This is a genomic window from Streptomyces sp. NPDC058231 (assembly GCF_042882275.1).
Lineage (GTDB): Bacteria > Actinomycetota > Actinomycetes > Streptomycetales > Streptomycetaceae > Streptomyces.
The window spans coordinates 1-47,593 of the sequence record NZ_JBHVWN010000057.1 but is presented as its reverse complement, the minus strand read 5'-3'; the positions used below and the strand labels follow the sequence as shown (position 1 = coordinate 47,593).

The following is a 47,593-nucleotide window of genomic DNA, read 5'->3' as shown; positions in this document are numbered from 1 at the left end:
ACCCCCACTTCCGCCGCCAGCTTATGTTTTTAATATCCCCCCGGCCCGCGGCCCCTACCACTGGGGCGGGGGCGGGGCTCCGCCCCCCCCCCGGCCGAAGTGCTACGCGGACCTACGCGTCGAGCCCGATGGCGAAGGCCGCCTCCAGGTCGTGCTGCGAGTACGTACGGAACGCCACGTGGGTGTCGGTTCCCTCGACGCCGGGGATCTTGCTGATCCGGCCGGGGATGACGTCGGCGAGATCGTCGTGCCTGGCCACCCGGACCATGGCGATCAGGTCGTAGGTGCCGGTGACCGAGAAGACCTCGCTGACACTGTCCAGTGCGGCGATGGCCTCGGCGATCTCCGGAATCCGGTCCACGCTGGTCTTGATGAGCACGATCGCGGTGATCACGGCTGGCTTTCTCCCTCGGTCGCCGTGGCTGGAGTCCTCACTCTAGCCCCACGGCCGTAGCGCCCCCAGGCATAGAGGAAGCCGGTGGCGAAGCCGACCACGTGGGCGAGGTACGCCACCCCGGGACCGCTGCCCGCGCCCTGGGCGGCCAGCCACTGCAGGACGAACCAGAAGATCAGCACGATCCAGGCGGGGAAGCGCAGCGGCAGGAAGAACAGGAACGGGAAGAGGCTGGTCACCCGGGCTCTGGGGAACAGGTAGAGGAACGCCCCGAGCACCGCGGAGATCGCGCCCGAGGCGCCGACGAGGGTCTGGTCGGAGTCGGCGTGCGCCATCGCGTAGGCCATCAGTGCGAGGTAGCCGCAGACGACGTAGAAGAGCGCGAACTCCACATGGCCCATCCGCTCCTCGGCCATCGCCCCGAAGACGTACAGGAAGAGCATGTTGCCCAGCAGGTGCAGCCAGCTGCCGTGCACGAAGAGCGCGGTCAGCGGGGTGAGCAGGGCATGCGCGGAGCCGTTCCACAGCTCGCTCGGGATCACCCCCCAGCGCTCGAAGTACCCGGCCTGGGCCGCGAGCAGGGCGTCGGCCGTGCCGTACGTGGGGTTGAACCCGGAGAGCGGGCTGATCAGGAAGACCGCGCAGCACAGGGCGATCAGGCCGTGCGTCACCTGGGCACCGTCCATGGTGGCGGCGCGCAGGAACCTGCCGGCCGCTCTGCCCGTCGCGGGCCGCCGCTCGATCATGAACAGAGCATGACGCAAGGTGATGGAACGGGACAGACCGCCTCGCCGTGTCTATGGGTATGCACAAGGCCGTAGGGTTGCAGCAGGACATCCGCAGTTCGACGGCGCACCGCGAGATCCTGTACCGGCAGCAGCACGACGCTCGACGAAAGAGGCCGCAACGATGACGACGGTTCCCCAGCCGACCGACGGGACCCGCTGGCGCTGCACGCTCTGCGGGAATCTCACTCGCTTCGACGTGACCCGTTCCTCCAAGGTCGTCGAGTACGTCCATCTCGACCTGGCCGGGGAGGCGAGCGTCGAGGAACGCGAGGTGGTCAGTGAGACCATCGAGTCGGTCCGCTGCCGCTGGTGCAACGCGGTGGACCAGATCGAACTAGTCGACAGGCCGGGTGCCGACTCCTGACGGGGCCGTGCGGACAGACATTTTGGGGTGACGGATCGTGGAGCAGCCCGATAGCGGCGCCGAGCCGGCCGATGGAGCCGGCGACGCCGTCGAGGCGCTCGACCGCCCGCTGCCCGAAGGCGTACGGCGGCGGGTCGTCGCGCTGGTCTCGGACGCGTTCGGTGGCCTGACGGTCACTGAACTCCCGGCCCAGCTGAGGCAGTATGCCCGTTTCACCCCGTCCCGGCGCGCCAAGTTCGCCGGAAACGCGATGGCGGCCGCCCTGGAGAGCGACGCGCTGTTCCGTCAGCGGATCGGTGAACGCCTGCGGGAGTCCCAGTCGGAGCTGGCCGGCGCCGTGGAGGCCGGGGCGCCTCCGGCCGCGGCCGATCCCGTCGACGTGGCGGCGGCCGCCTACGTGCTGCGCCCGGCCGGCTGGGTCAAGCTGGTCGCCGCCGCGGGCGAGGAGGTCCAGCGGGCCGACGCCGAGCGGGCCGACGAGGAGAGCCGCCGCGAACTGGACCGGCTGCGCGAGGAGCTCGCCCAGGCCCGGACCCAGACGAAGAGCGAGACCGAGCGTCTGCGCGGCGAACTGGACGCGGCCCGCAAGGAGGCCGAGTCCCTGCAGCGCAAACTGCGCTCCGCGCTGAGCGAGGTCAAGCGCGGCGAGGCCGCGGTGCGCCGCGGCAAGGCCGAGACCGACACGGTACGGACCGAGGCGGCGGCCCGGATCTCCGCGGCCGAGAGCGAGACCAGGCGGCTGCGGGCCAGGCTCGGCGAGGCCGAGGCGGCCGTCGAGGCGAGCCGCAGGGCCGCCAGGGAGGGGCGTTCGGCCGAGGACATGCGGCTGCGACTGCTGCTCGACACGGTGCTCGACGCGGCCAGGGGGCTGCGCCGCGAACTCGCCCTGCCGCCCTCGTCGATCCGCCCGGCGGACGGTGTCGACGCGATCGAACCCGGTGCGATGTCGCCCAAGGACATTGCCACCAGGGCGCTTTCGGAGACCGACCCGGCCCTGCTCGACCAGCTGCTGGCGCTGCCGCAGGCACATCTGATCGTGGACGGTTACAACGTCACCAAGACCGGGTATCCGCAACTGCCGCTGGAGAAGCAGCGGCTGCGGCTGCTGGGCGGCCTCGCGGTGCTCGCGGCGCAGTCCGGGGCCGAGATGACCTGTGTCTTCGACGGGGCCGAGCTGGCCGCTCCGGTGCTGCTCGCCCCGCCGCGCGGGGTGCGGGTGCTGTTCAGCAAGCCGGGCGTGACCGCGGACGAGGTCATCCGTCAACTCGCCCGCGCGGAACCGCCGGGCAGGCCCGTCGTCGTGGTCTCCACCGACCGCGAAGTGGCGGACGGAGTGGCGAAGGCGGGGGCGAGGCCCGTTGCGTCCGTCTTGCTCCTGAAGCGCCTTTCGCGCGTCTAGTGAGCCTTGTGGTGACTTGCCGGAAATCACGGAACGTACCGTCAAGTCGCCACTACACCCTGTGTGATGAGAGTAAAGAAGTAGCTACTGTGGCGAGATTTTCCTTGTGAGGATTTGAACTGATCACAAGATGGTCACTAGGGTCGGCCTTCGAACCTTCGCGCGGTTGATCACCCATCCGGGGTGGCGGCGAAGGAACCGCCGAGTCCGTGACGTGCACGGAGCCGGGGATCTCGTCCCCCACAGCCCGGTAGGCGGCTCGAGGAAGAAGGAGCTCGCCTTCGTGGCGTCCCACCGTCGTCCCAAGCAGCCGAGCCGCACCCGTGTGACCGTGCTCACCGCGACCGCCGCCGCGGCCGTCGCCCTCACCTCCCAGGCCGCTCACGCCGACCCCAAGCCGACCAAGAGCGAGGTCAAGGCGAAGGTCGACAAGCTCTACCACGAGGCGGAGCAGGCCACCGAGAAGTACGACGGGGCCAAGGAGCAGCAGGAGAAGCTCGAGAAGCAGGTGAGCGCGCTGCAGGACAAGGTGGCCCGCGGCCAGGAGGAGCTCAACACGCTCCGTGGTGGCCTCGGTTCGCTCGCGTCGGCGCAGTACCGCTCCGGTGGCATCGACCCGTCCGTGCAGCTCTTCCTCTCCTCGGACCCGGACAGCTTCCTCGACCAGGCCTCGGCCCTGGACCAGCTGACGGCGAAGCAGACCGAGGCGCTGGAGAAGATCCAGGAGAAGCAGCGGTCCCTCGCGCAGCAGCGCAAGGAGGCCCAGGAGAAGCTGGGCGACCTCGCCGACGTCCGCAAGGCGCTCGGTGCGAACAAGAAGAAGTACCAGGGCAAGCTCGCCGAGGCGCAGCGCGTGCTCAACACCCTGACCGCCGCCGAGCGCGAGAAGATGCGCCAGGACGACCTGCGCGCCAGCCGCGCCGCCGGCTCCCGGGTCGACCTGGGCAACGAGGTCCCCGCCTCCGCACGCGGCGCCGCCGCCCTGCAGGCCGCCGCCACCCAGCTCGGCAAGCCGTACGTCTCCGGCGGCACCGGACCCAACTCCTTCGACTGCTCGGGCCTCACCCAGTGGTCCTACGCCCAGGCCGGCGTCTCCATCACCCGCACCACGTACACCCAGATCAACGACGGCACCCAGATAGGCCGCAGCGCCCTCAAGCCGGGCGACCTGGTCTTCTTCAACAACACGGCGCACGTGGGTCTGTACGCGGGCAACAACACCGTGCTGCATGCCCCGAAGCCGGGCGCGGTGGTCCGCTACGAGTCGATGGACACCATCGGCAGTTTCCAGGTCGGCGTGCGCATCTGACGACGCCCGAACGGGCGAATTCATCCGCCCCGTACCGACACCCCGCCCCGCCGGAGACCACAGGTCACTGGCGGGGCGTCGCCGTTCCTGCCCCGTTCCTGCCCGGCGCGGCCGTTGGTTCGCTCCGTAGTCGCCCGACTACTGTCTGTCTGCTGTGCGGCTCCTGTCCGTCGGTCCGCCCGCCCCGGGCGGCAGGGGGCCGCGCGTCTGCGCACAGCGGAAGGGAGTACGGCGCCTGTGGTGTCCCATCGCCGTTCCACACAGCCCGGTGTCAGCCGGAGCGTCCGGGTCACAGTCATGTCGGCGGCGACCGCGGCCGCCGCGCTCGGGGCGGCCACCGCGAACGCGGACCCGCAGGACGCCCCACGGAGCGCCGGCGCCGAACTCGACCGGTTGTACGGCGAGGCCGAGCACGCCACCGAGCAGTACAACGAGGCGGGGGAGAACGCCGACCGGCTGCGCGGCGAGATGCGCCGGGCCCAGGAGCGGGCGGCCCGCGGCCAGGAACGGATCAACCGGCTGCGCATGGCCGTCGGTTCGGCCGCCGGAGCGCAGTACCGGTCGGGCGGCATCGACCCCGCGCTCGCCCTGCTGCTCTCCGCCGACCCGGACACCTACCTCGACCGGGCGGCCACCCTGGACCAGGTGAACGCCCGTCAGACCAGCGTGCTGCGGGAACTGCGGCACGCCCAGCGGCGGCTCGCGCAGATCCGTGCGGAGGCGGCCCGTTCGCTCGCCGGTCTGGAGCGCAACCGGGCCGCCGCCGCCCGTCACAAGCGGACCGTGGAGCACAAGCTCCGGCAGGCCAGGCAGCTGTTGCACACGCTGTCCGCCGCGGACCTGGCGGCTTTCGACCGTGCCTCGCGCTCCGGGGATGACGACCCGTTCCTTGAGCTGGGCGATCTGCCGGCGGGCTCGTCCCGCGCGGCAGCCGCTGTCCAGGCGGCCCGGCAGGCGCTCGGACGCCCGTACGTCTGGGGCGCCAACGGGCCCGCCGGATTCGACTGTTCCGGGCTGATGCAGTGGGCGTACGCCCAGGCCGGTGTGAGCCTGCCGCGCACCTCGCAGGCCCAGCGGTACGCGGGCCGCATGGTGCCGCTCTCGCAGGCCCGCCCCGGTGATCTGGTCGCCTACCGGTCGGACGCGAGCCACATCGGGATGTACGTGGGCAACGGCCAGGTGATCCACGCCCCGTACCCGGGCGCCCCGGTCCGCTACGACCCGGTCGGCATGATGCCCGTCTCATCGGTCACCCGCATCTGACCCGTACCCTCGACGGTGTGGCTGGTCAGGGGCGCACCGCGGGGCGGGGACATCACCGACGGCGGCGCGCGGCGGGCGCGGCGCTCGCCGGGCTGCTGCTCGCGTCCGGCTGCACGGCACCCGCCCCCGCGGACCACGCCGTGCCCGGTGCCACCGTCCGCGCCCTCCGCGCCGTCCTGGACCGCAGGGCCGCCGCCGTTCTGGACCACGACCCGGACGGCTACCTGGCCGCGGTCTCCCCCCGGGCCACCGGGCTGCGGGCGTCCCAGCGCCGCGAACTGGCCCGGCTCGCGGACGTGCCGCTGAGCTCATGGGCGTACCGCGTGACAGACATCCGCGGGCACGGCGCCGACAGGGCCACCGCCGACGTCGAGCTGCGCTACCGGATCACGGGATACGACAGCGCTCCCGTCTCCACGGACCGGGTGCTCGAACTGGAACGGGCCGGCGGCCGCTGGTACATCGCCGCGGACCGGGCCGGCAAGGGCGCCGGCCGGCAGCTCTGGCAGCAGGGCGACGTCCAGGTCGTACGCGGCAGGCACAGCCTCGTGCTCGGTGTCGGCCGCACCGGGCCGGAGCTGCGCCGGATCGCGGCCGCCGAGGACCGTGCGGTGCCCGAGGTCTCCGCGGCCTGGCCGGAGCGCTGGGCCGCCCGTGTGGTGGTGCTGGTGCCGGCGACGGTCGAGGACATGGCGTCGCTGCTGGGGTCACCGGGGGCGGACTACCGGGGCATGGCGGCCGTCACCACGGCCGAGACCGGTGGCCGCGGGCGGGCCCCGGCGGACCGGGTGATCATCAATGCACAGGCGTACGCGACGCTCAGCCCGCTCGGGCAGCGTGTCGTGCTCACCCACGAGACCACCCACGTCGCCACCCGCTCCCGCACCTCGGCAGCCACCCCGACCTGGCTCTCCGAGGGGTTCGCCGACTGGGCGGCCTACCGCGCCGAGCACCGGACCGCCGGGCAGGCGGCGCCCGAACTGGCCGACGCGGTCCGGCGGGGCGAACTGCCCGCCGCGCTCCCCGCGGACGAGGAGTTCGGATTCGCGGGCGACCAGGGGCGCCTGGCGAGGGCGTACGAGGGCGGCTGGCTGGCCTGCGCGCTCATCGCCGACCACTGGGGCGAGGAGAAGCTGTTCGCCTTCTACCGGGCCGTCGGAGGGCACTCGGGGCGGGACGGAGCGGTGGAGCAGGCCCTGGGTGAGGTGCTCGGCACGACGCCGCAGGAATTCACGGCGCGCTGGCGGGCGTATCTGCGGTCCCGTCTCGGCTGACCTTCCCGGCCGGTGCGGCCGGCTGCCCCGTCAGCCGGAGCCGCCCGCCGCGGCGGGCCGGCACCGTGCCCGTCCACAGCCGCCGGGCCGCGACCAGGGCCGCCGCGACCAGCAGCCCGTTGCGCACGAACATCAGCGTCACGCCCTGCGCGTCGCTGGACACCACGTGGCCGAACCCGAGCGGGAACTCCAGCTGGGTGACGCCGGTCGCGACCAGCACCAGCCCGGCCGGCAGCCCCATCCGGCTGGACCGGAAGACCAGGCAGACCGCCGCGAGACCGACCAGCCACAGCATGTACTGGGGGCTGATCACCCGGCTCGTGGTCGTGAACAGCAGTACGGCCGTGAACGCCGCGTCGGCGGTGGTGGTCACCCCGGAGCCGCGGGCCAGCAGCCGCCACACCACCAGCCAGCCGAAGGCGACGGCGCTCAGGCCCAGCGCCAGCGTGCTCACCAGCGGCACATGCGGACCGAGGAACTCCAGCGACCCGTAGTTCAGCTCCACCCGGCCCTGCCAGCCGAACTGCCGCGCCACATGGAAGACCAGCGCGCCCAGCGACTCGACCTCGGTGCCGCGGTCGCGCTGGAACCCGAGGAAGGCCAGCGCGCCCGGCATCGCGGCCGCGCACACCGCCAGCAGGCCCGCCGCCGTCACCGCGGCCGCCGTCCACGAGCGGCGGGTCGGCTCCCCGCGCACGGTGCCGGCCAGCAGCAGCACCGGCCACACCTTCAGCAGCGCACCGAGGGCGGCCAGCGCCCCCAGCACACGCGGATGCCGCACCCCGGCCAGCAGCGCCGCCACCGCGACCGCCGTCACCATCACGTCGTACCGGGCGTACGCGGTCGTGCCGAGCAGGGGCACCCCCGCCACCCACACCCAGCCGCCCGCCGTCCGTCCGCCGGCCCGCCGGCCCGCGTACAGCAGCAGGCCCAGCACCAGCGCGTCGCACAGGCAGGCGAGGACGAAGAAGGCCGGGGCGTAGTCGAGGAACGGGAGCAGGGCGGGGGAGAGGATCGCGAGCGCCGCGACCGGCGGGTACTGCCAGGTGACGTCGCCCAGCGGGTACGTACCGGTCTTCAGCACCTCGGACCAGCCGTGGTAGATCACCGAGACGTCGCTCGTCACGTCCGGGCCCGGCAGGACGATCACCTTGAGGACGCAGAGCATCAGCACGGCCCTGGTGAGGGTCCACACCGCTACCGGCGCGAGAAATCTGCCGGAGCCACCCGCTGATGTCATGCTCGCGCCCCCTCCCCTTCACCTTCGCCGTCGGTCCGATGAGCCATGATGCACGGAGTGCCTGTGCGCGAGCCATCGGCCCGGGCCGTTCGGTACTGTCGGCGGCGATGGACAAGACCTTGATCGTGACCAACGACTTCCCGCCCCGCCCCGGCGGCATCCAGTCGTTCCTGCACAACATGGCGCTGCGCCTGGACCCCGACCGGGTCGTCGTCTACGCCTCGACCTGGAAGCGTGGCCCGGAGGGCGTCGCGGCCACCGCCGCGTTCGACGCCGAGCAGCCGTTCACCGTCGTCCGCGACCGTACGACGATGCTGCTGCCGACCCCGCGGGTGACCCGGCGCGCGGTCCGGCTGCTGCGTGAACACGACTGCACGTCCGTCTGGTTCGGGGCCGCCGCCCCGCTCGGACTGATGGCACCCGCACTGCGGAGGGCGGGTGCCGGGAGACTGGTCGCCACCACGCACGGCCACGAAGCGGGATGGGCCCAACTGCCTGCGGCCCGGCAGTTGTTGCGCCGGATCGGCGAGGGCACGGACACCATCACGTACCTGGGCGAATACACCAGGTCCCGGATCGCCGCCGCGCTCACCCCCGATGCCGCGGGCCGGATGGTCCAGCTGCCGCCCGGGGTCGACGAGAAGACCTTCCGTCCGGACTCCGGCGGGGACCGGATCCGGGCCCGGCTCGGGCTCACGGACCGGCCCGTCGTCGTCTGTGTGTCGCGGCTGGTGCCCCGCAAGGGCCAGGACACCCTGATCCTCGCGATGCCCGCGATCCTGGCGCGGGAGCCGGACGCGGTGCTGCTGATCGTCGGCGGCGGGCCCTATGCCGAGGAGCTGAAGAAGCTGGCCGCGGAGACCGGGGTCACCGACTCGGTGCGGTTCACCGGACCGGTGCCGTGGGAGGAGCTGCCCGCGCACTTCGGTGCGGGCGACGTCTTCGCGATGCCGTGCCGGACCCGGCGCGGCGGTCTCGACGTGGAGGGCCTCGGCATCGTCTACCTGGAGGCGTCCGCGACCGGCCTGCCGGTGGTGGCGGGTGACTCGGGCGGCGCCCCCGACGCCGTGCTCGACGGCGAGACCGGCTGGGTGGTGCGGGGCGGCTCGGTGGAGGAGTCCGCCGACCGGATCGCCACCCTGCTCGGCGATCCGGAGCTGCGGCAGCGGATGGGGGAGCGGGGCCGGGCCTGGGTCGAGGAGAAGTGGCGCTGGGACCTGCTCGCGGATCAGCTCAGGACGCTGCTCTGAGACGCCCGGAGGGGCCCGCACGACGATGCGTGCGGGCCCCTCCTCGTTCGCTGCGACCGGGTCGGCTCAGCCCCGGTAGATCGACTCCACCTCGTCCGCGAAGTCCTTCGCCACGACGTTCCGCTTCAGCTTCAGCGACGGCGTGATGTGGCCCGCCTCCTCGGTGAACTGCGCGGCCAGGATGCGGAACTTGCGGACGGACTCCGCCTTGGACACCGCCGCGTTGCCGTCGTCCACCGCCCGCTGCACCTCGGCCAGCAGCTCCGGGTCCTCGCGCAGCGACGCCGGGGTCGAGCCGGCCGGTTTGCCGTGCTCCTCGGCCCAGTGGCCCAGGAACTCCTCGTCCAGGGTGATCAGCGCACCCACGAACGGCCGGCCGTCGCCGACCACCATGCACTCGGCGACCAGCGCGTGCCCGCGGATCCGGTCCTCGATCACCGCAGGAGCGACGTTCTTGCCGCCCGCGGTGACGATGATCTCCTTCTTGCGGCCGGTGATCGCGAGATAGCCGTCCTCGTCGAGGGTGCCGATGTCGCCCGTGTGGAACCAGCCGTCGGCCAGTGCCTCGGCGGTCGCCGCGTCGTTCTTCCAGTAGCCCGCGAACAGGTGCTCGCCGTGCAGCAGCACCTCGCCGTCGTCGGCGATCCGGACGACCGAGCCCGGCAGCGGCTGGCCGACCGTACCGATCTTCTGCCGGTCCCACGGGTTGAACGCGGTGGCCGCACACGTCTCGGTGAGGCCGTAGCCCTCCAGGACGGTGAAGCCGATGCCGCGGTAGAAGTGCCCGAGCCGCTCGCCCAGCGGGGCGCCGCCGGAGATCGCGTACTCGCCGCGGCCGCCGAGCACGGCGCGCAGCTTGCTGTAGACCAGCCGGTCGAAGACCTTGTGCTTGAACTTCAGGCCCACCGACGGACCCTGCGGGGTGCCGAGCGCACGGCTGTAGGCGATCGCGGTGCTCGCGGCCTTGTCGAAGATCTTGCCCTTGCCGTCGGCCTGGGCCTTGGCGCGCGCCGAGTTGTAGACCTTCTCGAAGACCCGCGGTACACCGAGGATCAGCGTCGGCCGGAACCCGGCCAGCTCGTCGGTGAGGTTCTTGATGTCCGGCACGCAGCCGAGCTTGATCGGGGCCATCACCGCGGCCACCTCGACCAGCCGTCCGAAGACATGGGCCGCCGGCAGGAAGAGCAGTACGGAGCACTCGCCGGTACGGAAGAGCGGCCTCAGCCGCTCCACCACGTTGCCGCACTCGGCGAAGAAACTGCGGTGGGTGAGCACACAGCCCTTGGGGCGGCCGGTGGTTCCCGAGGTGTAGACGATGGTGGCCGGGTCGTCGGCCTTCGCGACGGCGCTGCGCAGGTCGACGGTCTCGTCCGAGACGTCCGCGCCGGAGGTGGTCAGCAGGTCCACCGCGCCCTTGTCGATCTGCCACACGTCGCGCAGCTCGGGCAGCCGGTCGCGCATCGAGGCGACGGACTCGGCGTGGGCGTCGTTCTCCACGATCACCGCGACCGCGCCGGAGTCACCGAGGATCCACTGGACCTGCTCGGCGGAACTGGTCTCGTAGACCGGGACGGTGACCGCGCCCGCGCTCCAGATGGCGAAGTCCAGCTGCACCCACTCGTAGCGGGTACGGGACATCAGGCCGACCCGGTCGCCGGGCTGCACGCCTGCGGCGATCAGCCCCTTGGCGGCGGCTCTGACCTCGGCCAGGAAGCGGGTGGCGGTGACATCGGTCCATACGCCTGCCACTTTGCGGCTCATCACCGCTACATCGGGGTGCTGAGTGGCATTGCGGCGGATGAGATCTGTCAGATTGCCGTCCGAGGGGACCTCGTACAGGGCCGGAAGGCTGAACTCGCGCAAGACTGCTGCTCCTCATCGGGCTCCGGTGCCACGGCTCTGTGTGACGCACCGGTGCGGTCCAAGACTGGCGGGTGCTCAGTGGGGTGAGCACGGCTGGACTGCCCGGACGTTACCCACCAGTACTCGGTTCCGGATAGGGGGGTCCGCCCAGATGTTTTATGCGTCACACATATCGGTGGTCCTTGCGCGCACAGTAGTGCACCCAGGTGACGGCCAGGAAGTAACCGCAGGTCCGGCAGGCTCTACCCAGGCCGCCGGACGCGTTCTAGGGTGATCGTCATGCCAGTTGGAGCGAAGGGTCCGGGCGGTGCCGCCGCACGCCGCACGCGGATTCACGTGGTCAGTGACGTGCACGGCAACACCGACGCGCTGGCCCGCGCCGGGGACGGTGCCGACGCCCTCGTCTGCCTGGGTGACCTGGTCCTCTTCCTCGACTACGCCGACCACTCGCGCGGCATCTTCCCCGATCTCTTCGGAGTGGAGAACGCCGACCGGATCGTCGCGCTGCGCACCGCCCGCCGGTTCGAGGAGGCCCGCGATTTCGGCCGGGAGCTCTGGGCCGGCCTGGACCGCAACGCCGCCATCGTCGGCGCGGTACGCAAGCAGTACGCCGAGATGTTCGCGGCTCTCCCCACTCCGACGTACGCCACCTACGGCAATGTCGACATCCCCGACCTCTGGCCCGAGTACGCCCGCCCCGGCACCACCGTCCTGGACGGCGAACGCGTCGAGATCGGCGGCCGCGTCTTCGGCTTCGTCGGCGGCGGACTGCGGACCCCGATGCGCACCCCGTACGAGATCAGCGACGAGGAGTACGCGGCGAAGGTCGAGGCGGTCGGCGAGGTCGACGTCCTGTGCACGCACATTCCGCCCGACGTGCCGGAGCTGACGTACGACACCGTGGCCCGCCGTTTCGAACGCGGCAGCGGCGCCCTCCTCGACGCGATCCGCCGGACCCGGCCCCGGTACGCCGTTTTCGGCCATGTCCACCAGCCGCTGGTCCGCCGGATGCGGATCGGGGCCACCGAATGCGTGAACGTCGGGCACTTCGCCTCGACCGGCCGGCCGTGGGCCCTGGAGTGGTGACCGCACCGCCCCGGGCCCTGGAACGACGCGCCCCGCGCACGCGATAGCCTTCTGGCGGCAGACCGCTGCCGACCGACCGGTACACCGCACTGGAGGAGCCACAGCGATGGCTGAACACACCAGCTCGACCATCACGATCGAGGCGGCACCGGCCGACGTCATGGGCGTGATCGCCGACTTCGACCGCTACCCGGAGTGGACCGGCGAGGTCAAGGAGGCCGAGGTCCTCGCCAAGGACGACCGGGGGCGCGCCGAGAAGGTCCGGCTGGTCCTCGACGCGGGCGCGATCAAGGACGACCACACCCTCGCGTACACCTGGATCGGCGACTACGAGGTCAGCTGGACCCTGGTCAAGTCCCAGATGCTGCGCGCCATCGACGGCTCCTACGCGCTGGCCCCGCTCGGCGACGGCGACCGTACCGAGGTCACCTACCGGCTGACCGTCGACGTCAAGATCCCGATGCTCGGCATGATCAAGCGCAAGGCCGAGAAAGTCATCATCGACCGCGCGCTGGCCGGTCTGAAGAAGCGCGTCGAGTCCGTCCCGCGGGGCTGATCCGGTGCGTACGGTCCTCGTCACCGGCCCCGGCGGCGCCGGCCGTACCACCGTCGCCGCGGCCACCGCGCTGGCCGCGGCCCGCGGCGGTCACCGCACCCTGCTGCTCTCCGCGGACGCCGTAACGGGCTTCCCCGGCGCGACGGAGCCCACCGAGGTCACCGAGGGACTCCGGTTCGCCCGCATCGACTCCGGCGAGCACTTCCGTACCGAACTCCTCGCCCTCCAGGACCAGGCGTCCGCTGTGCTGGACCTGCTCGGCGGGAACCGGCTCGACGGCGAGGAGCTGACCGAACTCCCCGGCAGCTCCCAGCTCGCCCTGCTGCACACCCTGCGTCGCGCCGCCGCGGGCGACTGGGCGCAGGGCGGCTGCGACGTCCTCGTCGTCGACCTGCCCCCGCTGCGCGAAGCCCTCGCCGTACTCGCCCTGCCCGAACAGCTGCGCCGCTACCTGCGGCGTCTGCTGCCCCCGGAACGGCAGGCCGCCCGCGCCCTGCGCCCGATGCTCGCCCAGCTCGCCGGCGTCCCGATGCCCGCCCAGTGGCTGTACGAGACGGCCGCCCGCCGGGACGCCGAGCTGGCCTCCGTCCAGGCGCTCATCGAGCACCGGGGCACCACCGTCCGGCTGGTCGCCGAACCCGGGCCCGCCGCCGAGGACACCCTGCGCACCGCCCGCACCGGACTCGCGCTGCACGGACTGCGGGTCGACACGCTGATCGCCAACCGGCTGCTGCCCAGGCACTCCGGCGACCCCTGGTTCGCGGATCTCGCCGCGCAGCAGGAGAAGTCCCTCGACCACTGGTACGAGGAGTGGACACCGGCCGCGTCCCTGTGCGAGGTCCCCCACCTCGGCCGCGATCCGCGGGGGCTCGACGACCTCGCCCTCCTCGGTGCCACGTCGGGCCGCACCGTGTCCGGGGCCGCGGGCGCCGGAGCCGGCCTCTTCGCGGACGACCGGCCCGCCGTCGGACCGGATGCCCGGCCGGAGGGCCGCGCCGGGGATCCCTGGTGGATCGAGGATCTCGACGCCCCGGGCGGGCGGGACGGGGTCCTGGTCTGGTGCCTGCCGCTGCCCGGCGCCGTCAAGGAGGAACTCCAACTCGTCCGGCGCGGTGACGAACTGCTGCTGACCGTCGGCCCGTTCCACCGGATCGTGCCGCTGCCTTCCGGGCTGCGCCGCTGCACCGTCTCCGGAGCCGCACTGGCCGACGGTGTGCTGCGGGTCCGGTTCGCCCCGGACCCGGGCCTCTGGCCGCGGACCTCCTGAACGCCGTACCACCGTTCGGGTAACGTCGGTGGTAAGCGTCCCGTATGCGGTAGTACCCGCTCCGTCTGCGTGACGTCCGCAACCACGCCGCAGGAGACCGCCATGAGCGAAGCCACCGATCGCCCCGTCGACGAGGACGCGTGGGCGAAGGCCTGCGCCGAGGATCTCGATGCCGAGAAGGCCCGCCGCCGTGCCCGGTACGGCCCGCCGGCCGGCTCCGCGGCCGAGGAGCTGCGGAAACTGGTCGACGCCGTGGCCGACAAGGTCGCCTCCCTGCAGTCGCCGCTGTTCGGCGGGGCCGCCCAGGGCGCCGTGCAGCAGGTGATCAAGCAGGCGAAGGCCGCTGTCGAGCCGGTCATCGAACGCAATCCGGACGTCTTCGACCACATCGCCGCGGCCGGCAGCGAACTCCTCGCCGCCTACCGATCCGCCGTCGAGGGCCAGGAGCGCCGCTGGACCCAGGGCGCCGGGGACCCCGCCGGCGCCACGGAGAAGGCCGGCGACCCCGACGACCCCCGGGACGGGGGCACCGGACCGGGCGAACACATCGACCTGGACTGACCGGCACCGATAGGGCGGGGAGCGGCGCTCGGGTACGGTTGGCCATAGCGGGGCTCGACCGAAACTGAGGGATTCATGGGACTCACCATCGGCGTCGATATCGGCGGCACGAAGATCGCGGCTGGAGTGGTCGACGAAGAGGGCCGGATCCTCTCGATGTTCAAGGTGCCGACCCCGCCGACGGCTGAAGGCATCGTGGACGCGATCGCGGCGGCAGTGTCCGGCGCCAGCGAGGGCCACGAGGTCGAAGCGGTCGGCATCGGCGCTGCAGGATATGTCGACGACAAGCGGGCCACGGTGCTTTTCGCGCCGAACATCAACTGGCGGCACGAGCCGCTGAAGGACAAGGTCGAACAGCGCGTCGGCCTTCCGGTCGTCGTCGAGAACGACGCCAACGCGGCGGCCTGGGGCGAGTACCGCTTCGGCGCCGGCCAGGGCCACGACGACGTCATCTGCATCACGCTCGGCACCGGTCTGGGCGGCGGCATCATCATCGGCAACAAACTGCGCCGCGGGCGCTTCGGTGTGGCCGCCGAATTCGGCCACATCCGGGTCGTCCCGGACGGTCTGCTCTGCGGCTGCGGCAGCCAGGGCTGCTGGGAGCAGTACGCATCCGGCCGGGCGCTCGTCCGGTACGCGAAGCAGCGCGCCAACGCCACACCGGAGAACGCCACGATCCTGCTGGCGCTCGGCGACGGCACGGTCGACGGCATCGAGGGCAAGCACATCAGCCAGGCCGCCCGCCAGGGCTGCCCGGTGGCCGTCGACTCGTTCCGCGAGCTGGCCCGCTGGGCCGGCGCCGGACTCGCCGACCTCGCCTCGCTCTTCGACCCGTCCGCTTTCATCGTCGGCGGCGGCGTCTCGGACGAGGGCGAGCTCGTCCTCGACCCGATCCGCAAGTCGTTCCGGCGCTGGCTGATCGGCGGCGAATGGCGCCCGCACGCCCAGGTGCTCGCGGCCCAACTGGGCGGCAAGGCCGGGCTGGTGGGTGCGGCGGACCTGGCCCGCCAGGGCTGAGCCACTCGGTCACGGACATCACCGGACGCCCGTCGCGCCCTCTCGGGGAGCGGCGGGCGTCCGTCGTATCGTGGGCCGTATGGTCATGACGGAACTGCCCGACTCCCGTACCGAGCCGGACGGTTCGGCGGTCATCAGAGTGCTCAGCTACAACATCCGGTCGATGCGTGACGACCGCGAGGCACTCACCCGCGTCATCCGCGCCTGCGCACCCGATCTGGTCTTCGTCCAGGAGGCCCCGCGCTTCTTCCGCTGGCGCAAGCGTGCCGCCTGGCTCGCCGCCCACACCGACCTGGTGGTCCTCTCCGGCGGCGCCACCGCGGCCGGACCGCTGCTGCTCTGCTCGCTGCGCGCCGCCGTGGAGCACACGGAGGACCTGCTGCTGCCGCGCACCCCGGGGCTGCACCGCAGAGGCTTCGCCACCGCGGTGGTACGGATCGCGGGCACCCGGATCGCCCTGCTGAGCTGCCACCTGAGCCTGCGGCACGACGAACGCCTGGCCCAGGCCGACGCGCTGCTCGACCGGCTGGACGCCATGGGGGCCGAGCACGCCATCGCGGCCGGCGACCTCAACGACGCACCGGAGGGGAAGGCCTTCCGGCTGCTGGCCGGGCGGCTCCAGGACTGCTGGGCGGCCCGGCCCCGGGGCGGCGAAGCCACCTTCCCGGCCCACGATCCGAGCCTGCGTATCGACGCGGTCTTCGCGACCGGGGGCATCGAAGTCCTCGGCTGCGGGGTCCCGGCCGGACTGCCGGGCATCACCGAGTCCGACCTGCGCGCGGCCACCGACCACCTGCCGGTGCTGGCCGCGCTCCGGGTGCCCGCCACGGCGCCTCGCGCCGAACGGGACTGATCCCGGGAGCCCGGTCAGACGACCGCGCCGCGCCCGGGATCGTCATCGTCCTCGTCGTCGTGCTGCATCCGTGCCACCAGGGTGGCGAAACCGCCCAGGAAGCCGCCGATGCAGACCGTCGTCAGCCACCACGTCATCTCCCACCCGAGCACCACGGCGATCAGCAGCAGCACCGGTCCGCCGACCACCGCGAGCCAGGCGAACTTCGCCGTGACATCGGCCTCCGGCAGCGGCGGTGGCTCCGGCGGGACGAAGTGTCCCTCGTCGCCGTCGTCCGTGTCGTCGTCCGCCGGCTCGTAGTCGCGTGGACCGCCGACGCCGGGGGCGAAGACGACCGAGCTGCCGAGCGGCTTCTCCGGCGGCTTCGGAGGACCCTGTTCACCGGCGCCCTTCTCCGGCTCCAGGACATTGCGCTGGCTGTCGTCCAGAAGTGCGAGGTCGTCCACCGACTTGAACGGCTTGGCGCCCGGCGGGTCCGGCGGCTCCTCGCCGTACCCGGCGACGATCGCCTCCCAGGCGGCCTCCTCGTCGAGAGCCCCGCCCTCGCCGGGGCCCGCGGCGGCGCTCTGCGCACCGGCGCCCTCGTCGGGCACGGCCGTTCCCTCGGTGGGGCGCGGTTCGCGCTCCTCCTCGCTGCCCGCGCGCTCCGCGTCGTGCTCAGCCACCTGACGTGCTCCCCTTCTTCCCGACGCTCGGAGCGAGGCGGCCGATGAACGAATAACTCTCGTCGAAGATCCGCTCCGCATCGTGGTCCAACGTCGCGACGTGGTAGCTCTGTTCCAGCAGGATCTCCTCGACGTCCGTGGACGACACCCGGCTGAGGATCCGCGCCGAGTCGGCGGGCGGCACCACATGGTCCTGCGGGCTGTGCAGCAGCAGGAGCGGCTGGGTGACCTGCGGCAGCTCGGCGTCGACCAGCCGGAAGAAGTTCCGCAGCGAGTGCGCCGCGTGCAGCGGCACGCGGTCGTAGCCGATCTCGACGGAACCCTCCCGCGCGATGTCGTTCGCCACGCCCTTCGTGGACGGCAGCAGGTGGCGGACGACCGGCAGCGCGTGCGCCGCGAGCCCGTGGACCTTGTTGCCCGGGTTGACGAGCACCAGGCCGCTGATCGCGTTCCCGTGCTTCGCCGCCAGCCGCAGCGCCAGCGCGCCGCCCATGGACAGCCCGAAGACGAAGACCTGGCTGCACCGCTGCGACAGGGCCCGCAGCTCCCGGTCCACCTCCGCGTACCAGTCCTGCCAGCCCGTGACCTGCATGTCCTCCCAGCGGGTGCCGTGCCCGGGCAGCAGCGGCAGCGAGACCGTCAGTCCGCGCGCGGCCAGATGCTCGGCCCAGGGGCGCAGCGACTGAGGGGAACCGGTGAATCCGTGACAGAGGAGGACGCCGACCTCTCCGCCCTCGTGGCGGAACGGCTCGGCTCCAGGAAGGACCGGCACCGGGGTCTCCTGTTCGTGAGGCTCGAAGGGGAGCGAAAGGGGGAGTGCAAGAGGATTACTTCACCGTACGCGACCGGGCCGACACCGACCAGGGCCGTCACAGGTCGCAGCGGCGCTTCCGGCCCGCGCCGGGCAGGAGCAGCCGCAGTCGTACGGGTTATGGTCAGTCGACAGCACACAGGAGGGACCCGAGTTGATCTACGGCGCAATGAAGTTCTCCATCGGCGGGTCCTTGAAGCTCGCCTTCAGGCCGTGGGTGGAGGGCCTGGAGAACATCCCCGCACAGGGGCCTGCGATCCTCGCGAGCAACCATCTGTCGTTCTCCGACTCGTTCTTCCTGCCTGCTGTCCTGGACCGCAAGGTCACCTTCATCGCGAAGTCGGAGTACTTCACCGCGCCCGGCGTGAAGGGCAAACTCACCGCGGCCTTCTTCAAGGGCGTCGGCCAGGTCCCGGTGGACCGCTCCGGGGCCCGCGGCGCCGGGGAGGCGGCCATCAAGGCCGGTATCGAAGTCATCGAGAGCGGCGGACTCTTCGGCATCTACCCGGAGGGCACCCGTTCCCCGGACGGCCGGCTCTACCGCGGCAAGCCCGGCGGCCTGGCCCGGGTGGCGCTGGCGACCGGGGCGCCGGTCATCCCCGTGGCCATGATCGACACGGAGAAGATCCAGCCGCCGGGCCAGGTGATGCCCAAGCTCATGCGCCCGGGGATCAGGATCGGCACACCGCTGGACTTCAGCCGGTACCACGGCATGGAGGGCGACCGGTTCATCCTCCGCTCGGTCACCGACGAGGTGATGTACGAGATCATGAAGCTCTCCGGGCAGGAGTACGTCGACATCTACGCGACCGCGGCCAAGCGCCGGATCGCGGACGAGGCGAAGCACCGCGCGGAGGAAGCGAAGCACACGGGCACGGAGCCCGGTACGCACGGGTGACGGAACGGTCCGGCGCGCAGACACCGCGCCGGCGTCCGTCCGGGGGGTGGGGGACATGGCCAGGCGTGAGCGGGTCGTACGGATGTCGGTCGAGCAGCCGCTGTGGCGTGCGCTGACGGCGTACCGGATCCTGACGATGGTCTACGCGACCCTGCTGGCCGTCTTCGGCCGGCACGACTTCGAGCGGCCCTCGGTGGCCTTCGCCTTCCTGGCCTTCCTGGCCGCCTGGACGCTCGTCACACTCCCGAAGGTCGCGGGCGCCGTGAGCTGCACCAAGCGCTTCCTCGGCGCCGATCTCGTCGTCGCCCTGACCGGCATCCTGCTCACCCCGCTCGCCGACCTCGACGCCCAGCACATCGACGGCCCCACCCTCCCGTCCATCTGGACCGCGGGCTCCGTCCTGGCGTTCGCGATCAAGGGCGGCTGGCGCTGGGCGGCGTTCGCCTCGACCTTCGTCGCCGTCGCCAACATCATGGAGCGCGGCCAGCCCAACCGGGACACCTTCCACAACGTCCTGCTGGTCTGGGTCGCCTCCATCGCCATCGGGTACGTCGTCGAGGTCGCCCGCGCCAGCGAACGCACCCTGGCCCGCGCCCTGGAGATCGAGGCGGCGACCCGGGAGCGGGAGCGGCTGGCCCGCGGCATCCACGACAGCGTGCTCCAGGTCCTTGCGATGGTGCAGCGCCGCGGCACGGCGCTCGGCGGTGAGGCCGCCGAACTGGGCCGCATGGCCGGGGAGCAGGAGGTCGCCCTGCGCACTCTCGTCTCCAGCGGCCTGGTGCCCACCACCCGGGTCTCCGAGGACGCCTCCGAAGGCGCGGTGGTCCGTACGGTCGAGGTCGACGACGAGGAGGGGGAAGGGCCGGGCTCCTCCGACTGCGATCTGCGCGCCCTGCTGGCCCCGCACGCCTGCTCCCGGATCAGCTTCGCGGAGCCCGGCGCTCCGGTGCTGCTCGATCCGACGGCCGCGCGGGAGCTCGCCGCCGCCGTCGGCGCCGCCCTGGACAATGTCCGGGTGCACGCCGGTCAGGAGGCCCAGGCATGGATACTCGTCGAGGACTGGCCGGACGAAGTGATCGTCACGGTCCGGGACGACGGCCCCGGTATCCCGGCGGGGAGGCTGGCCCAGGCGGAGGGGGAGGGACGGATGGGCGTCGCCCTGTCGATCCGCGGCCGGCTGCGCGACCTGGGCGGTACGGCGGAGTTGATCTCGGTGCCGGGCCAGGGCACCGAGGTCGAGTTGAAGGTTCCGAAGGTTTCACGGGGGAAGGCAGGATCCGGCCGATGAGTACGGAGAACACCGGCAGTACCGCGCGGGGTGCCGAGGAGCGGGCCATCAGGGTCATGGTCGTCGACGACCACCCGATGTGGCGCGACGCCGTCGCCCGCGACCTCGCCGAGTCCGGCTTCGACGTGGTGGCGACGGCGGGTGACGGCCCGCAGGCCGTGCGCCGGGCGAAGGCCGCCACCCCCGACGTCCTGGTGCTCGACCTCAACCTGCCGGGGATGCCCGGTGTCCAGGTCTGCAAGGAACTCGTCGGGTCCCACCCGGGCCTGCGGGTGCTGGTGCTGTCCGCGAGCGGCGAACACGCCGACGTGCTGGAGGCCGTGAAGTCCGGCGCCACCGGCTATCTGCTCAAGTCGGCCAGCACCCAGGAGCTGACCGAGGCCGTGCGGAGCACCGCCACCGGCGACCCGGTCTTCACCCCGGGCCTCGCCGGACTGGTGCTGGGGGAGTACCGCAGGCTGGCCTCCGAGCCGGCACCGGCGGCGTCCGACGAGCCGAAGGCACCGCAGCTGACGGAGCGGGAGACCGAGGTGCTGCGGCTGGTCGCCAAGGGACTCTCGTACAAGCAGATCGCCGAGCGGCTGGTCATCTCGCACCGCACCGTCCAGAACCACGTCCAGAACACCCTGGGAAAGCTGCAGCTGCACAACAGGGTGGAGCTGGTGCGGTACGCGATCGAGCGCGGCCTCGACGACGTCTGAGCCCGGCGGGGCCGCGGCACGGTCCGCGGGGCAGCCGGGGGAACAGCCCCGACGGCTGCCCGGTTCTGGATCAACCAGGCTTTATTGCAAGTGAATTGACCATCCGACCCATCCCGAAGTGACCTGGATCACCATTAGCGTGGTCGACAGAGAGCTCACTTCGGCGAAGGGATGCTTCCATGCGGGTCGGAGTACTGACCGGGGGCGGCGACTGCCCCGGGCTCAACGCGGTCATCCGCGCCATCGTCCGCAAGGGCGTGCAGGAGTACGGCTACGACTTCATCGGCTTCCGGGACGGCTGGCGCGGCCCGCTGGAGGGGGAGACCGTCCCGCTCTCCATTCCGGCGGTGCGCGGCATCCTGCCGCGGGGCGGCACCATCCTCGGCTCCTCGCGCACCAATCCCCTCAACGCGACGGACGGCGTCCGCCGGATCAGGGACAACCTCGCCAAATGCGAGGTCGACGCGCTCGTCACCGTCGGTGGCGAGGACACCCTCGGGGTGGCGGCGGTCCTGTCCGACGAGTACGGCATCCCGTGCGTCGGCGTCCCCAAGACCATCGACAACGATCTCTCCGCCACCGACTACACCTTCGGCTTCGACACGGCGGTCGGCATCGCCACCGAGGCCATCGACCGCCTGCACACGACCGCCGAGTCCCATATGCGGGTCCTCGTCGTCGAGGTGATGGGCCGCCACGCCGGCTGGATCGCCCTCCACTCCGGGCTGGCGGGCGGCGCGAACGTCATCCTCATTCCGGAGCAGCGCTTCGACATCGACCAGGTCTGCGCCTGGGTCACCTCCCGTTTCGGTGCCAGCTACGCCCCGATCGTGGTGGCCGCCGAAGGCGCCATGCCCGCGCACGGGGAGATGATCCTCAAGGACGGGTCGCACGACTCCTTCGGGCACGTCCGGCTCTCCGGCGTCGGTGAATGGCTGGCCAAGGAGATCGAGCAGCGCACGGGGAAGGAAGCCAGGACCACCGTTCTCGGCCATGTCCAGCGCGGCGGCACCCCCAGCGCCTTCGACCGCTGGCTGGCCACCCGCTTCGGGCTGCACGCCATCGAGGCGGTCCGGGACGGCGACTTCGGCGTGATGGTCGCCCTGCGCGGCACGGACATCGTGAGGGTGCCGATCGCCGAGGCGACCGCCCGGCTCAAGACGGTCGACCCGGCGCTCTACGCGGAGGCCGGGGTCTTCTTCGGCTGAACGGCGGGGCAGGGGTGCGGGCCGTATATTCGCGACTGTCCGCCCCGTACCCCTGCTTATCGGGAGGAATCGTGGAAATCCTGGCATTCGGTGTGCAGTCCGACGAGAAGCCACTGCTGGAGAAGGCCTTCGCCGGACAGCACGAGGTCCGTTGCCTCGACGTCTTCCTCGACCGGGACACCGCGCCCATCGCGACCGGGTACGAGATCATCACCACCAGCGTCAACGCCGATCTGAGCGGCAGCGTCCTGCAGACCCTCGCGACGGGCGGCACGCAGATGATCGCCCAGCGCTCCACCGGCTTCAACAACATCGATCTCGAAGTCGCCGAACGCCTCGCCCTGCGGGTCGCCCGCGTCTCGTACTACTCGCCGTACTCGGTCGCCGAGTTCGCCTGGACGCTCGCCATGGCGGTCAACCGGCGCGTCATCCGCGCCGCCGGCCGCACCCGTGACTTCGACTTCCGCCTCGACGGCCTGCTCGGCCGGGACATGCACGGCCGCACGGCCGGGGTGATCGGAACAGGAAAGATCGGCGAGGCCTTCACCCGTATCGCCCACGGCTTCGGGATGAAGCTGCTCGGCTGGGACGTGACCGAGAACCCCGCCTGTGCGGAGCTCGGCATGACCTATGTCGAGAAGGAACAGCTCCTCGCCGAGTCCGACCTGATCAGCCTTCACGTCCCGCTGCTGCCCGAGACCAGCCGCATCATCGGCAAGGACGCCCTGGCCGCGATGAAGGACGACGTGATCCTGATCAACTCCAGCCGCGGCGGACTGATCGACACCGCGGCCCTGGTCGCCGAATTGCGGGCGGGCCGCTTCACCGGCGTCGGACTCGACGTGTACGAGGAGGAGGCCGGGCTCTTCTTCCTCGACAAGTCCCTGGAGGTCGTCGACGACGACACCCTGGCCAGGCTCGTCACCTTCCCGAACGTCATCGTCACCTCGCACCAGGCGTACTACACCGAGGACGCCGTGGGGCAGATCATCGACGCCACCGTGCAGAACGTCGCCGACTACCTGGCCCGCCGCCGCAGCGACAACGTGCTCGTCCCCACGCTCCCCGGCGGCTGAGGTCCCGGAACCGCCCCGGCGGTTCCGGGACCCCGCCGGGGCCCCCGGTCAGCCGCGCACGGGCAGCCCCGCCAGCAGTTCGGCGACGATCGGCGCGCCGCGCAGCGTCAGCACCGACTCGGGGTGGAACTGCACCGAGGCGAAACCCTCCCCGCGCAGCGCGTGCAGCTCCCCGGTCGCCTCGTCCCGGCTCGCCTCGATGGAGTGCGCGGCCAGCTCGGCGACCGTGTCGTCGTCGCAGCGAGCGGTGAAACTGTTGTAGAACCCGACCGTCTCCGGGCGCCCGAACAGCTCGATCCGGGTCTGCGCGCCCTGGTGCGGCACGGTCTTGCGGACGATTTCCAGCCCCAGCTCCGCCGCGATCAGCTCGTGGCCGAGGCAGACCCCCAGCAGCCCGTGCCGGTGCTCCCGGAGCAGCTCCGCGGCGAACCCGCGCAGCAGCCGCATCTTCGGATCGGCGGTGTCGGCCGGATTCCCGGGACCGGGGCCGAGCACGACCGGGCCCGCATGCGCCCGCACGGTCCCGCGCAGCCCCGGCTCGTCGTAGCGGTGCACCGACACGTCGAGCCCCGAGGTGCGCAGCAGGTGCGCCAGCATGGCGGTGAAGGTGTCCTCGCCGTCGATCACCAGCGCGTGGCCGGAGAGCTCCCGGGTGCGCTCCTGCATCCGCAGCCAGAACGGCGCGAGCCCGTCCCGCCGGGCGTCCAGCGCCGCCCGCACCCGCGGTTCGCCGGCCAGCCGCGGGCGTGTCGCCTCGCCGCGCGGGCGCCCGGGCCGCACGCCCAGCGCCGCCAGTACCCCGGCCGCCTTCGCATGGGTCTCGGCGACCTCGCCCGCCGGATCGGAGTGGCGCACCAGCGTCGCCCCGACGGGCACCCGCAGCCGTCCGCCGGCCGAGATGTCGGCGGTACGGATCAGGATCGGCGAGTCCAGCGTCTGCGCGCCGCCCGGCTCCTCCCGCAGCAGGGCCAGCGCGCCCGCGTAGTAGCCGCGGCCACCGGACTCGTACCGTCCGATGACCCGGCAGGCGTTCTGCACCGGCGAGCCGGTCACGGTCGCCGCGAACATGGTCTCCCGCAGCACCTCCCGCACATCCAGTGAGGAGCGCCCGCGCAGCTCGTACTCCGTGTGCGCGAGGTGCGCCATCTCCTTGAGCCGCGGCCCGACCACCACGCCGCCCATGTCGCCGACGGTGCACATCATCTTCAGTTCCTCGTCGACCACCATGGAGAGCTCCTCGGTCTCCTTGCGGTCGCCGAGGAAGGCCAGCAGGCTCTCGGCGGTCGGCCCCTCGGCGGGGTAGCGGTACGTACCGCTGATCGGGTTCATCACGACCGTCCCGCCGGACATCCGCACATGCACCTCCGGGCTGGCGCCGACGAGCGTCCGCCCTCCCGTGGCGGATCCCGCGGACCCGCTGTCCCCCGTGTGCACGACGAACGTCCAGTACGCCCCCCGCTCCCCGGCCAGCAGCCGGCGGAACAGCGCCAGCGCATCGGAGCGCCCGAACCCCGGGATCTCGCCCTCGAAGGTCCGCCGGATGACGAAGTTCGCCCCCTCGCCCTGCCCGATCTCGTCCTCGACGACCCGCCGCACGATCTCCGCGTACTTCTCGTCGGGGACGTCGAAGGCGCCGGCATCGACCCGTACGTCATGGGAGGGGAGCGCGGCGAGCACCTCGTCCAGCGGCAGCTCGTGCACCTCGTCCGCGACCAGCACGGACAGCGGCGTCCCGTCGTCGCGGACCTCGAAACCGCGCTCGGCGATCTGCCGGAACGGCACCAGGGCGAGCGAGGGCAGCGGGCCGACCGGGAGGGCGGCGAGCCGGTCCGCCTCCCGGACCCGGCCGATCAGCACCTCGACGGTGTCGTGGTCGAGGCCTGGGGTCCGCCTGCGCAGCAGGGCGAACGGCGGGCAGTCGTCCCGGACCAGTCTGGACAGGACGGATTCGGTGCGAGGGAGCATGGGTGTGGTTCCTTCCGGATGGAGGAACGGCTCCCGACACGCAGAGAAGGCCGCCCCTCGGGCGGCCTTCGCGTGGTCTGTCGCGCGATCAATCAGTGGGCCGCCGGATGAGCGGTCCACCACCAGTTCTGGTGCGTCTGCGCGAACATGATCCGTACCCTAGCGGACCTCAGGGTCATCCGAGCGCGCGTCTCAACTGTTGAGCGCGCGGATGGACGCCCCCGAGGACCCCGTAATGTTGTGGATGTGACCGTGAACGCCAATACCTCCGTCGCCGGTGGCAACACCTGGCGAGACCTTCCCGCGGCGCAGCAGCCCGAGTACCCCGATGCCGAGGCTCTGCGCGATGTACTCGCGGACCTCGCGTCGTATCCGCCGCTCGTCTTCGCGGGCGAGTGCGACCAGCTGCGCGCCCGCATGGGAGCCGTCGCCAAGGGCGAGGCGTTCCTGCTGCAGGGCGGCGACTGTGCCGAGGCCTTCGACGCCGTTTCGGCCGACCACATCCGTGCCAAGCTGAAGACGCTGCTCCAGATGAGCGCCGTCCTGACCTACGCGGCCTCCGTGCCCGTCGTCAAGGTCGGCCGGATCGCCGGCCAGTACTCCAAGCCGCGCTCCAAGTCGACGGAGACGCGCGACGGCGTGACCCTGCCGACCTACCGCGGCGACTCCGTCAACGGGTTCGCCTTCACCGAGGAAGCCCGCATCCCGGACCCGGACCGGCTGAAGCAGATGTACCACGCATCCGCTTCCACGCTGAACCTGGTCCGCGCCTTCACCACCGGCGGCTACGCCGACCTGCGCCAGGTGCACGCCTGGAACCAGGACTTCGTGAAGTCGTCCCCGTCCGGTCAGCGCTACGAGGCGCTGGCCCGCGAGATCGACAACGCGCTGAACTTCATGAAGGCGTGCGGCACCGACCCGGCCGAGTTCAAGGCGGTCGAGTTCTACTCCTCGCACGAGGGACTGCTGCTGGACTACGAGTCGGCGCTGACCCGCACCGACTCGCGCACCGGCCAGCTGTACGACACCTCCGGCCACATGGTCTGGATCGGTGAGCGCACCCGCCAGATGGACGGCGCGCACATCGAGTTCGCCTCGAAGATCCGTAACCCCATCGGCATCAAGCTCGGCCCGACGACCACCGTCGAGGAGGCGCTCGGCTACATCGACCGCCTGGACCCGGAGCGCGAGCCCGGCCGGCTGACCTTCATCGTCCGGATGGGCGCCGACAAGGTCCGCGACAAGCTCCCCGCGCTGGTCGAGAAGGTCACCGCCTCCGGTGCGGTCGTCGCCTGGGTCACCGACCCGATGCACGGCAACACCTTCGAGGCCGCCTCCGGGCACAAGACCCGCCGCTTCGACGACGTCCTGGACGAGGTCAAGGGCTTCTTCGAGGTGCACAAGGGCCTCGGGACGCACCCCGGCGGCATCCACGTCGAGCTGACCGGCGACGACGTGACCGAGTGCGTCGGCGGCGGCCACGAGATCCTCGTGGACGACCTGCACCAGCGTTACGAGACGGCCTGCGACCCGCGCCTCAACCGCAGCCAGTCGCTCGACCTGGCGTTCCTGGTCGCCGAGATGTACCGCGACCAGTAGCCGCACCGCCACCGTGGGTGGCGCGCGCACGACTGCGGGGCACGGATCGATGTGATCCGTGCCCCACAGTCCGTTCCGGGGCTTTACGGGGCGCGGGCGCCGGGTAAGGTTAGGTTAGCCTCACCAACGGGGCCGCATACCCGATCCGTCGCGCCGGGAGGTGAACCGCATGTACGTCTGCTCGTGTTTCGGCATCACGGAACAGCAGGTGAAGGACCATGCGGACGCCGGGGCGTGCACCCCCCGCCAGATCGCCAACGCCTGCAAGGCGGGGACCGACTGCGGCGGCTGCGTCCGCAGGATCCAGGCGATGCTCGGCCGCGGCGCGTGCGCGAGGCGTGAGCTGCTCGATCAGCAGCAGGACCTCGATGCCGGCATCGACCGGGCCTCCGGGCCCGGCGTCGAACCGGGCATCGCGCCCGGCAGACTCCCGGCCATGGCCTCCGGTCCGGCCCCGGCCGTCCGGCTCCCTGACGCGGCCTGAGTCAGGCGCTTCCGGACCGGGTCCTCCCGGACTCAGCTCTCCGGCTGCTCGATCAGCTGCGCGATGTAGAGCGGCTCGCCGAGCTTCTCGATCAGTTCCAGCTGGGTGTCGAGGTAGTCGATGTGGTGCTCCTCGTCCTCCAGGATCGACTCGAAGATGTTCGCGGACGTGATGTCGCCCTTCGCGCGCATGAGGTCGATACCGCGCTTGAGTCGGTCGATCGCCTCCACCTCGACCTGGCGGTCGGCCTGGAACATCTCGGTGACGGTCTGCCCTACGCGTACATGGAAGAGCCGCTGGTAGTTGGGGAGTCCGTCGAGAAAGAGAATTCGGTCCGTCAGGATCTCGGCATGCTTCATCTCGTCGAACGACTCGGCGCGGGTGTACTTCGCGAGCTTCGTCCAGCCGAAGTTCTCCTGCATCTTCGCGTGCAGGAAGTACTGATTGATGGCAGTCAATTCGGCGGTCAGCTGTTCGTTCAGGAACTCAATGACCTCGGGGTCGCCCTGCATCGCAGAGGCTCCTTCCACCGGTGAACTGGGCAAGTTGGCCGCATCCTCGCACCGCACCATCCGGCCGTCCAGTAAGTACAGGCTTAGTGCGAGTTGCCCGAATAGGCACCTGCCCTGGTCATGACCACCCCTGCCTGTCTGTCACCATGGAGGCATGGGTCAGCCGGAAAGCCGGGAATACCGCGAATCAGAGCAGTCCGAGCTTCCGCCGGGACAGCGACTGCAGCGTGGCTGGCCGGTCACCCATTACGGGCCCGTCCCCAAGTTCAGGCCCGAACGCTGGGAGTTCCGTGTCTTCGGGGCCACGGCGGACGGTGAGAAGCACTGCTGGAACCATCAGGAATTCTCCGCCCTGCCGTTCTCCTCGGTCGTGGCCGACCTTCACTGCGTCACGAAATTCAGCATGCTCGGCGCCGAGTGGGGCGGGGTGCTCGCCCGTGAGATCGTGGCGCTCGCACCCCCCGCGCCCCAGGTCACGCACGTGATGGTCTGGGCCGAGTACGGCTTCAGCTCGAACCTGAGGCTCGCCGACTTCACCTCGGACCGCACGCTCTTCGCCACCCACAAGGGCGGTGAGCTGCTCACCGCCGAGCACGGATTCCCGCTCCGTCTGGTCGTACCGCATCTGTACGCCTGGAAGGGGCCCAAGTGGGTCCGGGGTATCGAGTACATGACGGCCGATCGCCGGGGCTTCTGGGAGGAGCGCGGCTACCACAACGTCGGTGACCCGTGGCGCGAGCAGCGCTACTCCTACCAGGAGGAGCCCGGGGACGGCCCCGAACTCTGACCTGCGGCTCCGGCGCGGCACCACCCCGGTGCCGCTCTCGGTGCGTCGCCCCGGTGCCCCCTGCCGCGGCCGATCGGCAGCGGTGTACCCCTCAGGGGTGTCGCGTCCCCAAGCTGTTCAGGCCCGGTCGCGCAGCGCCTTCAGCCGCGCCACGTCCGCGGCGTGGCCCTCCTTGCCGCCCGGCGTCTCGATGACCAGCGGCACCCCCGCCGTCGCCGGGTGCGAGAACAGCACCTGGAAGGGCTCCTCGCCGATGTGCCCGGCGCCGATGTTCTCGTGCCGGTCCTTGTGCGCGCCCACCACGTCCTTGGAGTCATTGGCGTGGATCAGCTTCAGCCGCCCCTCGCCGACCGTGTCCACCAGCAGGTCCAGGGTCTGCTGCATGCCGGCCGGCCCGGCCAGATCGTGGCCGGCCGCGTAGATGTGGCAGGTGTCGAGGCAGATGCCGAGCTTGGGATGGGCGTCCAGCGCCTCGAAGTACGGACCGAAGTCCCAGGTGCGCGAGCAGAGCGAGAACCCCTGCCCGGCGGTCGACTCCAGCAGCAGATACGGGTCGTCCTCGTGCGTCAGCTCGTCCAGGAGCGGCCGCATGTGTGTGCGGACCTGCGCCAGGGCCTCCGAGCGGGGCCGGCCGCCGGTCGCCGAGCCGGTGTGCACCACGACGCCCAGGGCACCGATCTCCCGGGCGCGGCGCAGGGAGTGGCGCAACGAGTCCACGGACCTCTCGACGGTGGCCTCGGTGTGCGAGCCGAAGTTGATCAGGTACGGGGCGTGGACGTACGCCGGTATCGACCGGGCGGCGCACTCGGCGCGGAACTGTTCGTCCTGCGCCGGGTTCCCCTTCGGGGTCGCCCAGCCGCGCGGGTTGGTGACGAACACCTGGACGGTCTCCGCCCCCATTTCGCGGGCGTAGGACAGGCCGGCCCTGGCAAGGCCGCCGGCCACGGGGACATGGCCACCGACCGGATTACGCATGTGAATCTAGAGTCCCTTGGTCTTGATGGTGATGGTGCTGCCCTCGGGGGCCCGGTCGCCGCCGTCGACGGACTGGTCGGCGATCTCGTCGCTGAAGGAGAGGAACGGGCGGTCGACCTTGACCTCGAAGCCGGCGGCCTTCAGCAGGCGTGTCGCCTCGTCGACGTCCTTGCCGGTGACATCCGGCACATCGATCATCCGCGGGCCCTTGGAGACCGTGAGTGTGACGGTGTCGCCCTCGGCGACCTGCGCACCCTGGCCCGGGGACTGCCGGGCGATGTCGCCCTCGGCCTCCGGGGAGCTGACCCGGCCGGGCAGCACCTCGACCTTCAGCCCCTCCCCGTCCAGTGCGTCGGTGGCGTCCTGGACCGACAGCCCGGTGACGTCGGGGACATCGACCGGACTGCCCTTGCTGACGACCAGGGCGACGGCGGAGTCCGGGTGGCGCCCGGTGCCCGCTTCGGGGTCCGTCCTGATCACGTCGCCCCGCGCGAACTCCTCGCTGAACTCCCTGGTGACCATGCCGGCCACCAGACCCCGCTCCTTGAGCGTCTGCCTGGCCGCGGCGAGCGCGACGCCCCGGAGGTCGGGCACCTTCACGATCTCCGGGCCGCGCGAGACGGTGATCGTCACCGAGCCGTTGCCCCGGATCCGGGCGCCGGACTTCGGATCGCTGCCGACGACCTTGCCGCGCTCGACCTCGTCGCTGTAGGCGTGCTTGACCCGCTTGAGTTCGAGCCCCGCGTCCGAGAGCCGCTGCCTGGCCGTCCGCTCCGTCTGGCCGAGCAGCGAGGGGACCCGGGTGAACTGTCCCGAGTTGATGTACCAGACACCGGCGCCGACCCCCAGGACCAGGAGCACGGCGACGACCGCGGCGAGCATGCCGCGCCCCGGACCCCTGCGCAGCGGTCCGCGCCGCTCCTGCCGGGGCGGCTCCGGCGGGGGCATCTCCAGCCGGCTGGTGTGGTGGGCGGTGCCCTGGCCGGGCGGAAGCACCCGGGGGATCACGCTCGTGCGGTCCTCGCCGCCGGTGCGGTCCCCGGCGCCCGCCCCGGGGAGCGCCTGCGGGGGCACGGCGTCCAGCTGGGCGTCGGTGAGACCGGCGTGCGCGGCGCGGGTATCGGCGAGCAGCGCCACCGCGTCGAACGGCCGGAGCTCGGGGTTGCGGGCGGTGGCGCTCGCGACCAGTGCGTCCAGCCCGGCCGCGAGCCCGGGAACGGTGGCCGAGGGGGGCGGTACGTCCTCGTTGAGGTGCTGGTAGATGACCTGCGCGGGCGAGTCACCGGTGTGCGGCTTGGTGCCCGTCAGCATCTCGTACAGGACGACACCGCAGGCGTACACATCGACGCGGGTGTCCGCCGTGCCGTGCTCGATCTGCTCGGGGGCGAGATAGGAGACGGTGCCCAGGACGGTTCCGGTGGTGTTCGTCACCGCGCCGACCGCACGTACGAGACCGAAGTCCGCGACCTTCACCCGGCCGTCGTCCCCTATCAGGACGTTCTCCGGCTTCATGTCGCGGTGGACGAAGCCCGCCAGGTGCGCGGCGCCGAGCGCGGCCAGGACCGGCTCCAGGATGTCCAGCGCGGCCCGCGGCTGCAGGGCGCCGCGCTCACGCAGGACGTCGCGCAGCGTGCAGCCCGCGACGTACTCCATCGCCAGGTAGACGTACGCCCCCTGGGCGCCCTGGTCGAACACCGCGACCACATTGGGGTGCGCGAGCCGTGCCACGGACTTGGCCTCGCGGATGAAGCGCTCGACGAACGAGGCGTCGGTCGCGAGCGCCGGGTGCATCACCTTGAGGGCGAGCACCCGGTCGAGCCGGGTGTCCATGGCCCGGTAGACGGTGGCCATCCCGCCCACGGCGATGCGGGCATCGACGCGGTAACGGCCGTCGAGCAGCTGACCGACGATGGGGTCTCCCCGGCCGAAGGCCGGGGAAGGGTCCTGGAGGGTCGTATCCACGCAAGCGAGTCTACGAGCCGCCGATGACATGCCCGACTGGCCGGGGCGATCCCGGGGCCGTACTGCAGCCGAGCCGTGACAGGGACATGAGCTCCGGGGGGCGTACGCGGGCTCAGAACGCCGGCCGCTCCGGATCCAGCACCGCCCGCCCCGCCACCGGGGACGAGGCCTCCGCGAAGTGGCGCCGCGGGATCCGGCCCGCACGGTACGCGAGCCGCCCGCCCTCCACCGCGTGCCGCATCGCCGCCGCCATCAGCTCGGGCTCCTGCGCCCTGGTCACCGCCGACGCCAGCATCACCGCCGCGCACCCCAGCTCCATCGCGAGGGCGGCGTCCGAGGCGGTTCCGGCGCCCGCGTCGAGAATGACCGGCACCTGGGCCTGCTCGACGATCAGCTGGAAGTTGTGCGGGTTGCGGATGCCGAGCCCGGAGCCGATGGGGGAGCCGAGCGGCATGATCGCAGCGCACCCCACGTCCTGCAGCTTCCGGGCGAGCACCGGGTCGTCATTGGTGTAGGGCAGCACCGTGAAACCGTCGTCCACCAGGGCCTCCGCGGCGTCCAGCAGCTCGATCGGGTCGGGCAGCAGGGTCCGCTCGTCGGCCACGACCTCCAGCTTGATCCAGTCGGTGCCCAGTGCCTCGCGGGCCAGCCGAGCGGTGAGGACGGCCTCGCCCGCGGTGAAGCAGCCCGCCGTGTTCGGCAGGACGCGGATGGAAAGACGTTCGAGGACGGAGAGGACCGACCCCTGCACGGTCGGGTCGAGGCGGCGCATCGCGACGGTCGTCAGCTCGGTGCCGGACGCCGTCAGGGAGCGTTCGAGCACCTCGAGGCTGGGTGCCCCGCCCGTGCCCATGATCAGCCGGGAGCCGAAGACGGTGTCACCGAGGGCGAAGAGATCGTCTGACATGGTCAGCCCCCCTGGACGGCGGTGAGGACTTCGATCCGGTCGCCGTCGGCGAGCGCGGCGGCCGACCACCGGCTGCGCGGGACGACGGTCTCGTTGACGGCGGCGGCGACGCCGGAGGACGCCGCCGTCAGGGTCGCGATCAGGGTCTCCAGAGTGGTGCCCGCGGCGATCGCACGGGGGTCACCGTTCACCGAGACGGTGAGCGAGGGGGCGTCGGTCATGCGGGCTGCTCCTGACATACGGGGGCGGCGGGCGGGACGGGGGCGAACCGTCCCGGGGCGAAGGGGCGGGCCACGGCGGGCAGCTCCCCGGTGGTCAGCAGCTCCGCCATGACGTCACCGGTGACGGGGGTGAGCAGCACGCCGTTGCGGTGGTGGCCGGTGGCGAGATGCAGGCCGGGCAGGGCGGTCGGACCGAGCAGCGGGGCGTTGTCGGGAGAGGCGGGGCGCAGTCCGGCCCGGGTCTCGGTGAGCGGCAGTTCGGTGATCCCGGGCACCAGCTCGTGGGCGTCGCGCAGCAGCTCGTACACCCCGCCTGCGGTGACGGTGGTGTCCCAGCCCATCTCCTCACTGGTCGCGCCGACGACGAGCTCGCCGTTCTCGCGGGGTACGAGATAGACATGGCTGCCCCGGACCACGGCCCGCACGGTGCGGGTGAGGAAGGGCGCGTACGGGGCGGGCACGGTCAGCCGCAGCACCTGCCCCTTCACCGGCCGGACCGGCGGTACGACCTCGTCCGGCAGCCCGGCGAGCTGTCCGCTGAGGCTCCCCGCGGCGAGGACGACCTGGTCGGCGGCGAGCTCCGTACCCGCCGCGAGTACGGCTCCGGCGGCCCGGTCCCGCAGCACCGTCAGGCGCCGGACCCAGTCGCGGTGGAAGGCGACCCCGGCCCGCTCGCACGCGGTCAGCAGTGCGGCGGCCAGCCGACGGGGATCGACCTGGTGGTCGCCGTCGACCCGCAGCCCGCCGCGCACCCCGGGCGCCAGCATCGGCTCCAGGCGGCGGCACTCGCGGCCGGTGAGCCACTCCGACTCCAGCCCGGAGCGCTGCTGCAGTGCGTGCAGCTCCCGCAGATGGGCGCGGTCGTCGGCGTCGAGTGCGACCGCCAGGGTGCCGCAGGCCCGGAAGCCGATGTCCTGGCCGGCGGCCGCCTCCAGCTCGGCCGTGAAGTCCGGATAGCGCGCTGCGGAGGCCACATTGAGACCGAGCAGCATCTGTTCGCCGTAGTGGAGTTCGGTGACGGCGGCCAGCATCCCGGCCGCGACCCGAGCGGCCCCGCCGCCCGGATCGGGGTCGGCGACCGCGGTGCGCAGACCACGCTGCGCCGCCCGCCAGGCGGTCACCAGGCCGATGATCCCGCCCCCGACGACGAGGACGTCGGATCCGTGTACGGAGGTGTTCCCCGAGGAACGCATGGGCGTCCAGCCCCTCCCTTCGCCGGCATGACCCGGATCAGGTTCGTACGGTCGGAGGCCGCCCAGCCTCCCTCTCAGCCCGGTGCGTCCGGGCTCCCGCGAGTGTCTTCCGGTGGCCACCCTAAACCTCGCCCCTCCGGCCCGGTAAGGGAGCGGCCGCGGTGGTCCGTCCGCTCGGCGGCCCCGTTCCTCCCGCCGGTCGCCCGCCCGGCTCCGGGCCGGGTCGGGGAGGCGGCGGTGCGCGCGTGGCGGAGCAACCGCGCATCTGACCGAAAGCCAGGTGCTTAAGGTGGACCGGTGAGCGAGCAGCAGACAGAGCGGCCGGAGCCGCGGACCGGGCACCGCGTCGTCGTCGTGGGCGCGGGCATGGCCGGCGTGCAGACCGCGGTGGCCCTGCGGGAACAGGGTTTCACCGGTCCGGTCACCCTGATCGGCGCCGAACCGCACCAGCCCTACGACCGGCCCCCACTGTCCAAGGCGGTGCTGCTCGGCAAGGCCGAGGACTCCGCCTTCGACATCGACTTCGAGGCGCTCGGCATCGAGCTGCAACTGGGCCGGGACGTGACCGGAGTACGGGCCGGCGCGCACGAACTGGACACCCTCGCGGGACCGGTCCCGTACGACGCCCTGGTCATCGCCACCGGCGCGGAACCGGTGGTGCTGCCCGGCTCCGAGGGGGTGCCCGGCGTCCATCTGCTGCGCACCCTCGACGACGCCGCACGGCTGCGGCCGGTCCTCGGCGAGCAGCACACCGTGGTGGTGGTCGGCGCCGGCTGGATCGGGGCCGAATTCGCCACCGCGGCCCGCACCGCGGGCTGCGAGGTGACCGTCGTCGAGGCCGCCGACCGGCCGCTCGCAGGCGTTCTGCCCGCCGAGGTCGCCGCCCCTATGACCCGCTGGTACGCCGAGGGCGGGGTCGAACTCCTCACCGGAACCCGGGTGGAGCGCGTCGAGCCCGGCCGGGTGATCCTCGCCGACGGCCGTACGCTCGCGGCCGGAGCGGTGGTCGTCGGAATCGGCGCCCGGCCCGCCACCGGCTGGCTGGCCGGCTCCGGCATCGCGCTCGGGCCGGACGGATCGGTGACCGCGGACGACGCGCTGCGCACCTCGCTGCCGGATGTGTACGCCGTGGGGGACTGCGCCTCCTTCCCGTCCGCCCGGTACGGCAGCCGGCTCCTCGTCCACCACTGGGACAACGCCCTCCAGGGCCCGCGGACGGCCGCGGCCAACATCATCGCCGCCGGGGCGGCCGGGACACCGCCGCCGCCGGCGTACGACCCCGTGCCGTACTTCTGGTCCGAGCAGTTCGGCCGGTTCGTGCAGTACGCGGGCCATCATGCGGACGCCGACACCCGGCTGTGGCGTGGTGACCCGGGCGATCCCGACTGGTCGGTGCTGTGGCTGCGCGACGGCGCGCCGGTCGCCGTGCTCGCCGTCGGACGGCCGCGCGACCTCGCCCAGGGCCGCAGGCTCATCGAGTCGGGGGCGCGGATCGATCCGGTACGGGCCGCCGATCCCGCCGTACCGCTGAAGTCCACGACCCGTCAGTAGCCCTTCGCCCGGGGCGCGGTGGGGGTCCGGCATGCGGACCCGCCCTTGGGCGACGGGCCATGCTGGTGCACTGTGCATCTTTTGGATCGTTGTTCTCCCGAAGGGATGCACATGTTCCGGCACCGATGGGTCCGCGCGCTGCGCGGCATCGCCGTGGCCTCGGCCTCGATCGCCCTCGTCGGCGGCGCACTCGCCGCCCCGGCGTACGCGGGCACCGCCCCGATCCCCGGCTCCAATCCCGCCGTCGACTACCAGGACCCGGTCGACGCGCTGCCGCCGGTCTCCCGTCCGGACACCCGGCACTGCGCGGTGACGGCCGTCGAGCACGACTTCGGCAACACCCTCGGCGGGCCGCCGTACACCACCACGCTCACCCCGCCCGCCCGCTGCGAGGGCCCCTGGAACAAGGTCGTCCTCGACTGGTCGGCCGACGTGAAGGGCCGTCAGTACGACCGGCTCGCCGCGGTGTTCGTCGGCGGCGCGGAGGTCTTCCGCACCAGCACGGCCGAGCCGGACGACGACGGCGTCAGCTGGCACGTCGCCAAGGACATCACCGAATTCGCGCCGCTCCTCAAGGACCCGCAGAAGCTGCAGCTGGAGCTCGGCAACGTTGTCAACGACACCTACACCGGTGTGTACGGCGTCAAACTGACGATCACGTACTACCAGGCCGACAGGCGTCACCCGGCCGCCGCCACGGCTGACCGGATCGTCCCCCTGGGCGACACCGGCTCCACCGGCGCCCCCTGGATGAACGTCGGCAAGGGCGGCTCCACCAGCACCTCGGTCACCTTCCCGCGCAATCTGACCGGCGCCCGTCTGGAGGTGTACGCACGCGGCGGCGGATGCGACGAGCAGTGGTTCGACGCGGTGCCCGACGACCTCGCGGCCACCGCCCCCGACTACCTCTGCGGCGGCGGCCCCTACCGTGAGGTGCAGGTCGCGGTGGACGGGCGGCCCGCGGGCCTCGCCCAGCCGTACCCGGTCGTCTACTCCGGCGGCATCGTGCCGACGCTGTGGCGGCCGGTGCCGGCCGTCGACCAGTTCCGGACCGAGGCGTACGACGTCGACCTCACCCCCTTCGCGGGGGAGCTCGCCGACGGCAGGCCGCACGCCGTCGCCATCACCCCGTACGGCGCGGCCGACAGCTGGACCGTCGACGGTTCGCTCTTCCTGCGCACGGACGCGCACGCGGCCCGCACCGGCGGCCGGGTCACCACCGATTCACTCGGCTCCGTCCCGGAGGTGAGGACCGTCCGGACCCCGCGCGAGGACGGCTCCACCGAGGTCTCCGTGTCGGCCGCCCGGTCCTGGCGGATCTCCGGGTACGTCCTCACCTCGAAGGGCCGGGTCAGCACCACCGTCGAGCAGGACGTCGCGTACACCAACACGGACACGGTCTCCCGGACCGGACAGCAGCAGACGATGCACCAGCGTGACCACGGGGTGACCACCGTGACGACCGGGACGGACGGGCGCACCGATGTCCGGCGGCACGCCTGGTCCTACCCCGTCGACGTCGACATGGACATCCCGGTCTACGGCGACTACAACAACTACGACCTACGGGCCGCCGTCACCCAGCGCCGGGTGCTCGTCGACACCTCCCGGACGGGCCCCGGGCACGGCTGGCACACGGACGCGGTCACGGACGACACCGTGGACGCGACCGGCAGCCTCGTCCGCACCGGCGGCGTCGTCCGGGCGGCGGACGGAACCTCGGCCGAGAGGTACCGGGGCACCACGGACGCCGGGGCCTGCTACTCGCGCTCCCTGGAGACCGCCCACGGCTGGGTCACCGGCGACCGGCGGACCCCCTGCCGGGTCGCCGACGTGGTCCGCGAGGCCCTGAAGGGCTGAGTCCGGGTATCGAGTGTCGGCGCGGGATGGCAGGCTTGTCCCGTGACCGAGATTGACGCAAAGATCGATGCTCTCGTCCCCGCCTGGCTCCACCTGCCCGATATCGCGGAAATGTTCGATATCGAGGTGACGCGTGTACGGCAGCTGGTCAAGGAGGGCCAGCTCATTGCCGTACGGCGTGGTGAGAACCGGACGCTCCAGGTGCCTGCCGCCTTCATCGACGGCGACAAGGTGGTCAAGGGCCTCTCCGGCACCCTGACGCTCCTGAGGGACGACGGCTACACCGATGAAGAGATGCTGGAGTGGCTCTTCACCCCCGACCCGACCCTGCCGGGCACGCCCGCCCAGGCGCTGAGCGAGAACCGCGGCACGGAGGTGAAGCGCCGCGCCCAGGCGCTCGCCGTCTGACCGGGACGACCGCACGCGGGGTGCCGGCCGTGCAGCTGTGCACGGCCGGCACCCCGCGCCACGCCGTACCGCCGTCTCCGCACCACCGCACAGACCGAACTTCAGTACCGCTGTATCGAGGGGGAACCGCGCCATGTCCACGGCTCGCGCGCTGCTGTCCGACGCCCGGCTCTATCTGTGCACGGACGCCCGCAGGCGTCAGGGCGACCTTCCCGGGTTCCTCGACGCCGTGCTCTCCTCCGGGGTGGACATCGTGCAACTGCGCGACAAGGGCATGGAAGCGGCCGAGGAGCTGGAACACCTGGCGGTGTTCGCCGACGCCTGCAGGCGCCACGGCAAGCTCCTCGCCGTGAACGACCGCGCCGACGTCGCGCATGCCATCGGCTCCGACGTCCTCCACCTCGGCCAGGGAGATCTGCCGGTGCCCGCCGCCCGCGCCGTCATCGGCGAGGCTGTGGTGATCGGCCGCTCCACGCATGCCGAGTCCGAGGTCGACGCGGCCGTCGCCGACCCCGGCGTGGACTACTTCTGCACCGGGCCCTGCTGGCCCACCCCGACCAAGCCGGGCCGGTACGCACCCGGCCTGGACCTCGTGCGGTATGCAGCCTCGCTCGGCCGGCCGCGCCCGTGGTTCGCCATCGGCGGGATCGACGCGGGCAACCTCGACGAGGTGTTGGACGCGGGAGCGCGCAGGATCGTCGTCGTGCGGGCCATCACCGAGGCCGACGATCCGGCGTCGGCCGCCGCCGGACTCGCGAAGCGGGTCAGGGAGCGCGCCGAGGGCTGACGGGTGCGTCGCGGACCGTCCGGGACGTCGGCGGACCCGCCCGACGGTGGCGACAGCCGTACGGGGCTGTCCGAGGGGTGGACAAACCGCCAGTCAATTCGGGCAATTGCCGCCGGACTGGTTGGGGGGCCGCCGCCCCCTGGTTAACCTTCAGTATGGCCCTTGGCACTCCCTCTACCAGGACAGATCACGCGCGCACCGTGCGTGAGCTCCTCGCGACCGGCAAGACCTCGTACTCGTTCGAGTTCTGGGCGCCCAAGACCGAGAAGGGCGAGCGGAATCTCTGGAATGCGCTGCGCCGGGTCGAGGCGGTGGGCCCGAGCTTCGTCTCCGTGACCTACGGCGCCGGTGGCTCGACCAGGGCCGGGACCGTGCGGGCCACCGAGCAGATCGCCGCCGATTCCACCCTGACGCCGGTCGCTCACCTGACGGCCGTCAACCACTCCGTCGCCGAGCTCCGCAACATGATCGGGCAGTACGCCGACGCCGGGATCAGGAACATCCTCGCCGTGCGCGGAGACCCGCCGGGCGACCCGATGGGCGAATGGGTCGAGCACCCGCAGGGTGTGCGCTACGCGGCCGACCTCGTCCGGCTGATCAAGGAATCTGGCGATTTCTGCGTCGGCGTGGCGGCATTTCCCGAGATGCACCCACGGTCGGCCGACTGGGACGCCGACATCAGGCATTTCGTGGACAAGTGCCGCGCCGGTGCCGACTACGCGATCACGCAGATGTTCTTCGATCCGGAGGACTATTTGCGGATGCGTGACCGCGTGGTCGCTGCGGGTTGCGAAACGCCGATCATCCCCGAAGTGATGCCCCTCACCAGCGTCAAGCAGCTCGAAAGGTTTCCGCAGCTCAGCAACGCGTCGCTGCCGTCGTCGCTGAAAGAACGCATCCTCGCCGTCAAGGACGATGCCGCCGCTGTACGCTCCATTGGCATTGAGTTCGCGACGGAGTTCTGCGCGAGGCTGCGCTCCGAGGGTGTGCCCGGACTGCACTTCATCACGCTCAACAACTCGACGGCGACGCTCGAAATCTACGAGAATCTCGGACTGCACAAGCAGTCGTGACCGGCCGTACCCGCCACGACCCGGGGCGGTGGCCGTAGAAGGGGGCGGGCATGGGCTGGACAGTCCTCTACATCGCGTTCGGCATTGTCGCGTTGTGGCTGCTCGGCGAAGTGCTCCTGCAGTACAAGGCGCGGCTGCGCTGGCGTCTGCTCGCCTTCGCCGGTTTCTCCTGTGTGGTCGTCGGTGTGCTGATGCCGTCCGTGCTGGTCATCGCCGTCGGCGCGATCGCGTTCGCCACCGGCCAGACCTACGTCACGCTCTCCTTCCGGCGCGGCTTCTCGACCGGCTGGGCCATAGGGGGCAGCCCGGGCGAGAGCCGTCGTCGCAGGTCGGGCGGCGACCGGGACGCCCGCCGGGAGCCCACCCTGGAGGTGTCGGACCTCGAGGTGGAGCACGACCGGACGGGCCGTGCCGGAGAGGACCACGACGCCCGGACGTCCGTGACCGCGTCCGCGGTCTACGAGCCGGAGCCGCTGCCCGACGACACCGGGCAGTACGGCATCTACACCGATCCCCAGCCCGCGCACCGGTCCCAGCAGCCCCAGGGACAGCCGCAGTACGCGGAGTACGACCCGTACACCGACTACTCCACGTACAACGCACCTGCCCAGGACGCGTACGCGGCCCACGAGACCTACGCCGCGCAGGAGACGTACACCGCCCAGGGCACGTACTCCGCCCAGGGCACGTACGGCGGACAGGACGGCTACGGCGGGCAGGACACGTACCCGGCCCAGGACCCCTACGCCGCGCAGTACGACTACGGCACGGGCCAGCAGCAGTACGCGGCGTACTCCGACCCGTACATCGGGACCGCCTCCGCCCCGCAGAACGGCGGGCAGGACGGCTACGCGGGTTACGACGGATACGGCGCTCAGCAGCACTACCCGGCGGCGGACCCGTACACCCAGCAGTACGCCTCCGAGACCCCTCCGGGAGGGGTCTGGGTGCCGCAGCAGCGCGAGGGCGAGCAGTACCGGCCTGCGTCGCCGGAGCAGCCCGGCCCGAATCCGAACGACTACGACAACACCGGCTACAGCGACCGGTTCCGCTACTGACCCACGGCCGGGGACCGCCCCGCCCGCGAGGCGGCGCCCGGCCGTCCGGGCGCCGGACCCACGGGGCCGGCAGGCGGGGGCCCGGTCACTGGGAGCCGCGGAAGCCGTCACCCTCCACGACGAGTCCGGCGACGAGCGCACCCGACATCCCGGCGTGCGCGAGCCCGCCGCCCGGGTGCGACCAGCCGCCCGCGAGGTAGAGCCCGGGCAGCCGGGTGCGGTTACCCGCGTGCAGATACGCGCCGTCGGCCCCGGCCAGCGCGGGCGCGGGCACCGAGCCGCCCTCGGCACCGGTCTCGGCGGCGCTCTCGGCGGGCGTCCGTACCTCGGCGTGGAGCAGCCGCTCGCGCACACCGGGGACGACCGCCGCCGCGGCATCGATCAACGTGTCCGCGCAGCGCCCGCGCAGCGCCTCGTCCGTCCAGTCGACCGCCCCGTGCGGGGCGACCGTCGCCGTCAGCGTCACGGCCTCGTGCGAGGCGTCGGGGCGGGTCGACGGGTCGTCTGGGCGGATCACCGTCACCGTGGGACGCTCGGCGAGCCGGCCGCCGAACACCGCTGCGCGCTCCGCCGCCCCGTCCGGGCCGTGCACCACCGTCCGGTGCGCCGCGTCCGCGGGCCGGGCGCCACGCAGCGACAGCAGCACCTGGAACCTGCCCGGCACCGTCGCCGCGCCGCCCGGTCGCGGCTGGACCGTCACATCACCGTCCCGCCAGAGCTGCTGACCCGGCACCAGGCCCGGGCGCGGCCACGCCCCCAGCACCACGTGGTCCGCCTCGGCCACCGAGCCGGCCGCGAGCTCGACGCCCGCCGCCCGGCCGTCCTTCTCCACCACACCGGCCACCTCGGCACCGAAGGTGAACTCCACCTTCCGGGCCAGGCAGCGCTCGTACACCGCCTGCGCCAGCGCCCGCATGCCTCCGGCCACGTACCAGCTGCCGAACGTCTCCTCCATGTACGGCAGGAGGGCGGCGCCCGCCGGTGCGCGCAGGGGATCGAGGCCGTACGACAGCGCGTACCCGTCGAGCAGGGCGGCCAGCCGGGGATCCGTCAGCTCCCAGGCGCCGATCTCCGCCACCGTGCCCGCCAGGCGTGCGGAACGCAGCAGCCGGCGCTGACGCACCGCCGGGTACGGATCGCGGCGCAGCACCTCCCAGTCGGCGCGCAGCGGCTCTTCGAGCAGCGGCCGCCGGGACCGGTCCCAGGCGTCCCTGGCCCGGTCGAGGAACCCGCCCCAGCTGTCACCCGCACCGGCTCCCAGCGCGGCGTCCAGGGCGGCCACCACACCGGCCCGCGAGGCGTTCGGCAGCGAGACGGACGTGCCGTCGGCGAAGAGGTGGCGGCTCGCCGGATCGACCTGTGTCATCGTGACGCACCGCTCCAGCGGCTCCTTGCCGGTCTTCACGAACAGATCGCGGTAGACAGCGGGAAGATGCAGCAGGGAGGGGCCGGTGTCGAAGGCGAACCCGTCGCGGGTGTACCGGCCCACCGAGCCGCCGAAGGTCTCCGACCGCTCGTACACCGTCACCCGGTGGCCTGCCACGGCAAGCCGGGCGGCCGCCGCCATCGCGCCCATCCCGGCGCCGATCACCGCAATACGTGCCATGTCAGTGACCTTAGCGGCCACCACCGACAGCTCAGTCGTGAGGCCAGCGCGAACCCGTGCCGGCCAGGCGCCTCTCCTCCCGCCGCTGGGCTCTGCGGCGCAGATACCGGCGGATCCGGGAGGCCAGGAAGACCAGTATCACCAGGCCGAGGAGGAGGAGCGTCGCGGCGGCCACCGCCGCCGCCAGCGGATGGAACATCGCGAACGTGATGATCCCGGCGACGCCCAGGTCCTCCGCCGTGCTCACCACGATGTTGCTGACGGGTTCGGGGGAGGTGTTCACCGCCATCCTGGTGCCCGCCTTCACCAGATGGCTCATCAGCGCCGTGGAGCCACCGACGGCCCCCGCCGCGAGCTCCGGCAGCGAACCGCTCTCACCGGCCAGCAGCGCCGCCACGACAGCCCCGGCGACCGGCCTGATGACCGTGTGGACCGAGTCCCAGACCGAGTCCACGTACGGGATCTTGTCCGCGACCGCCTCGCAGAGGAAGAGCAGGGCGGCCACCAGGAGCACATCGGTGCGCTGCAGCGACGCCGGCACTTCGTCGGTGACGCCGGTCGCACCGAAGATGCCGAGCAGCAGGACCACCGCGTAGGCGTTGATCCCGCTCGCCCAGCCGCTTGTGAACACCAGGGGGAGTACGGACACGGACGCGATCGTAACCAGGTGCTGTCCCGCGCGGGCGGGTTCGGGTGCGCAGCCCTGAGTATCCGTACCTAGTGGGCGAGATGAGTAGCTGCGCGGATGGGCTCCCACCTGCACGGACGGGAGAGTGGGGGGACGGAAGGGGCGCAGCGCCGGCGCCGCCGGCACGGGGCGGCGGAGCGGGTGCCGCACTCCTTCCGTAACGGGGGCGCAGGACGGAGGGCCCGGGGACCACGGGGGAACACACGGGGTCCGGGGGACGGCTCTCCGGAAGCGGAGAACGCACAGGAAGCGCCGGGCGGGCGAGGTCCGGGGGGATCGGGCCTCGCCGGGCCGGCGCCTCCGTGTGCGGGCGTCCTCCCGGCGGAGGGTGCGTCAGCGCCCGCTGACCCGTCCGTGCAGCAGCAGGGACAGCGCCGAGTGCACATCGTCTATCGACCGCTCCGGCTGGAACGCCTGCCAGTCCAGGGCCGCAACCAGGACCATGCCGACCAGTGCGGCCGCCGTCAGCGGGATGTCGATCTCCTTGCTGAGCTCGCCGTTCCCGACCCCCTCGCGCAGCACGTCCTCGACGACGGCGACGGCTTCCTGACGCACCACCAGAAGGGTCGACTGCCAGGCGCGGTTGGTGCGCCACAGCTCGGCGACGTACAGCTGGGTGAAGGCCGGATAGCGGTCGATGAAGACCAGGCCCGCCCTGATCATCGCGTCCAGCGCCTCGACCCGGGTGCCACCGCGGCCGGCTGTCTCCTCGGAGGCGGACCGCAGCGAAGCGGTCAGCAGCCCGACGCCGTGCCGCAGCAGCTCCTCGAAGAGCTCGGTCTTGCTCTTGAAGTTGTAGTAGACCGTGCCCTTGGCGACCCCGGCGCGCTCGGCGATCTCGTCGACCGTGGTCGCCGAGAAGCCCTTCTCGGCGATGAGAGTGACGGCCGCCTCGTAGAGCTTCTGCCGGGTGGCCTGGCGGCGCGTGGTGCTGCTGCTGTCCATGCGGTCGATTCTCACAGGTTCCGGCGCTCTCACAGGCTCAGCTCCGGATGCAGCCGGGCCGGGGTCCACACCTGCTTGCGCCGTGCGGAGACCGCGGTCAGGGCCAGCGCCCCCGCGGTGAACGCCAGCAGCACCGCGCAGCCCTGCCAGACCGGCCCCGGTCCGCCGCCCGTGATCAGCCTGCGCAGGCTGATCACGATGTAGCTCATCGGCAGGTACGGGTGGATCGCCCCGAAGAATCCGGGGCTGGTCTGCACGGGATAGGTACCCCCGGCCGAGGTCAGCTGCAGCATCAGGAAGGCCAGGACGAGGATCCGTCCCGCCGCCCCGAACCGGGCGTTCAGCCACTGCACGATCGCGGCGAAGCAGCACGTCACCAGGGAGAGGAAGCCGATCGTCCCGGCGGCGTGGGCCATCTGCAGACCCAGGCCCCAGTGCAGTACGGACATCAGGGCGGCGACCTGCAGCAGACCGATCGCGGCCACCGGCAGCCAGCCGGCGAAGGCGATCCGCCACGCGGAGGCGCCCGCGGCGAGCGCCCGCCGGTTGAGCGGCTGGATCAGCATGTAGGCCACCATCGCGCCGACCCAGAGGGAGAGCGGGATGAAGTACGGGGCGAATCCGGTGCCGTAGTTGGGGGCCTTGTGCAGCGACTGTGAGGCGAGCTTCACCGGGTCGGCCATCACATCGGTGCGCCGGTCGCGGTCCTGCTTGTCGTAGTCGGGGATCCGGCCGACGCCGTCGTTCAGCCCCTGGGCGAGCGTGGCCGATCCGTCGTTCAGCCGGATCAGGCCGCTGTCCAGGTCGGTCGCACCGGTCTTCAGCCTGCCGACGCCGGTGTCGAGGTCGGTGGATCCGGTCCTGGCCGTGCTCAGGCCGGTGTGCAGGTCGTCCGCACCCCTGGCGACCTGGTGGGCGCCGGTGTTGAGCGCGTTGATCTTCGCCACGGCGGATTTCAGGTCCTCGTCCAGGTGCGGGGAGCGCTCGGCGAGGGCGTCGGCCTGCTTCTGCAGGGCCGTGAGCTGTCCTCGCAGCTTCTTCAGGTCCCCGTTCTCGTTCTTCACCAGCGCGTTCACGTCGTCGGCGACCTTCGCGACATCGGCCGCCGCGGTCGTGGCCCGCTTCAGCGGGGGACAGACGGTGGGATCGGGGAGCGGCAGCTCCTCGCAGCGGGTGCGGTAGACGTCGTCCAGGTCGTCGGAGGCCTTGTGGGCGGCGGTCGCCGCGGTGGGTGCCGCCCGCACCAGCAGGTCCAGGTTGTCCCGTACGGTCTGCGACGAATCGGAGACCAGCCGGGCCGCGTCACCGATCGCCCTGCCGTTGTCCTTCAGGTACGGGCGGACGTCTGCCGCCACGCCGTTGACCTTGTCCGCGAGGAGCTGGGTGCCGTCGGCGACCTGCCGGGAGCCGGTCTCCAGATCGCCGGCGCCCTTGTTCAGCTTGACGATCCCGCTCTCCAGACGCCCGCTTCCCGCCTTGGCGTCCTTCAGGCCGTCCGCGAGGTCCTTGGAGCCCTTCTTCGCCTTGCCGATCCCGCCCTTGAGATCGTCGGCGCCCGCGGCTGCCTTCGCCGTCGCGTCGTGGAGGTCGGAGAAGGAGATGAAGATCCGGTCGAGGAAGCCGCGCGAGGCGTTGGCCGACGCGGCGGTACGGACCTCGGAGAACACCGTTCGGGAAATCTGCCCGACGATGTAGTTGTTCGCGTCGTTCGTCCGCACCTGCAGCGCGCCGGTCTCGGGGGAGTCGCCCGAACTCGACGCGATCCGCCTGCTGAAGTCCGACGGCATGGTCAGCGAGAGGTAGTAGGTACCGTCCTCGACGCCCCGCCCGGCCTCGGCGGAGCTGACCTCGTGCCACTCGAAGACCCTGGACGCGAGCAGCCGGCCGGTGATCTCGTCACCGGCCGCGATGTGCTGCCCGGCGGCGGTGGCGCCCTTGTCGTCGTTGACCAGTGCCACCGGGATCTTGTCGAGGCGGCTGTACGGGTCCCAGAAGGACCACAGGTAGAGGGCTCCGTAGAGCAGGGGCAGGAGCAGGAGCGCGACGAGCGCGGCACGGGGCAGCTTCCCCCTGCCGAAACGCTTCAGCTCAAGCGCGGCCAGTCTCGGCGAACGCATCGGCCGTCCCCTCCTCGGTCCTCGCCTCTGCGGCGTCTGCGGTCTCTGTGACGTCTGTGGTCTCTGTGGTGTCCGGGCTGGCCGGGGTCCCTGTGGGCTCCGTGCCCGTGCCTGCGGCGGTCTGCGCGGGGGCCGGCGGTTGTGCGGCGTCCTGAGCGTCGGCGGCGGCATCCGCCGGCGCCGCGTCCTCGGCGCCGGCGCCGGTGCGCACGGTGACCGCCCCCTCGGGTGCCTGACTGCACACGGCGAGTACGGTCGTCCCTGCGTCGGCGACGGAACGCAGCAGCTCCCAGACCTCGGCGCGCCCGGCATCGGAGAGCTTGAGATCGGTGTCGTCCACGGCCAGCATCCGGGGCCGGCTGATCAGGGCGAGGGCCACGGACAGCCGCAGCGCCTCCAGCCGCTCCAGATCGCGCACGGAGGTCCGTCCGCCCTTGGGCAGGGATCCGAGGTCGAGCCCGGCCGCGTCCAGTGCGGCGTCGATCCGGGCCCGGGCCTCGGCGGCACGCTCGGCGCGGGGGCGGAACAGGGCACGCAGCGAACCGTCGAAGCGGCGCTGCAGGAGGGCGCGTTCACGCAGGTGCTCGGCGACGGTGAAGGCCGGGTCGAGCTCGCTGACTCCGGGGACCGGGCCGAGTGAGCTGATCCTCCGTACGGCGGCCATCTGGCGCGGCAGGCGCATACCGCCGACCTCCGCACACCCTTCGGAGGGGCGCATCCGGCCGGTGAGGGCGAGCAGCAGGCAGGTGCGGCCGGACCCGGAAGGGCCCTCGATCGCGACCAGGGAGCCGGCTCCGGCGCTGAGCCGCACTCCGCGGAAGGCCCAGCCGCGCGGTCCCTTGAGCCCGAAGTCATCGGCGGTGACGGCTGCCCCGTGCGGGCTGTCCACAGACCCTCCATTTTTTGTACTGACCAGTCAGTACAAAAGAAGATAGCCCGAACGTGCGCGCCAGGCAAAGTCGAGTGGAGACGGTCGAACCCGATGAATCGGTTCGGACGCCGGCGCGAGTGACACTCCGAGGCAGCAGCCGCCCAGCGAGCAGTACAGCGCAGGCCCCGACGGTCAGCAGCCCGCCGACGAGGAAGGCGCCCCGTACGTCGGCGAGCGACAGGACCAGTCCGCCGAGTGCGGCGCCCGCCGCGATACCGGCGTTGTAGGCGCCGGAGTTCGCCGCGCGTGCGATGTCCGTGCGGCCTGGTGCGCAATGCAGCATCTCGTTCTGGGTGGTCATGAACACCGGCCCGAGGGCACCGCCCATCAGCACCAGGAACACCACCGCCGCCACCGGATCGGTTCCGGCCGCGTACAGACTGAGCATGCCCATCGCCTGCGTGGCCACGGCAGTGGTCAGCGCGGCGCGCGGCGGTCCAGCAGCGCCCCGGTGATGCTCACTCCCGCCAGACACGCGATACCGAAAGCCACGAACAGGGCCGTGACCGTGCTCGGGGAGAACCCGCTCACGTCGCCCAGGAACTTCACGAGGTAGGTAAATCCCGCGAACGCCCCGGTGGCGGCCGGCGTCCCGGCCGCCAGCACGATCCCGAACCGGCGGGTGTCAGGACCGGTTCCGTAGGCGGCGCGCTCTTCTTCCGGGCGCGAGGTCGGCAGCAGAACGGCGATCGTCACGAGGGAGACGATCCCCGGACCCGCCGGCAGACCGACCGGCCCCAGCACAGCCAGATGAGGCGCCCCCACCGCTCCCGCGAGGTCAAAAACGAACACAGAGCGCCGAACCAGGACGGGAAGAGGCCCCAGCACCCCCC

At 71.9% G+C, this 47,593-nt stretch carries 46 protein-coding genes, 1 pseudogene and 1 riboswitch; of the genes and pseudogenes, 26 read left to right on the top strand and 21 right to left on the bottom strand.

The window, feature by feature from the left end; genetic code table 11:
- Positions 1-112: 112 nt before the first annotated feature.
- Together ACFVXE_RS29285 and ACFVXE_RS29280 are read right to left on the bottom strand one after the other, a co-directional pair.
- Entirely contained in the window at positions 113-394 is a 282-nt protein-coding gene (locus ACFVXE_RS29285) for an Lrp/AsnC family transcriptional regulator (RefSeq protein ID WP_003969641.1), read from the bottom strand.
- Positions 391-1,140, bottom strand: a complete 750-nt coding sequence (locus tag ACFVXE_RS29280) for a rhomboid family intramembrane serine protease (RefSeq protein WP_389675632.1) — start codon at positions 1,138-1,140, stop codon at positions 391-393. Before ACFVXE_RS29280 ends, ACFVXE_RS29285 begins: the two co-directional genes overlap by 4 nt.
- Before the next feature lie 163 nt (positions 1,141-1,303).
- On the opposite strand from ACFVXE_RS29280, the gene ACFVXE_RS29275 reads away from it, so the two are divergent.
- The 5 genes from ACFVXE_RS29275 to ACFVXE_RS29255 all read left to right on the top strand — a co-directional run bounded on the left by ACFVXE_RS29275 (position 1,304) and on the right by ACFVXE_RS29255 (position 6,791).
- Positions 1,304-1,546 (top strand): hypothetical protein, encoded by a 243-nt coding sequence (locus ACFVXE_RS29275; RefSeq protein WP_136328374.1) that lies wholly within the window; start codon positions 1,304-1,306, stop codon positions 1,544-1,546.
- Positions 1,547-1,583: 37 nt separating this feature from the next.
- Positions 1,584-2,945, top strand: a complete 1,362-nt coding sequence (locus tag ACFVXE_RS29270; RefSeq protein WP_389675630.1) for an NYN domain-containing protein — start codon at positions 1,584-1,586, stop codon at positions 2,943-2,945.
- A 283-nt stretch (positions 2,946-3,228) separates the two neighbouring features.
- Entirely contained in the window at positions 3,229-4,254 is a 1,026-nt protein-coding gene (locus ACFVXE_RS29265) for an NlpC/P60 family protein (RefSeq protein ID WP_389675628.1), read from the top strand.
- 237 nt (positions 4,255-4,491) lie between these two features.
- Positions 4,492-5,517: an NlpC/P60 family protein gene (locus tag ACFVXE_RS29260; RefSeq protein WP_389675626.1), complete on the top strand. Its 1,026-nt coding sequence runs from the start codon at positions 4,492-4,494 to the stop codon at positions 5,515-5,517.
- 17 nt (positions 5,518-5,534) lie between these two features.
- Positions 5,535-6,791 (top strand): hypothetical protein, encoded by a 1,257-nt coding sequence (locus ACFVXE_RS29255; protein ID WP_389675624.1) that lies wholly within the window; start codon positions 5,535-5,537, stop codon positions 6,789-6,791.
- Here ACFVXE_RS29255 and ACFVXE_RS29250 read toward each other — a convergent pair.
- Positions 6,748-8,031: a glycosyltransferase 87 family protein gene (locus tag ACFVXE_RS29250; RefSeq protein ID WP_389675623.1), complete on the bottom strand. Its 1,284-nt coding sequence runs from the start codon at positions 8,029-8,031 to the stop codon at positions 6,748-6,750. The two genes, ACFVXE_RS29255 and ACFVXE_RS29250, sit on opposite strands and share 44 nt — an antisense overlap.
- Positions 8,032-8,138: 107 nt before the next feature.
- On the opposite strand from ACFVXE_RS29250, the gene ACFVXE_RS29245 reads away from it, so the two are divergent.
- Entirely contained in the window at positions 8,139-9,281 is a 1,143-nt protein-coding gene (locus ACFVXE_RS29245; RefSeq protein ID WP_389675621.1) for a glycosyltransferase family 4 protein, read from the top strand.
- A 66-nt stretch (positions 9,282-9,347) separates the two neighbouring features.
- Here ACFVXE_RS29245 and ACFVXE_RS29240 read toward each other — a convergent pair whose 3' ends face one another.
- Positions 9,348-11,144: an AMP-dependent synthetase/ligase gene (locus tag ACFVXE_RS29240; RefSeq protein ID WP_389675619.1), complete on the bottom strand. Its 1,797-nt coding sequence runs from the start codon at positions 11,142-11,144 to the stop codon at positions 9,348-9,350.
- A 279-nt stretch (positions 11,145-11,423) separates the two neighbouring features.
- Here ACFVXE_RS29240 and ACFVXE_RS29235 point away from each other — a divergent pair, with 279 nt between their 5' ends.
- The 6 genes from ACFVXE_RS29235 to ACFVXE_RS29210 all read left to right on the top strand — a co-directional run bounded on the left by ACFVXE_RS29235 (position 11,424) and on the right by ACFVXE_RS29210 (position 16,484).
- Positions 11,424-12,230 (top strand): metallophosphoesterase, encoded by an 807-nt coding sequence (locus ACFVXE_RS29235; protein WP_389675618.1) that lies wholly within the window; start codon positions 11,424-11,426, stop codon positions 12,228-12,230.
- 106 nt (positions 12,231-12,336) lie between these two features.
- Positions 12,337-12,786: an SRPBCC family protein gene (locus tag ACFVXE_RS29230; protein WP_389675616.1), complete on the top strand. Its 450-nt coding sequence runs from the start codon at positions 12,337-12,339 to the stop codon at positions 12,784-12,786.
- 4 nt (positions 12,787-12,790) lie between these two features.
- Complete coding sequence (locus tag ACFVXE_RS29225) at positions 12,791-14,053, top strand: ArsA family ATPase (RefSeq protein ID WP_389675614.1); 1,263 nt, start codon at positions 12,791-12,793, stop codon at positions 14,051-14,053.
- A gap of 102 nt (positions 14,054-14,155) precedes the next feature.
- The gene (locus tag ACFVXE_RS29220) at positions 14,156-14,614 is read left to right on the top strand and encodes a DUF5304 domain-containing protein (protein WP_389675613.1); all 459 of its coding nucleotides are present in this window, start codon (positions 14,156-14,158) and stop codon (positions 14,612-14,614) included.
- 75 nt (positions 14,615-14,689) lie between these two features.
- Complete coding sequence (locus ACFVXE_RS29215) at positions 14,690-15,631, top strand: ROK family glucokinase (protein WP_389675611.1); 942 nt, start codon at positions 14,690-14,692, stop codon at positions 15,629-15,631.
- 79 nt (positions 15,632-15,710) lie between these two features.
- On the top strand, positions 15,711-16,484 hold the full coding sequence (locus tag ACFVXE_RS29210) for an endonuclease/exonuclease/phosphatase family protein (RefSeq protein WP_389675609.1): 774 nt from the start codon (positions 15,711-15,713) through the stop codon (positions 16,482-16,484).
- A gap of 14 nt (positions 16,485-16,498) precedes the next feature.
- Here the strand turns inward: ACFVXE_RS29210 and ACFVXE_RS29205 are convergent, their stop codons facing one another.
- Both ACFVXE_RS29205 and ACFVXE_RS29200 read right to left on the bottom strand, forming a co-directional pair.
- On the bottom strand, positions 16,499-17,149 hold the full coding sequence (locus tag ACFVXE_RS29205) for a hypothetical protein (protein ID WP_389675607.1): 651 nt from the start codon (positions 17,147-17,149) through the stop codon (positions 16,499-16,501).
- Positions 17,142-17,921 (bottom strand): alpha/beta hydrolase, encoded by a 780-nt coding sequence (locus ACFVXE_RS29200; RefSeq protein WP_389675606.1) that lies wholly within the window; start codon positions 17,919-17,921, stop codon positions 17,142-17,144. The genes ACFVXE_RS29205 and ACFVXE_RS29200 overlap by 8 nt, the downstream gene beginning before the upstream one ends.
- Positions 17,922-18,114: 193 nt before the next feature.
- Here ACFVXE_RS29200 and ACFVXE_RS29195 point away from each other — a divergent pair, with 193 nt between their 5' ends.
- The 5 genes from ACFVXE_RS29195 (at position 18,115) to ACFVXE_RS29175 (ending at position 23,131) form a co-directional block, all read left to right on the top strand.
- The gene (locus ACFVXE_RS29195) at positions 18,115-18,858 is read left to right on the top strand and encodes a lysophospholipid acyltransferase family protein (protein WP_389675604.1); all 744 of its coding nucleotides are present in this window, start codon (positions 18,115-18,117) and stop codon (positions 18,856-18,858) included.
- A 55-nt stretch (positions 18,859-18,913) separates the two neighbouring features.
- Positions 18,914-20,146, top strand: a complete 1,233-nt coding sequence (macS, locus tag ACFVXE_RS29190) for a MacS family sensor histidine kinase (RefSeq protein ID WP_389675603.1) — start codon at positions 18,914-18,916, stop codon at positions 20,144-20,146.
- Positions 20,143-20,847 (top strand): response regulator, encoded by a 705-nt coding sequence (locus ACFVXE_RS29185; protein WP_389675601.1) that lies wholly within the window; start codon positions 20,143-20,145, stop codon positions 20,845-20,847. Before macS ends, ACFVXE_RS29185 begins: the two co-directional genes overlap by 4 nt.
- A 179-nt stretch (positions 20,848-21,026) precedes the next feature.
- Complete coding sequence (locus ACFVXE_RS29180) at positions 21,027-22,055, top strand: 6-phosphofructokinase (protein ID WP_389675599.1); 1,029 nt, start codon at positions 21,027-21,029, stop codon at positions 22,053-22,055.
- A gap of 71 nt (positions 22,056-22,126) precedes the next feature.
- Entirely contained in the window at positions 22,127-23,131 is a 1,005-nt protein-coding gene (locus tag ACFVXE_RS29175; RefSeq protein ID WP_389675597.1) for a 2-hydroxyacid dehydrogenase, read from the top strand.
- Positions 23,132-23,179: 48 nt separating this feature from the next.
- On the opposite strand, the gene ACFVXE_RS29170 is transcribed toward ACFVXE_RS29175, so the two are convergent.
- Positions 23,180-25,096, bottom strand: coding sequence for an anthranilate synthase family protein (locus ACFVXE_RS29170; RefSeq protein ID WP_389675595.1), 1,917 nt, complete (start codon positions 25,094-25,096; stop codon positions 23,180-23,182).
- Positions 25,097-25,188: 92 nt separating this feature from the next.
- On the bottom strand, positions 25,189-25,245 hold the full coding sequence (locus ACFVXE_RS29165; RefSeq protein WP_107063558.1) for a trp operon leader peptide: 57 nt from the start codon (positions 25,243-25,245) through the stop codon (positions 25,189-25,191).
- Between the two features lie 103 nt (positions 25,246-25,348).
- Here ACFVXE_RS29165 and ACFVXE_RS29160 point away from each other — a divergent pair, with 103 nt between their 5' ends.
- Together ACFVXE_RS29160 and ACFVXE_RS29155 are read left to right on the top strand one after the other, a co-directional pair.
- Entirely contained in the window at positions 25,349-26,695 is a 1,347-nt protein-coding gene (locus tag ACFVXE_RS29160) for a class II 3-deoxy-7-phosphoheptulonate synthase (RefSeq protein ID WP_389675594.1), read from the top strand.
- A gap of 169 nt (positions 26,696-26,864) precedes the next feature.
- On the top strand, positions 26,865-27,179 hold the full coding sequence (locus tag ACFVXE_RS29155; protein WP_389675592.1) for a bacterioferritin-associated ferredoxin: 315 nt from the start codon (positions 26,865-26,867) through the stop codon (positions 27,177-27,179).
- Positions 27,180-27,211: 32 nt separating this feature from the next.
- On the opposite strand, the gene bfr is transcribed toward ACFVXE_RS29155, so the two are convergent.
- Positions 27,212-27,691, bottom strand: coding sequence for a bacterioferritin (gene bfr / locus ACFVXE_RS29150; protein ID WP_389675590.1), 480 nt, complete (start codon positions 27,689-27,691; stop codon positions 27,212-27,214).
- 154 nt (positions 27,692-27,845) lie between these two features.
- Between bfr and ACFVXE_RS29145 the strand changes: the two genes are divergently transcribed.
- Entirely contained in the window at positions 27,846-28,478 is a 633-nt protein-coding gene (locus tag ACFVXE_RS29145) for a sulfite oxidase-like oxidoreductase (protein ID WP_389675589.1), read from the top strand.
- A gap of 117 nt (positions 28,479-28,595) precedes the next feature.
- On the opposite strand, the gene ACFVXE_RS29140 is transcribed toward ACFVXE_RS29145, so the two are convergent.
- From ACFVXE_RS29140 to thiO, 5 genes are all read right to left on the bottom strand, one after another.
- On the bottom strand, positions 28,596-29,453 hold the full coding sequence (locus ACFVXE_RS29140; RefSeq protein WP_389675587.1) for a deoxyribonuclease IV: 858 nt from the start codon (positions 29,451-29,453) through the stop codon (positions 28,596-28,598).
- A 6-nt stretch (positions 29,454-29,459) separates the two neighbouring features.
- On the bottom strand, positions 29,460-31,415 hold the full coding sequence (pknB, locus tag ACFVXE_RS29135) for a Stk1 family PASTA domain-containing Ser/Thr kinase (protein WP_389675586.1): 1,956 nt from the start codon (positions 31,413-31,415) through the stop codon (positions 29,460-29,462).
- Positions 31,416-31,527: 112 nt separating this feature from the next.
- Positions 31,528-32,322, bottom strand: coding sequence for a thiazole synthase (locus tag ACFVXE_RS29130; protein WP_389675584.1), 795 nt, complete (start codon positions 32,320-32,322; stop codon positions 31,528-31,530).
- Positions 32,323-32,324: 2 nt separating this feature from the next.
- A complete protein-coding gene (gene thiS / locus ACFVXE_RS29125; protein ID WP_389675582.1) occupies positions 32,325-32,543 on the bottom strand; it encodes a sulfur carrier protein ThiS in 219 nt (72 codons plus the stop codon).
- Positions 32,540-33,736 carry a glycine oxidase ThiO gene (gene thiO, locus ACFVXE_RS29120; RefSeq protein WP_389675580.1) on the bottom strand — a complete coding sequence of 399 codons (1,197 nt, stop codon included), beginning with the start codon at positions 33,734-33,736 and terminating at the stop codon, positions 32,540-32,542. Before thiO ends, thiS begins: the two co-directional genes overlap by 4 nt.
- Positions 33,734-33,846, bottom strand: a riboswitch (TPP riboswitch). It overlaps the preceding gene by 3 nt.
- Before the next feature lie 187 nt (positions 33,847-34,033).
- Here thiO and ACFVXE_RS29115 point away from each other — a divergent pair.
- The 6 genes from ACFVXE_RS29115 (at position 34,034) to ACFVXE_RS29090 (ending at position 40,473) form a co-directional block, all read left to right on the top strand.
- Positions 34,034-35,287: an NAD(P)/FAD-dependent oxidoreductase gene (locus ACFVXE_RS29115; protein WP_389675579.1), complete on the top strand. Its 1,254-nt coding sequence runs from the start codon at positions 34,034-34,036 to the stop codon at positions 35,285-35,287.
- A gap of 111 nt (positions 35,288-35,398) precedes the next feature.
- The gene (locus ACFVXE_RS29110) at positions 35,399-37,147 is read left to right on the top strand and encodes a peptide-N4-asparagine amidase (protein ID WP_389675577.1); all 1,749 of its coding nucleotides are present in this window, start codon (positions 35,399-35,401) and stop codon (positions 37,145-37,147) included.
- 42 nt (positions 37,148-37,189) lie between these two features.
- Entirely contained in the window at positions 37,190-37,555 is a 366-nt protein-coding gene (locus tag ACFVXE_RS29105) for an Rv2175c family DNA-binding protein (protein WP_389675576.1), read from the top strand.
- Between the two features lie 133 nt (positions 37,556-37,688).
- A complete protein-coding gene (thiE, locus tag ACFVXE_RS29100) occupies positions 37,689-38,342 on the top strand; it encodes a thiamine phosphate synthase (protein ID WP_389675574.1) in 654 nt (217 codons plus the stop codon).
- Between the two features lie 155 nt (positions 38,343-38,497).
- The gene (gene metF, locus ACFVXE_RS29095) at positions 38,498-39,415 is read left to right on the top strand and encodes a methylenetetrahydrofolate reductase [NAD(P)H] (RefSeq protein WP_389675634.1); all 918 of its coding nucleotides are present in this window, start codon (positions 38,498-38,500) and stop codon (positions 39,413-39,415) included.
- A gap of 50 nt (positions 39,416-39,465) precedes the next feature.
- Positions 39,466-40,473, top strand: a complete 1,008-nt coding sequence (locus tag ACFVXE_RS29090; protein WP_389675573.1) for a hypothetical protein — start codon at positions 39,466-39,468, stop codon at positions 40,471-40,473.
- 85 nt (positions 40,474-40,558) lie between these two features.
- Here ACFVXE_RS29090 and ACFVXE_RS29085 read toward each other — a convergent pair whose 3' ends face one another.
- The 7 genes and pseudogenes from ACFVXE_RS29085 to ACFVXE_RS29055 form a co-directional block, all read right to left on the bottom strand.
- Positions 40,559-42,079 (bottom strand): phytoene desaturase family protein, encoded by a 1,521-nt coding sequence (locus ACFVXE_RS29085; protein WP_389675571.1) that lies wholly within the window; start codon positions 42,077-42,079, stop codon positions 40,559-40,561.
- Positions 42,080-42,110: 31 nt separating this feature from the next.
- Entirely contained in the window at positions 42,111-42,728 is a 618-nt protein-coding gene (locus tag ACFVXE_RS29080; RefSeq protein WP_389675569.1) for a DUF4126 domain-containing protein, read from the bottom strand.
- Positions 42,729-43,100: 372 nt separating this feature from the next.
- Positions 43,101-43,712: a TetR/AcrR family transcriptional regulator gene (locus tag ACFVXE_RS29075; protein ID WP_389675568.1), complete on the bottom strand. Its 612-nt coding sequence runs from the start codon at positions 43,710-43,712 to the stop codon at positions 43,101-43,103.
- Between the two features lie 29 nt (positions 43,713-43,741).
- Positions 43,742-45,829 carry a YhgE/Pip family protein gene (locus ACFVXE_RS29070; RefSeq protein WP_389675566.1) on the bottom strand — a complete coding sequence of 696 codons (2,088 nt, stop codon included), beginning with the start codon at positions 45,827-45,829 and terminating at the stop codon, positions 43,742-43,744.
- Positions 45,801-46,718 carry an ATP-binding cassette domain-containing protein gene (locus tag ACFVXE_RS29065; RefSeq protein ID WP_389675565.1) on the bottom strand — a complete coding sequence of 306 codons (918 nt, stop codon included), beginning with the start codon at positions 46,716-46,718 and terminating at the stop codon, positions 45,801-45,803. Before ACFVXE_RS29065 ends, ACFVXE_RS29070 begins: the two co-directional genes overlap by 29 nt.
- On the bottom strand, positions 46,681-47,148 hold the full coding sequence (locus tag ACFVXE_RS29060; RefSeq protein ID WP_389675563.1) for a hypothetical protein: 468 nt from the start codon (positions 47,146-47,148) through the stop codon (positions 46,681-46,683). Before ACFVXE_RS29060 ends, ACFVXE_RS29065 begins: the two co-directional genes overlap by 38 nt.
- A gap of 29 nt (positions 47,149-47,177) precedes the next feature.
- Positions 47,178-47,593: pseudogene (locus ACFVXE_RS29055) on the bottom strand (MFS transporter); the annotation flags it as partial.

Excerpts from the sequence above, each read along its gene's own strand:
- ACFVXE_RS29070 (WP_389675566.1), bottom strand. The coding sequence starts at position 45,829 with ATGCGTTCGCCGAGACTGGCCGCGCTTGAGCTGAAGCGTTTCGGCAGG.
- ACFVXE_RS29075 (WP_389675568.1), bottom strand. The coding sequence starts at position 43,712 with ATGGACAGCAGCAGCACCACGCGCCGCCAGGCCACCCGGCAGAAGCTC.
- ACFVXE_RS29230 (WP_389675616.1), top strand. The coding sequence starts at position 12,337 with ATGGCTGAACACACCAGCTCGACCATCACGATCGAGGCGGCACCGGCC.
- ACFVXE_RS29185 (WP_389675601.1), top strand. The coding sequence starts at position 20,143 with ATGAGTACGGAGAACACCGGCAGTACCGCGCGGGGTGCCGAGGAGCGG.
- ACFVXE_RS29110 (WP_389675577.1), top strand. The coding sequence starts at position 35,399 with ATGTTCCGGCACCGATGGGTCCGCGCGCTGCGCGGCATCGCCGTGGCC.
- macS (WP_389675603.1), top strand. The coding sequence starts at position 18,914 with ATGGCCAGGCGTGAGCGGGTCGTACGGATGTCGGTCGAGCAGCCGCTG.
- ACFVXE_RS29145 (WP_389675589.1), top strand. The coding sequence starts at position 27,846 with ATGGGTCAGCCGGAAAGCCGGGAATACCGCGAATCAGAGCAGTCCGAG.
- ACFVXE_RS29090 (WP_389675573.1), top strand. The coding sequence starts at position 39,466 with ATGGGCTGGACAGTCCTCTACATCGCGTTCGGCATTGTCGCGTTGTGG.
- ACFVXE_RS29130 (WP_389675584.1), bottom strand. The coding sequence starts at position 32,322 with ATGTCAGACGATCTCTTCGCCCTCGGTGACACCGTCTTCGGCTCCCGG.
- thiE (WP_389675574.1), top strand. The coding sequence starts at position 37,689 with ATGTCCACGGCTCGCGCGCTGCTGTCCGACGCCCGGCTCTATCTGTGC.
- ACFVXE_RS29155 (WP_389675592.1), top strand. The coding sequence starts at position 26,865 with ATGTACGTCTGCTCGTGTTTCGGCATCACGGAACAGCAGGTGAAGGAC.
- ACFVXE_RS29215 (WP_389675611.1), top strand. The coding sequence starts at position 14,690 with ATGGGACTCACCATCGGCGTCGATATCGGCGGCACGAAGATCGCGGCT.
- ACFVXE_RS29245 (WP_389675621.1), top strand. The coding sequence starts at position 8,139 with ATGGACAAGACCTTGATCGTGACCAACGACTTCCCGCCCCGCCCCGGC.
- ACFVXE_RS29060 (WP_389675563.1), bottom strand. The coding sequence starts at position 47,148 with ATGCTCAGTCTGTACGCGGCCGGAACCGATCCGGTGGCGGCGGTGGTG.
- ACFVXE_RS29140 (WP_389675587.1), bottom strand. The coding sequence starts at position 29,453 with ATGCGTAATCCGGTCGGTGGCCATGTCCCCGTGGCCGGCGGCCTTGCC.
- metF (WP_389675634.1), top strand. The coding sequence starts at position 38,498 with ATGGCCCTTGGCACTCCCTCTACCAGGACAGATCACGCGCGCACCGTG.
- ACFVXE_RS29180 (WP_389675599.1), top strand. The coding sequence starts at position 21,027 with ATGCGGGTCGGAGTACTGACCGGGGGCGGCGACTGCCCCGGGCTCAAC.
- ACFVXE_RS29170 (WP_389675595.1), bottom strand. The coding sequence starts at position 25,096 with ATGCTCCCTCGCACCGAATCCGTCCTGTCCAGACTGGTCCGGGACGAC.
- ACFVXE_RS29250 (WP_389675623.1), bottom strand. The coding sequence starts at position 8,031 with ATGACATCAGCGGGTGGCTCCGGCAGATTTCTCGCGCCGGTAGCGGTG.
- bfr (WP_389675590.1), bottom strand. The coding sequence starts at position 27,691 with ATGCAGGGCGACCCCGAGGTCATTGAGTTCCTGAACGAACAGCTGACC.
- ACFVXE_RS29085 (WP_389675571.1), bottom strand. The coding sequence starts at position 42,079 with ATGGCACGTATTGCGGTGATCGGCGCCGGGATGGGCGCGATGGCGGCG.
- ACFVXE_RS29210 (WP_389675609.1), top strand. The coding sequence starts at position 15,711 with ATGGTCATGACGGAACTGCCCGACTCCCGTACCGAGCCGGACGGTTCG.
- ACFVXE_RS29275 (WP_136328374.1), top strand. The coding sequence starts at position 1,304 with ATGACGACGGTTCCCCAGCCGACCGACGGGACCCGCTGGCGCTGCACG.
- thiS (WP_389675582.1), bottom strand. The coding sequence starts at position 32,543 with ATGACCGACGCCCCCTCGCTCACCGTCTCGGTGAACGGTGACCCCCGT.
- thiO (WP_389675580.1), bottom strand. The coding sequence starts at position 33,736 with ATGCGTTCCTCGGGGAACACCTCCGTACACGGATCCGACGTCCTCGTC.
- ACFVXE_RS29235 (WP_389675618.1), top strand. The coding sequence starts at position 11,424 with ATGCCAGTTGGAGCGAAGGGTCCGGGCGGTGCCGCCGCACGCCGCACG.
- ACFVXE_RS29280 (WP_389675632.1), bottom strand. The coding sequence starts at position 1,140 with ATGATCGAGCGGCGGCCCGCGACGGGCAGAGCGGCCGGCAGGTTCCTG.
- ACFVXE_RS29220 (WP_389675613.1), top strand. The coding sequence starts at position 14,156 with ATGAGCGAAGCCACCGATCGCCCCGTCGACGAGGACGCGTGGGCGAAG.